General features: G+C 73.0%; 52 protein-coding genes (1 of these 52 only partly in view). 25 read left to right on the forward strand and 27 right to left on the reverse strand.

The window, feature by feature from the left end; all coding sequences use genetic code 11:
- Positions 1-282: 282 nt before the first annotated feature.
- Both alc and allB read right to left on the reverse strand, forming a co-directional pair.
- Complete coding sequence (gene alc / locus LCH29_RS13010; RefSeq protein ID WP_446461867.1) at positions 283-1,407, reverse strand: allantoicase; 1,125 nt, start codon at positions 1,405-1,407, stop codon at positions 283-285.
- Positions 1,404-2,777: an allantoinase AllB gene (gene allB, locus LCH29_RS13015; protein WP_446461868.1), complete on the reverse strand. Its 1,374-nt coding sequence runs from the start codon at positions 2,775-2,777 to the stop codon at positions 1,404-1,406. The genes alc and allB overlap by 4 nt, the downstream gene beginning before the upstream one ends.
- A 212-nt stretch (positions 2,778-2,989) precedes the next feature.
- Here allB and LCH29_RS13020 point away from each other — a divergent pair, with 212 nt between their 5' ends.
- Entirely contained in the window at positions 2,990-3,802 is an 813-nt protein-coding gene (locus tag LCH29_RS13020) for an IclR family transcriptional regulator (protein WP_446462075.1), read from the forward strand.
- An 8-nt stretch (positions 3,803-3,810) separates the two neighbouring features.
- Here the strand turns inward: LCH29_RS13020 and LCH29_RS13025 are convergent, their stop codons facing one another.
- On the reverse strand, positions 3,811-4,095 hold the full coding sequence (locus LCH29_RS13025) for a DUF5955 family protein (RefSeq protein ID WP_446462076.1): 285 nt from the start codon (positions 4,093-4,095) through the stop codon (positions 3,811-3,813).
- Positions 4,096-4,316: 221 nt separating this feature from the next.
- Here LCH29_RS13025 and LCH29_RS13030 point away from each other — a divergent pair, with 221 nt between their 5' ends.
- Together LCH29_RS13030 and aceB are read left to right on the forward strand one after the other, a co-directional pair.
- On the forward strand, positions 4,317-4,937 hold the full coding sequence (locus tag LCH29_RS13030; protein WP_446461869.1) for a nucleotidyltransferase family protein: 621 nt from the start codon (positions 4,317-4,319) through the stop codon (positions 4,935-4,937).
- Between the two features lie 102 nt (positions 4,938-5,039).
- Positions 5,040-6,659, forward strand: coding sequence for a malate synthase A (gene aceB, locus LCH29_RS13035; RefSeq protein WP_446461870.1), 1,620 nt, complete (start codon positions 5,040-5,042; stop codon positions 6,657-6,659).
- 128 nt (positions 6,660-6,787) lie between these two features.
- Here aceB and LCH29_RS13040 read toward each other — a convergent pair whose 3' ends face one another.
- From LCH29_RS13040 to uraD, 5 genes are all read right to left on the reverse strand, one after another.
- Positions 6,788-8,647, reverse strand: a complete 1,860-nt coding sequence (locus LCH29_RS13040) for an alpha-L-fucosidase (RefSeq protein ID WP_446461871.1) — start codon at positions 8,645-8,647, stop codon at positions 6,788-6,790.
- Positions 8,648-8,804: 157 nt separating this feature from the next.
- Positions 8,805-10,202 carry an 8-oxoguanine deaminase gene (locus LCH29_RS13045; protein ID WP_446461872.1) on the reverse strand — a complete coding sequence of 466 codons (1,398 nt, stop codon included), beginning with the start codon at positions 10,200-10,202 and terminating at the stop codon, positions 8,805-8,807.
- 20 nt (positions 10,203-10,222) lie between these two features.
- Positions 10,223-11,104, reverse strand: coding sequence for a factor-independent urate hydroxylase (gene pucL / locus LCH29_RS13050; protein ID WP_446461873.1), 882 nt, complete (start codon positions 11,102-11,104; stop codon positions 10,223-10,225).
- A 5-nt stretch (positions 11,105-11,109) separates the two neighbouring features.
- Positions 11,110-11,439 (reverse strand): hydroxyisourate hydrolase, encoded by a 330-nt coding sequence (gene uraH / locus LCH29_RS13055; RefSeq protein WP_446461874.1) that lies wholly within the window; start codon positions 11,437-11,439, stop codon positions 11,110-11,112.
- Entirely contained in the window at positions 11,439-11,963 is a 525-nt protein-coding gene (gene uraD / locus LCH29_RS13060; RefSeq protein ID WP_446461875.1) for a 2-oxo-4-hydroxy-4-carboxy-5-ureidoimidazoline decarboxylase, read from the reverse strand. Before uraD ends, uraH begins: the two co-directional genes overlap by 1 nt.
- Positions 11,964-12,064: 101 nt before the next feature.
- Between uraD and LCH29_RS13065 the strand changes: the two genes are divergently transcribed.
- Positions 12,065-12,514 carry a hydrolase gene (locus LCH29_RS13065; protein ID WP_446461876.1) on the forward strand — a complete coding sequence of 150 codons (450 nt, stop codon included), beginning with the start codon at positions 12,065-12,067 and terminating at the stop codon, positions 12,512-12,514.
- Here LCH29_RS13065 and LCH29_RS13070 read toward each other — a convergent pair.
- Both LCH29_RS13070 and LCH29_RS13075 read right to left on the reverse strand, forming a co-directional pair.
- A complete protein-coding gene (locus LCH29_RS13070) occupies positions 12,477-12,872 on the reverse strand; it encodes a helix-turn-helix domain-containing protein (protein ID WP_446461877.1) in 396 nt (131 codons plus the stop codon). The genes LCH29_RS13065 and LCH29_RS13070 overlap by 38 nt on opposite strands.
- Positions 12,869-13,120 (reverse strand): hypothetical protein, encoded by a 252-nt coding sequence (locus LCH29_RS13075; protein WP_009714285.1) that lies wholly within the window; start codon positions 13,118-13,120, stop codon positions 12,869-12,871. The genes LCH29_RS13070 and LCH29_RS13075 overlap by 4 nt, the downstream gene beginning before the upstream one ends.
- A 198-nt stretch (positions 13,121-13,318) precedes the next feature.
- On the opposite strand from LCH29_RS13075, the gene LCH29_RS13080 reads away from it, so the two are divergent.
- From LCH29_RS13080 to LCH29_RS13090, 3 genes are all read left to right on the forward strand, one after another.
- The gene (locus LCH29_RS13080; protein ID WP_446461878.1) at positions 13,319-14,074 is read left to right on the forward strand and encodes a hypothetical protein; all 756 of its coding nucleotides are present in this window, start codon (positions 13,319-13,321) and stop codon (positions 14,072-14,074) included.
- Between the two features lie 135 nt (positions 14,075-14,209).
- Positions 14,210-15,136 carry an alpha/beta fold hydrolase gene (locus LCH29_RS13085; protein ID WP_446461879.1) on the forward strand — a complete coding sequence of 309 codons (927 nt, stop codon included), beginning with the start codon at positions 14,210-14,212 and terminating at the stop codon, positions 15,134-15,136.
- A 64-nt stretch (positions 15,137-15,200) separates the two neighbouring features.
- Positions 15,201-15,929, forward strand: a complete 729-nt coding sequence (locus LCH29_RS13090; RefSeq protein ID WP_446461880.1) for a neutral zinc metallopeptidase — start codon at positions 15,201-15,203, stop codon at positions 15,927-15,929.
- 6 nt (positions 15,930-15,935) lie between these two features.
- On the opposite strand, the gene LCH29_RS13095 is transcribed toward LCH29_RS13090, so the two are convergent.
- Positions 15,936-17,636 carry an AMP-binding protein gene (locus LCH29_RS13095; RefSeq protein WP_446461881.1) on the reverse strand — a complete coding sequence of 567 codons (1,701 nt, stop codon included), beginning with the start codon at positions 17,634-17,636 and terminating at the stop codon, positions 15,936-15,938.
- Positions 17,637-17,692: 56 nt separating this feature from the next.
- A complete protein-coding gene (locus tag LCH29_RS13100; protein ID WP_446461882.1) occupies positions 17,693-19,408 on the reverse strand; it encodes an AMP-binding protein in 1,716 nt (571 codons plus the stop codon).
- A 111-nt stretch (positions 19,409-19,519) separates the two neighbouring features.
- On the opposite strand from LCH29_RS13100, the gene LCH29_RS13105 reads away from it, so the two are divergent.
- The gene (locus LCH29_RS13105; protein WP_446461883.1) at positions 19,520-20,365 is read left to right on the forward strand and encodes a response regulator transcription factor; all 846 of its coding nucleotides are present in this window, start codon (positions 19,520-19,522) and stop codon (positions 20,363-20,365) included.
- A 256-nt stretch (positions 20,366-20,621) separates the two neighbouring features.
- Here LCH29_RS13105 and LCH29_RS13110 read toward each other — a convergent pair whose 3' ends face one another.
- A complete protein-coding gene (locus LCH29_RS13110; protein ID WP_446462077.1) occupies positions 20,622-21,161 on the reverse strand; it encodes a TetR/AcrR family transcriptional regulator in 540 nt (179 codons plus the stop codon).
- Between the two features lie 446 nt (positions 21,162-21,607).
- Here LCH29_RS13110 and LCH29_RS13115 point away from each other — a divergent pair, with 446 nt between their 5' ends.
- Genes LCH29_RS13115 through LCH29_RS13125 form a run of 3 tightly spaced genes read left to right on the forward strand, consistent with a single transcriptional unit; the run spans position 21,608 to position 23,980 of the window.
- Entirely contained in the window at positions 21,608-22,798 is a 1,191-nt protein-coding gene (locus tag LCH29_RS13115; RefSeq protein ID WP_446461884.1) for a magnesium and cobalt transport protein CorA, read from the forward strand.
- Positions 22,799-22,829: 31 nt separating this feature from the next.
- Positions 22,830-23,078, forward strand: a complete 249-nt coding sequence (locus LCH29_RS13120; protein ID WP_446462078.1) for a hypothetical protein — start codon at positions 22,830-22,832, stop codon at positions 23,076-23,078.
- Positions 23,079-23,095: 17 nt separating this feature from the next.
- Complete coding sequence (locus LCH29_RS13125) at positions 23,096-23,980, forward strand: phosphatidylinositol-specific phospholipase C (protein ID WP_446461885.1); 885 nt, start codon at positions 23,096-23,098, stop codon at positions 23,978-23,980.
- Positions 23,981-24,038: 58 nt separating this feature from the next.
- Here the strand turns inward: LCH29_RS13125 and LCH29_RS13130 are convergent, their stop codons facing one another.
- From LCH29_RS13130 to LCH29_RS13145, 4 genes are all read right to left on the reverse strand, one after another.
- Positions 24,039-25,655 carry a glycoside hydrolase family 6 protein gene (locus LCH29_RS13130; protein ID WP_446461886.1) on the reverse strand — a complete coding sequence of 539 codons (1,617 nt, stop codon included), beginning with the start codon at positions 25,653-25,655 and terminating at the stop codon, positions 24,039-24,041.
- 186 nt (positions 25,656-25,841) lie between these two features.
- Positions 25,842-28,211, reverse strand: a complete 2,370-nt coding sequence (gene pucD, locus LCH29_RS13135) for a xanthine dehydrogenase subunit D (RefSeq protein ID WP_446461887.1) — start codon at positions 28,209-28,211, stop codon at positions 25,842-25,844.
- Between the two features lie 2 nt (positions 28,212-28,213).
- Entirely contained in the window at positions 28,214-28,729 is a 516-nt protein-coding gene (locus LCH29_RS13140; protein WP_446461888.1) for a (2Fe-2S)-binding protein, read from the reverse strand.
- Entirely contained in the window at positions 28,720-29,610 is an 891-nt protein-coding gene (locus tag LCH29_RS13145; RefSeq protein WP_446461889.1) for an FAD binding domain-containing protein, read from the reverse strand. Before LCH29_RS13145 ends, LCH29_RS13140 begins: the two co-directional genes overlap by 10 nt.
- A gap of 218 nt (positions 29,611-29,828) precedes the next feature.
- Here LCH29_RS13145 and LCH29_RS13150 point away from each other — a divergent pair, with 218 nt between their 5' ends.
- Positions 29,829-31,520: a PucR family transcriptional regulator gene (locus tag LCH29_RS13150; RefSeq protein WP_446461890.1), complete on the forward strand. Its 1,692-nt coding sequence runs from the start codon at positions 29,829-29,831 to the stop codon at positions 31,518-31,520.
- Between the two features lie 203 nt (positions 31,521-31,723).
- Positions 31,724-32,506 (forward strand): hypothetical protein, encoded by a 783-nt coding sequence (locus LCH29_RS13155; protein WP_446462079.1) that lies wholly within the window; start codon positions 31,724-31,726, stop codon positions 32,504-32,506.
- Between the two features lie 448 nt (positions 32,507-32,954).
- Here LCH29_RS13155 and LCH29_RS13160 read toward each other — a convergent pair whose 3' ends face one another.
- On the reverse strand, positions 32,955-33,644 hold the full coding sequence (locus LCH29_RS13160; RefSeq protein ID WP_446461891.1) for a GntR family transcriptional regulator: 690 nt from the start codon (positions 33,642-33,644) through the stop codon (positions 32,955-32,957).
- Between the two features lie 622 nt (positions 33,645-34,266).
- On the opposite strand from LCH29_RS13160, the gene LCH29_RS13165 reads away from it, so the two are divergent.
- On the forward strand, positions 34,267-35,529 hold the full coding sequence (locus LCH29_RS13165) for a DUF2637 domain-containing protein (RefSeq protein ID WP_446461892.1): 1,263 nt from the start codon (positions 34,267-34,269) through the stop codon (positions 35,527-35,529).
- A gap of 37 nt (positions 35,530-35,566) precedes the next feature.
- Here the strand turns inward: LCH29_RS13165 and LCH29_RS13170 are convergent, their stop codons facing one another.
- A complete protein-coding gene (locus LCH29_RS13170) occupies positions 35,567-36,049 on the reverse strand; it encodes an ATP-binding protein (protein WP_446461893.1) in 483 nt (160 codons plus the stop codon).
- 149 nt (positions 36,050-36,198) lie between these two features.
- Between LCH29_RS13170 and LCH29_RS13175 the strand changes: the two genes are divergently transcribed.
- Complete coding sequence (locus LCH29_RS13175) at positions 36,199-39,342, forward strand: glycoside hydrolase family 38 N-terminal domain-containing protein (protein ID WP_446461894.1); 3,144 nt, start codon at positions 36,199-36,201, stop codon at positions 39,340-39,342.
- Positions 39,343-39,415: 73 nt separating this feature from the next.
- Here the strand turns inward: LCH29_RS13175 and LCH29_RS13180 are convergent, their stop codons facing one another.
- Positions 39,416-39,724, reverse strand: a complete 309-nt coding sequence (locus tag LCH29_RS13180) for a DUF6204 family protein (RefSeq protein WP_446461895.1) — start codon at positions 39,722-39,724, stop codon at positions 39,416-39,418.
- Entirely contained in the window at positions 39,712-40,371 is a 660-nt protein-coding gene (locus LCH29_RS13185) for a TetR/AcrR family transcriptional regulator (protein ID WP_446461896.1), read from the reverse strand. Before LCH29_RS13185 ends, LCH29_RS13180 begins: the two co-directional genes overlap by 13 nt.
- A 74-nt stretch (positions 40,372-40,445) precedes the next feature.
- Between LCH29_RS13185 and LCH29_RS13190 the strand changes: the two genes are divergently transcribed.
- The 3 genes from LCH29_RS13190 (at position 40,446) to LCH29_RS13200 (ending at position 43,210) form a co-directional block, all read left to right on the forward strand.
- Entirely contained in the window at positions 40,446-41,243 is a 798-nt protein-coding gene (locus LCH29_RS13190; RefSeq protein WP_446461897.1) for an ABC transporter ATP-binding protein, read from the forward strand.
- A gap of 42 nt (positions 41,244-41,285) precedes the next feature.
- A complete protein-coding gene (locus LCH29_RS13195) occupies positions 41,286-42,038 on the forward strand; it encodes an ABC transporter permease (protein WP_446461898.1) in 753 nt (250 codons plus the stop codon).
- A 65-nt stretch (positions 42,039-42,103) separates the two neighbouring features.
- Positions 42,104-43,210, forward strand: a complete 1,107-nt coding sequence (locus tag LCH29_RS13200; protein WP_446461899.1) for an alpha/beta fold hydrolase — start codon at positions 42,104-42,106, stop codon at positions 43,208-43,210.
- A gap of 5 nt (positions 43,211-43,215) precedes the next feature.
- On the opposite strand, the gene LCH29_RS13205 is transcribed toward LCH29_RS13200, so the two are convergent.
- The 4 genes from LCH29_RS13205 to rsgA form a co-directional block, all read right to left on the reverse strand.
- Positions 43,216-44,958 carry a pyruvate dehydrogenase gene (locus tag LCH29_RS13205; protein WP_446461900.1) on the reverse strand — a complete coding sequence of 581 codons (1,743 nt, stop codon included), beginning with the start codon at positions 44,956-44,958 and terminating at the stop codon, positions 43,216-43,218.
- A 75-nt stretch (positions 44,959-45,033) separates the two neighbouring features.
- A complete protein-coding gene (locus LCH29_RS13210) occupies positions 45,034-46,389 on the reverse strand; it encodes a protein phosphatase 2C domain-containing protein (RefSeq protein WP_446461901.1) in 1,356 nt (451 codons plus the stop codon).
- Positions 46,390-46,493: 104 nt separating this feature from the next.
- Positions 46,494-47,933 (reverse strand): dihydrolipoyl dehydrogenase family protein, encoded by a 1,440-nt coding sequence (locus LCH29_RS13215; RefSeq protein ID WP_446461902.1) that lies wholly within the window; start codon positions 47,931-47,933, stop codon positions 46,494-46,496.
- Between the two features lie 139 nt (positions 47,934-48,072).
- Entirely contained in the window at positions 48,073-49,191 is a 1,119-nt protein-coding gene (rsgA, locus tag LCH29_RS13220) for a ribosome small subunit-dependent GTPase A (RefSeq protein ID WP_446461903.1), read from the reverse strand.
- Between the two features lie 311 nt (positions 49,192-49,502).
- Between rsgA and LCH29_RS13225 the strand changes: the two genes are divergently transcribed.
- Positions 49,503-49,982: a MarR family winged helix-turn-helix transcriptional regulator gene (locus tag LCH29_RS13225; RefSeq protein ID WP_446461904.1), complete on the forward strand. Its 480-nt coding sequence runs from the start codon at positions 49,503-49,505 to the stop codon at positions 49,980-49,982.
- Positions 49,983-50,242: 260 nt separating this feature from the next.
- On the opposite strand, the gene LCH29_RS13230 is transcribed toward LCH29_RS13225, so the two are convergent.
- The gene (locus LCH29_RS13230; RefSeq protein ID WP_446461905.1) at positions 50,243-50,944 is read right to left on the reverse strand and encodes a class I SAM-dependent DNA methyltransferase; all 702 of its coding nucleotides are present in this window, start codon (positions 50,942-50,944) and stop codon (positions 50,243-50,245) included.
- Positions 50,945-50,987: 43 nt separating this feature from the next.
- Positions 50,988-52,226, reverse strand: coding sequence for a YihY/virulence factor BrkB family protein (locus LCH29_RS13235; protein ID WP_446461906.1), 1,239 nt, complete (start codon positions 52,224-52,226; stop codon positions 50,988-50,990).
- Positions 52,227-52,521: 295 nt separating this feature from the next.
- Between LCH29_RS13235 and LCH29_RS13240 the strand changes: the two genes are divergently transcribed.
- The 6 genes from LCH29_RS13240 to cysC all read left to right on the forward strand — a co-directional run.
- Positions 52,522-53,055, forward strand: a complete 534-nt coding sequence (locus tag LCH29_RS13240; protein WP_446461907.1) for a GNAT family N-acetyltransferase — start codon at positions 52,522-52,524, stop codon at positions 53,053-53,055.
- Between the two features lie 92 nt (positions 53,056-53,147).
- A complete protein-coding gene (locus LCH29_RS13245; RefSeq protein WP_313879519.1) occupies positions 53,148-53,231 on the forward strand; it encodes a putative leader peptide in 84 nt (27 codons plus the stop codon).
- A 213-nt stretch (positions 53,232-53,444) separates the two neighbouring features.
- A complete protein-coding gene (locus tag LCH29_RS13250) occupies positions 53,445-55,139 on the forward strand; it encodes a nitrite/sulfite reductase (RefSeq protein ID WP_446461908.1) in 1,695 nt (564 codons plus the stop codon).
- A gap of 115 nt (positions 55,140-55,254) precedes the next feature.
- Positions 55,255-55,455: a hypothetical protein gene (locus LCH29_RS13255; protein WP_446461909.1), complete on the forward strand. Its 201-nt coding sequence runs from the start codon at positions 55,255-55,257 to the stop codon at positions 55,453-55,455.
- Positions 55,452-56,153 (forward strand): phosphoadenylyl-sulfate reductase, encoded by a 702-nt coding sequence (locus tag LCH29_RS13260; protein WP_446461910.1) that lies wholly within the window; start codon positions 55,452-55,454, stop codon positions 56,151-56,153. The genes LCH29_RS13255 and LCH29_RS13260 overlap by 4 nt, the downstream gene beginning before the upstream one ends.
- A protein-coding gene (cysC, locus tag LCH29_RS13265; RefSeq protein ID WP_446461911.1) for an adenylyl-sulfate kinase crosses the window boundary here: on the forward strand, positions 56,153-56,154 show a 2-nt sliver of it. Its footprint extends 571 nt past the window's final position; just 2 of its 573 coding nucleotides fall inside the window; only part of the start codon is in view: it crosses the right edge, with 2 bases visible at positions 56,153-56,154; its stop codon lies off the right edge, out of view. The genes LCH29_RS13260 and cysC overlap by 1 nt, the downstream gene beginning before the upstream one ends.

Below are 56,154 nucleotides of genomic sequence, written 5' to 3' on the forward strand. Positions count from 1 at the left end.
CCATCTCCCCGGCCCATTCACCCTGCATGCCTACAAGACTGGCCCCAACCCTGCCGGGCCGGGGCCAAAACCCCCAACATTTTCAGTGATCTTCTAGGGGGGTGTCTCGCCGATCATGCCGGGCTCCCGACGCCTGGCACGGCACCTCGCGGCCCCGCGCTCGTCGCGCGCAGCACCGCTGCGCCCTCCTCACGCGGCTTGCGATGCTCCCCCAGCTACCGCTGGGAGGTGCCCCCTGCACCAGACGCCGCTCGCTGATCCGGCCTGATCGACAAGACACCCCTAGCCCAGCTCCCCGTACCGCGCCGCCAGCCGCTTCGCGCCCTCGGGCGTCAGGGAGCCGTGGAGGCGGAGGCGGGCTATGCCGCCGTCCGGGTAGATGTCGATGCGGACGTGGGTCACCGGCGGGGCCTGGTCGAGGAGGAAGCGGTGGACGGTGTCCGGCTGGAGGGGGGTGCGGGGCAGGAGTTCGGCCCAGGGGGCGTCCGCGTCCGTGGTGGTGTCGCGGCCGTACAGGGCCGCCCAGCCGGGTGAGTTGCCCTTGTAGCAGCCGGTGTCGATCTCGACGGCGCGGATCAGGGCCTGTTCGGTGAGGCGGTAGCGGACCCAGTCGTTGCCCCGGTCGCGGCGGCGGCGGGTCTCCCAGCCCTCGTCCATCTTGTGGGAGCGGCCCGGCTGGATGGAGTTGGCGGGCGGGGAGTAGAAGCGGTCGGAGGCGTCCTCGGCCGCGCCGCCGTTCTCCAGGGCGGCCAGGTCGAAGGTGCCGAGCCGAGTGAGCCAGGCCGGGTCGGGGACGACCTCGCCGTGCACGCGGAGGCGGGCGATGCCGCCGTCGGGGTGCTGCTTGAGGCGCAGGTGGGTGAAGCGGCGGGGAACGGAGACGGGGAAGCCGTTGGCCGCGTGGCCGCCGACGGGGGTGCGGGGGACGAGGGTCGTCCACTCGGTGGCGTCGGCGAGCAGGTCCGCGGGGGACGGGGTGCCCGGCAGCGAGGTGGCCTCCACGCTCACCGCCTGCGGGTAGTTGCCGCGGAAGTGGGCGGTGTCGACCACGATGCCGTGGATGACCCCGGGCGCGCCCAGCCGGATCAGGGCCCAGTCGTGGTCCTCGTCCGTGGGGTGCGGGGTGTCGGCGGAGGCCCCGCGGCGGCGCCTGGTCTCCCAGCCGTCCATGACCTTGCCCTTGTGGCCGAAGTCCGCGGGGTCGAAGTGCGGCGCCCCGGGCCGCAGCAGGTTCTCGCGCTCGGCGAAGAACTCGTCGTTGGCCGCGGTCACGCTGCCGCCGAGCCGCCGGTCGGCGAGGTCGGGGAGGTGGGTGAAGGCGAAGTCGGCGGTGCGGTAGTCGGCGTACGGGTCGCCGCCGCCGTACGGGTGGGCGTCGCCGGTGAAACGGGGGGTCGGCGCGGTCATACGCGGGGCTGCCTTTCCAGGAGTCGGCCCGTGGGGAGGGGGCCGGTCGGTGCGCCGTGGTCGGCGATCTTGTGGCCGCGCAGCCAGGTGGACCGTACGACGCCGTGCAGCGTCTTCCCGGCGTACGCGGTGACCTGGTTGCGGTGGTGGAGGGCGGCGGGGTCGACGGTGAAGGTCTCCTCCGGCGCCAGGACCGCGAAGTCGGCGTCCCGGCCCGCCTCGATGGCGCCCTTCTGGCGGAGGCCGACCAGGGCGGCGGGGGCCGTGGACATCCACCGCACGACGTCCGCGAGGGTGTGGCCGCGGCGGCGGGCCTCGGTCCAGATGGCGGGCAGGCCGAGCTGGAGGGAGGAGATGCCGCCCCAGGCCTGCCCGAAGTCGTCGGTCTTCAGGTCCGCGGTGCAGGGCGAGTGGTCGGAGACGACGCAGTCGATGGTGCCGTCGCCCATGCCCTGCCACAGCGCGTCCCGGTTGGCGCCCTCGCGTATCGGCGGGCAGCACTTGAACTCGGTGGCGCCGTCGGGGACTTCCTCGGCGGTGAGGGTGAGGAAGTGCGGGCAGGTTTCGACGGTGATCCGGACGCCCTCGGCGCGTGCGGCGGCGATGCGCGGCAGGGATTCCGCGGAGGACAGATGCAGGATGTGGACCCGGGCGTCCCGCTCGCGGGCGAGGTCGACCAGGCCCTCGATGGCCCGGTTCTCGGCGGCGCGGGGGCGGGAGGCGAGGAAGTCGGCGTAGCGCGGGCCGCTGGGCGGCGGGGCGCTCTCGATCAGCTGCGGGTCCTCGGCGTGGACGATGAGCAGCCCGCCGAAGCCCGCGATCTCGCCGAGGGTGGCCTCGAGTCCAGCCGGGTCGAGGTGCGGGAACTCGTCCACGCCGGAGTGCAGCAGGAAGCACTTGAAGCCGAGGACCCCGGCGTCGTACAGCGGCCGCAGGTCGGCCGTGTTGCCGGGGATCGCGCCGCCCCAGAAGCCGACGTCGATGTGGGCCGCGCGGCGGGCGACGGCCCGCTTGACCTCCAGCGCCTCGACGTCGGTGGTGGGCGGGATGCTGTTGAGGGGCATGTCGACCAGGGTGGTGACGCCACCGGCCGCGGCGGCGCGGGTGGCGGTGGCGAAGCCCTCCCATTCGGTGCGGCCGGGGTCGTTGACGTGGACGTGGGTGTCGACGAGGCCGGGGAGGAGGACGTCGTCCCCGAGGTCGTCGAGACGCGCCCCCGGCGGGACGGCGGTGTCGTACGGCAGGACGGCCAGGATGCGGCCCTCTGCGGCGGACACGGCGACGGACGCGGCGCGCGGGCCGTCGGGGGTGATCACGCGCGTCGAACGCAGTACCAGGTCCGGGTCCGGTCCCGGGTCCAGCTCGGGCACCCCTACTCCCCTCGATATTTCCGTAACACGGAATAAGTTTTCCGCTCGAAGTCTTCCCTTCTCCTCCAATCTGGTCAAGACTTTCCGGCACCCCCGTTCGATTCCGTAGGATGAAAGTGGATTTTCGATACGTAGAACGTGGCGCCGAGAGGGACCGGTAGGCTTCCGTTGGCCGGTCGGCCGCGATATCCGACGCGGGCGCGAGACCGGTGCTGCCCGCTGCGAAAGGAAACGCCGACGTGCCGTCCGCCGAGTCCAAGACCGCCGCCGCCAGTGCCGGTGGCGTCCAGTCCCTCGAGCGCGCCTTCGACCTTCTGGAGCGGATGGCCGACGCCGGGGGCGAGGTCGGGCTGAGCGAACTCTCCGGCAGCAGCGGCCTTCCGCTGCCCACCATCCACCGGCTGATGCGCACGCTGGTGGCCTGCGGCTACGTACGCCAGCAGCCCAACCGCCGCTACGCGCTGGGCCCCCGGCTGATCCGGCTCGGCGAGAGCTCGGCCCGGCTGCTGGGCACCTGGGCGCGGCCGTATCTGGCGCGCCTGGTGGAGGAGACCGGCGAGACCGCGAACATGGCGCTGCTGGACGGGGACGAGGTGGTGTACGTCGCCCAGGTGCCCTCCCGCCACTCCATGCGCATGTTCACCGAGGTCGGGCGGCGGGTCCTGCCGCACAGCACCGGCGTCGGCAAGGCGCTGCTGGCCAGCACGCCCCCGGACGAGGTACGCGCCCTGCTGGCCCGGACCGGCATGCCCGCCGCGACGGCGAAGACGATCACCTCGCCGGACGCGTTCCTGGAGGCGCTGCACCGCGTGCGCGAGACGGGGTACGCGGTGGACGACAACGAGCAGGAGATGGGCGTGCGCTGCCTGGCGGTGCCCGTGCCGGACTCCCCGACGGCGGCCGCCATCTCGATCTCCGGCCCGGCGGGGCGGGTGACCGACGAGGCCACGCAGGAGATCGTGCCGGTCCTGAAGGAGGTCGCCGCCGACCTGTCGGCCGCGCTCGCCAGCACGGACGGGACCTGAGGAAACAGCTAGCGCGCCACCGTACCGAAGAGGTCGATCGCCGAGCGGACCGCCCGCAGCGCCGGATTCAGGGCGCTGACCGAGCCCAGGGCGCCCGCCACCAGGAGCAGGGAGCGGCGGAGGCGGTGCAGTTCGGGGGTGCCGGTGCGGGCCATGGCGTCCAGCGCGGCCAGCTCGTCGTCCGCGATCGCCCGATCCGGTAATTCCGCCGGGTGGGCCGCCAGGTCACGCCTGAGCCGGGCCACGGCACGGCGCAGCTCCGCCACCCTCGGGTCTTCCTCGGTGCACGCCATTGCGGCGCCCTCCACGTCGGACAACACGGCCCTTCTCCCCCTCGCGCGCGGCTGCACGAGCCCGCCCTCCCTCTCCCCTGCCCCTCCGGACGTCGAATCGGACACAAGGGGCTGCGGATCAGTTAACGCCACCGTGTGCGCAGTGCGCCATACGGAGAGCGAAAATCAGACCGGCTGGGATGAACCGTCCACGCGGCGCCCCGGTGCGGTAAGCAGGGGCCATGGATCGCACCACTGATGACAATGCGCAGGTCGCCGGGTTGCTGCTGGCGGCGGGCGGGGGACGGCGGCTGGGCGGGCGGGCCAAGGCGCTGCTGGAGTACCGGGGCAGGCCGCTGGTGGAGCACGCGGCGCGCGCGCTGCTGGAGGGTGGCTGCGCACCGGTGCACATCGTGCTGGGCGCCGCCGCCGGGGCGGTGCGGGAGCGGGCCGAGCTACCGGGGTGCGTCCTGGTCGACAACCCGGACTGGGAGGACGGCATGGGCACCTCGCTCCGGGCCGGGCTGGCCTCGCTGAGCGGTACGGGGGCGCGCGCGGCGCTGGTCACGCTGGTGGACCAGCCCGGGATCGGGGCACCGGCGGTGGCCCGCGTACGGGCCGCCTGCCGCGACGCGGGGAGCCCGGCGGACAGCCTGGTGACGGCGGCGTACGGCGCCGAGCGGGGGCATCCGGTGCTGTTCGGCGCGGACCGCTGGGCGGACGTCGCGGCGAGTGCGCAGGGGGATCGCGGGGCACGCGCGTATCTGAGGGAACATCAGGCCGAGATCATCCGGGTCGACTGCGCGGACATCGCCCGCGTGGACGACATCGACACCCCGGAGGATCTGGCGCTGCTGCGGTGAGGCGCCCACGCTGTGCAGCGTGTCTCACACCGACACCCGATTGAACTTCCACGATGAGGAAACTAATATCCAGAATCGCTATCGACTGAGGAGTGAACGCCCATGTCCGCACCGGCGCCATCCCCGCTGGCCATCGTCGACGCCGAGCCACTGGAGCGTCAGGGAGAGGTGCTGACCGACGCGGCCCTGGCCTTCCTGGCCGAGCTGCATCACCGCTTCACCCCTCGCCGCGACGAGCTGCTCGCGCGCCGCGCCGAGCGACGGGCCGAGATCGCCCGTACGAGCACGCTGGACTTCCTTCCGGAGACCGCGCACATCCGCGAGGACCCGGACTGGCGCGTGGCCGAGGCCCCGCCCGCCCTCCAGGACCGCCGAGTGGAGATCACCGGTCCCACCGACCGCAAGATGACGATCAACGCGCTCAACTCGGGCGCCAGGGTCTGGCTCGCCGACTTCGAGGACGCCTCCGCGCCCACCTGGGCGAATGTGATCGGCGGCCAGCTGAATCTGACCGACGCGTATGAGCGCCGGATCGACTTCGCCACCCCCGAGGGCAAGAGCTATGTGCTGCGCCCCGCCGAGGAGCTGGCCACCGTCGTCGCCCGGCCGCGCGGCTGGCACCTGGACGAGCGCCATCTGCGGGACGCGGAGGGCCGGGCGGTGCCCGGCGGTCTGGTCGACTTCGGCCTGTACTTCTTCCACAACGCGCGCCGCCTGCTCGACCAGGGCAAGGGCCCGTACTTCTATCTGCCGAAGACCGAGTCGCACCTGGAGGCCCGCCTCTGGAACGACGTCTTCGTCTTCGCGCAGGACTACGTGGGCGTTCCGCAAGGGAGCATCCGCGCCACCGTGCTCATCGAGACGATCACGGCCGCGTACGAGATGGACGAGATCCTGTACGAGCTGCGCGACCACGCCTCCGGGCTCAACGCGGGCCGCTGGGACTACCTCTTCTCCATCGTCAAGAACTTCCGCGACGCGGGCGCCGGCTTCGTCCTGCCCGACCGCAACGCGGTGACGATGACCGCGCCCTTCATGCGCGCCTACACCGAACTGCTGGTGCGCACCTGCCACAAGCGGGGCGCCCACGCGATCGGCGGGATGGCCGCGTTCATCCCCTCGCGCCGGGACGCCGAGGTCAACGCGGTCGCGTTCGACAAGGTGCGGGCCGACAAGGACCGTGAGGCGAACGACGGCTTCGACGGCTCGTGGGTCGCCCACCCCGATCTGGTCCCGGTCGCCCGTGCATCGTTCGACGCGGTCCTCGGCGACCGTCCGCACCAGAAGGACCGGCTGCGCGAGGACGTCCGGGTCACGGCGGCCGAGCTGATCGACATCGCCTCGCTGGACGCCAAGCCCACCTTCGACGGCCTGCGCAACGCCGTCCAGGTCGGCACCCGCTACATCGAGGCGTGGCTGCGCGGACTGGGCGCCGTCGCCATCTTCAACCTGATGGAGGACGCCGCCACCGCGGAGATCTCCCGCTCCCAGATCTGGCAGTGGATCAATGCCGGAGTGGTCTTCGAGAACGGCGAGAAGGCGAGCGCCGACCTGGTGCGCACCGTCGCCGCCGAGGAGCTGGCCGCGATCCGCGAGGAGGTCGGCCCGGAGGCGTTCGCGGCGGGTCGCTGGCAGCAGGCCCACGATCTGCTGCTGAAGGTCGCGCTGGACGAGGACTACGCGGAGTTCCTGACGCTGCCCGCGTACGAGCTGCTGGGCTGAGCACTGCGCACGACGAGGGCCCCGGGACACCTTGGGTTCTAACGGTCCTCGCAACACCCGTGATCTGTGGGAGTTGCGAGGACCCCTGGAATCCAAGGAGCACGACCCGGGGCCCTCTCGTGTGTGCGTTACGACGGGGAGAGCTGGGTGCGCGGCACGATCTGCTGCGGCTGGTCCGGGCTGGACCACAGCAGCTTCATATGCGCCTCGCCGGTCTGCTCGGTGTACTCGATCTTGATGGCGTGGCGCTGCCCGGCCCGCAGGTCGACGGTCGCCTTGTCGACCTTCGCCGTGTGCGGCGTGGTGCTGTCGATGACGAGTGTGCCGTCGATCCACACCCGTACCGTGTCGTCGGAGACGGTGGTGAGCGTGTACGTCTGGCTGTGGCGGGGCACCAGCGAGCCGGTCCAGCGGACGCTGAAGCGGTCGGCCGGGACCCGGACGTCCGGTGAACCGGCGGTCCGCCAGGCGTGGTTGACGGTGCGGTCGGTGCGGGTGACGACCGGCGGCCCGGTGAAGGTGTCGTTCGCGAACACCTCCTGCCGCAGCCCCGTCCCCCGGCCCGGGGGCACGGACGCCCCGGACGGCTTGACGGTCAGCTCGATCACCGACGCGATGTCGTTGACCGCCCCGCCGGACGGGGTGAGGTCGAAGCCGTCCCCGGCCGCCGCGACCGCGACCTTCCGACCGCTGCCCAGCACCCGCGCCCGGGTCACCTCGAACGGCGCCCGCGCGGTGAGGTGGAGGGGCTGTCCGGCGGCGGGCCAGGAGGTCACGGACGCGTAGAGCGTGTTCCCGGACCGGCTGACCGAGCCCCATCCGGGCTCGGCCACCAGCCCGGCGTTCCCCGCGCCGTACACGGCCCGGCCCTGCCCGGACGTCCGCAGCCAGGAGCCGATGTCGCGCAGCCGGTCGACGGACGGCTGGGGTATCCGGCCGAGCTTGTCGGGGCCGACGTTGAGCAGGTAGTTGCCACCGCGCCCTGCGATGTCGAGGAGGTTGCGGGCGAGGGTCCGGGGCGACTTCCAGTTCTCGTCGTACTTCGCGAATCCCCAGTGGCCGTTGAGGGTCATGCAGGACTCCCAGAGCTGGCCGGCGACCTGGGAGCCGGGGATCTCCTGCTCGGGGGTGCCGTAGTCGCCGTCCACGACGCGGCGCTTGCCGACCCGGTTGTTGATGACCAGATCCGGGTCGAGACCGCGCAGATACGCCTCGAGCTGCTCGCCGTCCTTCGGGGACCAGGTGTTGGTGGGGTTGTCCGCGTCCCATTCGCCGTCGAACCACAGCAGCGCCGGGTCATAGCCGTCGATCAGCTCTTTGAGCTGCGCATACATCCGCTCCCGGTACTTCGGGAAGGTCGCCGGGTCCGCGAAGTCGGGGTCGTGCCAGTCCCAGATCGAGTAGTAGAAGCCGAGCTTGATCCCGGCCCGGTCGGCGGCGGTCTTCAGCTCGGCGAGGATGTCGCGCTTCTTGTCGAACGAGGAGTGGTCGCGCAGGTTCCAGGTGTTCTGCTTCGTCGGCCACATCGCGTATCCGTCGTGGTGCTTGGACGTGATGACGATGTAGCGCTGACCGGCGTCCTTGGCCGCCTTGACGACCGCCTTCGCGTCGAAGGACGCGGGATCGAAGCCCTGCGCCATGTCCTCGTACTCGCTCATCGGGATCTGGCAGTTCCGCTTGATCCACTCCGCGTCCCGGCACACGGTGCCGTCCGCGCGGGTGTACTCGCCTTCCAGTTGGGAGTACGCGCCGAAGTGGATGAACATCCCGAACCGGTCCTGCCGCCACCAGCTGGTGCGGGCGGAGGTGAACGGGTCGTCGGACGCGTAGTCGGTGCCGGGACCGGGTTCGGCGGTTGCGGGTACGGCGGTTGCGGGTTCGGCGGTGGCGGACGGGCCGGTGAGGGTCATCGCCAGGAACAGGCCGAGCAGCAGGCTCAGACCTCGGGACAGGCCGGACAGGGATAACGCCCGTGCGGGCACACGCATGGCGGCTCCTGTGCTCGTGGGTGGTCGGACAGGAGGGCTGGCCAGCCGCGTACCGGAACCTAGAACCGCAAAGGTGGGATGTCAACGGGGCATAAAGCGCCACGGGCGCCGCAACAGCGCCGGATAAGCCCTCGGACCATCCCACCCCTCCGATGTATCACCCCTCCGCGGCGATGCGGGCCAACCGCCGCGCCTCGTCCCGCGCGTCGCGCGCTATGGCGTCCTCATCGGCGGTGAGCAGCCGCCCCGCCTCCACCACCGGCTCGCCGTTCACCAGCGACAGGGTCACCGGCGCCGCCGGGCCCAGCACCAGCGCCGCGACCGGGTCGGCGATCGTCGAGTGGCCGATGCCGTCCAGCTTCCACAGCACCAGATCGGCCAGCTTGCCCGGCTCCAGCGACCCGATCTCGTCGCCACGGCCCAGCACCCTGGCCCCGCCGTGGGTGCCGAGCCGCAGCGCCTGGCGGGCCGTCAGCGCCTTCTCGCGGTGGTCGCCGAGCCGGTTGATCAGCAGCGCGTTGCGCAGCTCGGTGTGCAGCTCGCCGGACTCGTTCGAGGCGGTGCCGTCCACCCCGAGCCCCACCGGCACGCCCGCGGCGAGCAGGTCCGGCACCCGGGCGATCCCGGCGGCGAGCCGGGCGTTGGACGACGGGCAGTGGGCGACGCCGGTGCCGGTGCGGGCGAAGGCGGCGATGTCGGCGTCGTTCATGTGGACGCAGTGGGCCATCCACACGTCCTCGCCGAGCCAGCCGGTGTCCGCGAAGTAGTCGGTGGGGCCCATCCCGAACCGCTCGTGGCAGAACTTCTCCTCCTCGACCGTCTCCGAGCCGTGGGTGTGCAGCCGCACGCCCTTGCGGCGGGCCAACTCGGAGCTTTCCCGCATGAGGTCGGTGGTGACGGAGAACGGCGAGCAGGGCGCGACGGCGATCCGCAGCATCGCGTCGAACGAGCCGTCGTGGTGGGTGTCGATGGCCTCCTCGGTGGCGGAGAGGGCGTCCTCGGTGGTCTCGACGGCGAAGTCCGGCGGCAGTCCGCCGTCCGAGCTGCCGAGGTCCATGGAGCCGCGCGCGGCGGTGAACCGCACGCCCAGCTCGCGCGCCGCGCGGATCTCGGCGCCCAGCAGATCGCCCGCGCCGCGCGGGAAGACGTAGTGGTGGTCCATGGCGGTGGTGACGCCGCCGCGCACCATCATCGCGAGCGAGCCGCGCGCGGCGGCGTACACCATCGGCTCGTCGATCCGGGCCCAGGTGGGGTAGAGCTCCACCAGCCAGTCGAAGAGGTTGTGGTCCTGGGCGAGGCCGCGGGTGAGCCACTGGTAGAAGTGGTGATGGGTGTTGACCAGGCCCGGGGTGACGAGATGGCCGGTGCCGTCGATCCGGCGCGCCACCCCGTCCAGGCCCCGCGGCGCGGGGCCCGGGCCCACCGACTCGATGCGGTTGCCCGCGACGACGACATGGCCCGAGGCGTGCTCGGTGTCCTGCGCGTCCACGGTCGCGATGGCGCAGTCCTCGATGACGATGCGGTCGACGCAGTCGGTGCGGTCGGTGCGGTTCACGGGGCGGAGCCCTCCAGAGGTCAGTCGGTGGGAATCCTGGACTCGGCGCCGTCCCGCAGGACGGTGGCCTCGATGAGCCCGTACGGCCGGTCGGCGGCGAAGTAGACCTCGTTGTCGTTGGTGAGGCCGAAGGGCGCGAGGTCGACCAGGAAGTGGTGCTTGTTGGGCAGCGAGAGCCGTACCTCGTCTATCCCGGAACGCCGCTCGACAACGCGCGCACCCATCGCGTACAGCGTCTGCTGGAGCGAGAGCGAGTACGTCTCGGCGAACGCGGCCAGCAGATCGGCGCGCGCCCCCTCGTACGCGGCGTCCCAGTCCGGCTCCGGCCGCGCGGCGTCGCTCCAGCCGTGGCGCCAGCGGGCGTGCACATCGGTGGCGAGGATGCGGTCGCGCGCCTCCGGCAGGGTCGTGTACGGGTCCTTGACGAAGCCGTGGAACTCGGAGTCGGTGGAGTTCATGACCGTGAGGTCGCGGAGGCCGGAGAGCACCTCCCAGTCCCGGCCGTCGTAGCGGACCTGGGCGGTACGGGTCTCCTGCCCGGCGCGGACGAAGGAGTGCCGGGCCCGGCGGCCGGTCTCGATGCGCTCCCAGGCGTACTCCTCGATCCGGACGCGGGCGGTACGGATCGTCTCCTGGCTGCCGACGAAGTGGCGGGCCAGCTCGATGCCGAAGTGTTCGGCGGTGGCGATGCCGCGCTCCTTGGCGAAGGCGTACACCGTGTTCTTCATGGTGTCGGTCGGCAGGACACCGGTGTTGTCGCCGTGGCGGTGGACGTCCGCCATGTCGCCGGAGAGCGCGACGGAGACGTTCAGGTCCTTGATGTGGTGGACGTCGCCGTCGCGCACCATCCGGACCACACGGGTCTCCGCCTTGCCGTACTGGTTCTGGCCGAGCATGGGCATCGGGCTCAACTCCCTCGGTATACGGAGTAGCCGAACGGGGTGAGCAGCAGCGGCACGTGGTAGTGCTCGCCGGGCTCGACGGCGAAGACGACCGTCACCTCCGGGAAGAAGGGCCCGCGCGACTCGGTCTCGAAACGCAGCCGTACGTGGGTGGTGCCCTCGGGCAGGGCGGGCAGATCCTTGCACCGGCCGTCCGGGTCGGTGCGGGAGGCGGCGTGCGCCACCCAGTCGGCGTCGCCCGCGGGGCGCACCGACAGCTCGACGGGAACGCCGGGGGCCGGGCGGCCCTGGCTGGTGTCCAGGATATGCGTGGACACGGAGGTGGCGGTCGCCATCACCGCTCTCCTTCCGCCGCTTCCGCGGTCACGAGGTGGGTCAGCCGGATGCGGTTGATCTTTCCCAGTTCGGTGCGGACGATCTCGCGTTCGGTGCCGGTGTCGTTGTCGATCCGGCGGCGGAGTGCGGCGAGCATCTCCTCGCCGGTACGGCCGGTGGCGCAGATCAGGAAGACGTGGCCATGGCGCTCCTGATACGCGAGATTCAGCTCCAGCAGCTCCGCGCGCAGCTCGTCGGCGGCATCGCTCACCCCGCTCTGCTCGCGCGCCGAGGTGGCGTCGCCCGGCGTCGGCCGCCCGATGGGCGGATGCCCGGCCATGGCCTCGGCGAGATCGGCGCCGGTCAGCCCGGCCATGGCCGCGTCGGACGCGTCGAGCAGGGCGTCCACGTGGCGGTACGGCCGCCCGTCGGCCACCGCCGCGCCCCAGGCCCGGCTGGTGCACACCGTGTGCAGCAGCGCGGCCACGTCCGGCCGGTCCGTCGCGTTGAACCGGGCCAGGCCCGGTGGAGCGCTGCTAGTCACACCCGAAAGCTAAGAGCTTCCCCGAGATGCGTCAACACTTTGTTGAAGACAGGCCGGAAATGCGGGTCCCGGATACGGCCCGGGCACACCAGGATGGGCCCATGACCGCTGACCTCGCCGTACGGCTGCCGGACCGGTTCTGGTCCGTGCCCTACGTCGGCGCGCGCTTCCCCGGCTCCCCGGCGGTCGCCGAGCGCCCGGACCTCGCCGAGGGCGCCAACTGCCAGCTCTTCGCGTACGCGGTCCTCCGCCACCACGGCCTGGAACCGCCCGCGCTGCGCTCCGCCGAGCTGTGGGCCGACAGCGCGGCGACGACCCGCGTCACGCCGCCCCGCCCCCTGGACCTGCTGCTCTTCAACGCCACCGACGACGCGTACGGCGCCCACGTGGGCGTCTGGGCCGGGCCGGACCAGGTCCTCCACCTGTGCGCCGAAGCCGGGCGCCCCGCCGTATGGCCCCTGAGCGCCTTCGCGGCCCGGTCCCGCTACCGCACCCTGATCGGCGTCAAGCGGGTCACGGCTCGGAGCGCTCGGCCCCCTTCTCCCGGTTGAGGTAGTTGTAGACGGTGAAGCGGCTGACGCCGAGGGCGCTTGCGACCGTTTCCACGCCGTGGCGCACCGTGAAGGCGCCGCGCTGTTCGAGGGCGCGGACGATGCCCTGCTTCGTCTTGCGGTCCAGGGCCGACAGCGGGACGCCGTGGCGGCGCCGGAGGTCGGCGAGGATGTGGTCGAGGGACGCCGAGATGTGCGGGAGGCGGACGGCCACGACCGGGCGGCCCTCCCAGGACAGCACCACGTCGTCGTCCCGGGCCCGGTCCGGGGCGATCAGCTCGCCGCCCATCGCGTCGACCAGCGGCCGGACCGCCGAGACGAAGGGGTGGTCCGCGTACGCGTCCGCCGGGCCGGTCACGCGTCGGGCTCCGCGACGACGTTGACCTGGAGCGACACCCGGGTGGCGCCCGCCTCCAGGGACTTGCGCAGCAGGTCGTCCACGGCGGCCAGCACGGCGTCCGCGCGGCCCTCCGCGGTGTTGCCGAACGGGCCGACGTCGACGGTGTCCAGCGGTGCGGCCTGAACCGCCTCGCGGGCGACCACGGCGTGCGGCGGCACCTCGTCGAGGTCGAACGGCTCGGTGGTGAACTCAACCCTCAATCTCACGCGGCCAACCTACTGCGCCCGGCCGCGCCTCCGGCAGCCTCGCGCCGCGCGTACTCCGGGCGTCATCCGTCAAGCGTCCAGCCCGGCCTCACACGGGCGTCCCACTGGAGGCGGGCAGAACGCCCAAGTCCCTCCCGTCACTCCCCCGCTTCGTGGAGCATGGCCCAGTCACCGCAGACATCCGCTACGGAGCGTCAGATGCCAGAGAGCGTGCCGGTGCGCTGCCCCGCGTGCCGCCGCGAGCAGTCGTTCACTCCGCCCACCTTCCCGTGCTCGTGCGGCGCGCCGCTCACCCTCCCGGTGCTGCGCGACGGCACGCCGGAGGAGATCGGGCACCGCACGTGGCAGGACATATGGGTGACGGTGGACTGCCCGTCCTGCGGGCGTCAGGGCCACTGGCCGCAGCCGGAGTTCGGCTGCGGCTGCGGGGCGGTCGTCCGGGTGCCGGTCGTCCCGGTCGCGCCGGGGCCGGTCGCGCCGGGGCCGGTCGCGCCGGGGCCGCAGGCCCCGTCTCCGGGCGGTGCGCAGGCCCCTGGCGGTGCGCAGGACGGCGAGCCCGGGGCGCGTCCGGCGTTCCGGCCGGTGACGATCCGTACCGCGCGGGACGCGGTCACCGCCGCCGCCCAGTACCTGCGGTGGCTCGGCTTCGGATGTCTGCGGCGGCCGGACGACCCGGCGGCGTCCGGGGTGGACCTGTACGGGAAGGGCGTCGTCGCCCAGGTCGATCCGACCACCCGCCCCACCGGGCTGCGCGAGGTCGAGTGCCTGTGGCTGAACGGGCTCAACGAGTCGGCGGTGAGCGTCTTCTTCTCGCTGGCGGGCTACGCCAGGGAGGCGCGGGCGCGCGCGGACGCGCTGCACATTCCGCTCTTCATCATGGACCTGACCGGCACCCCACAGCCCGTCAACGACCCCGCGGACACGCTGATCCGCTGTGGCCCGCCCCGCGCGTGAGCACCCCGGATGAGCTTCATTCATTGTCACCCGTACGAGGGCCTTTTCGCCTCCTCTTCGCGGACGATCTTCGCCCTTCTGCGGCGCTCTACCGTGGTCCCCGATCCCGTCCACGACCCCTTGGAGCGCTCGACCATGCCCACTGAACTCACCGTCGACCACGCCGATGTCACCCTGGCCGTCCGCGACCACGGCGGCAGCGGCGTCCCGCTGCTGCTGATCCACGGCGCGGGCCGCACCCTGGCCGACTGGTCGGGGATCGCGGAGGAACTGGTCGCCGATCACCGGGTCCTCTCGATGGACCTGCGGGCCCACGGCCGCTCGGGGCGCGGGACGGAGCCCTGGACGACCGCGGCCGTGCTCGGCGACATCGAGGCCGTCCTCGACACGTGCGGCGTCCCGCAGGCGGTGCTCGTCGGCCACTCGCTCGGCGGCATGCTGGCCGCGCTGTACGCGGACGCCCATCCGCACACCCCCGGCGCGGTCAACCTCGACGGCTTCGGGCTGGGGCGGCCCGAGCACTACGCCGGTCTCGACCCGCACACCGTGGCCGAGGGCCTGGAGCGGGCCCGGCAGTTCGCCCGGGCCGCCTCGGGCCAGGCGTTCCCGCCCGAGGGGCTGGAGAGCGTACGCGCCCAGCAGGCCGCCATGGCCGACCAGCTGGGCTTCGCGCCCGAGCTGCTGGAGGAGGGCATACGGCGGTCGCTCGGCGAGACCGGCGACGGGCAGCTGTACCTGCGGCCCGATCGGGAGCGGGGGGTGGAGATGCTGGACGTGCTGGACGCGCTGGACATGTTCGCCGTCTACCGCCGACTGACCCGCCCGCTGCTGATCGTCCGCGGCACGCGGCTGGCGGACCAGGGCCCGGAGCTGGCGTGGTTCGGCGAGCTGATGGCCGCACATCAGAAGGGGCTGGAGGGGCGTCTCGCGACGCTCGCCGCCGACCACCCGCACATCGCGGTGCACACCCTGGACGCGTCGCACGCGATGCTGCTGGAGCGCCCGCGTGCGCTGGCGGACCTGGTGCGCTCCTTCACCTCCGGCCTGGACTTGCGCTCATGACCGGGGGGCGCTTCGGTTGAGGCACCGCCCCCCATCGTTCACGACCGGCCGGAGGCCGCATTCGATGGCTGTTCCCTGGTACCCGAGGATCGCGGCGTCGCTCCTGACCCTGCTGACCGTCCTGACCCTGCTGACGGTCGCCGGCTGCGGCGGTGGCGGGCTGCCGCAGCCGTCGGAGACGAGCCGGTCCGCGACCACTCCGAGCGTCCCCGATCCGGGGACGGGGGACAGCGTGGAGGGTGACATCAACGCGGCGGTGTCCATCACCAACACCTACTGGTCCACCCACTGGAACGAGTTCTTCACCGGCACCTATCGCCCGCCGCGGGTCCTGGGGGCGTACGACGGCGCCACCGGCACCGCGCCCACCTGCGGCGGCGCCGCGCTCCCCGACAACAACGCCGTCTACTGCCCGGGCGGCGACTACGTGGCGTGGGACATGGACCTGATGCGGGCGGGCCACCAGCGGGGCGACGCCTGGGTCTACCTGGTGATCGCCCATGAGTGGGGGCACGCCATCCAGAACCGGCTGGACGCGGGCCTGGTCGACCTGGCCCGCGAACTCCAGGCCGACTGCCTGGCCGGTGCCGTCCTCTTCGGCGCGGCCCGGGACAAGACGCTGACCTTCGAGGACGGCGATACGGACGAGCTGGCCGACGCGCTGTCGGCGCTCGCCGACGAGACGCCGTGGACGAACACCTCAGACCACGGCAACGCCTCGCAGCGGGTGTCGGCGTTCAGCCGGGGCGCCGAGTCCGGGGTGAAGGGCTGCCTCCCGAACGCGGTGCGATAAAACGCGTTATCGCGTGGGCTGGGGTCTCCGGTCCGGGTCGGTACGGGACTCCGGGACCCCGGCCAGCTCGCGGGCGCCCGCCTCCCTCAGCTCGACCTTGCGGACCTTGCCGCTGACCGTCATCGGGAAGGCGTCCATGACGCGCAGATGGCGCGGCACCTTGAAGGCGGCCAGCCGTCCGCGGCAGAAGCGGGCCAGCTCGTCGCGGGTGAGCGCGGTGGCGCCCTCGCGCAGGATCACGCAGGCCAGGATCTCCTCGCCGTACTTCTCGTCCGGTACGCCCACCACCTGCACATCGGCGATCTTGGGGTGGGTGTGCAGGAACTCCTCGATCTCCCGCGGGTACACGTTCTCCCCGCCCCGGATGATCATGTCCTTGATCCGGCCGACGATCTGGACGTAGCCGTCCTCGTCCATCACCGCCAGGTCCCCGGTGTGCATCCAGCCCGCCGGGTCGATCGCCTCGGCCGTGAGTTCCGGTTCCTCCCAGTAGCCGAGCATCACCGAGTAGCCGCGGGTGCACAGCTCGCCCCGGGTGCCGCGGGGGACGGTCAGACCGGTGGCCGGGTCCATGACCTTGACCTCGACGTACGGCAGCACCCGGCCGACCGTGCCGGTGCGGCGCGCGAGGTCGTCGTCGCGCCGGGTCTGGGTGGAGACCGGGGAGGTCTCCGTCATGCCGTAGCAGATGGACACCCCGGCCATGTGCATCTCGGCGACCACCCGCCGCATCACCTCCACCGGGCAGGGGGATCCGGCCATGATCCCGGTGCGCAGGGAGGAGAGGTCGAAGGTGGCGAAGTCGGGCAGGGCCAGCTCGGCGATGAACATGGTGGGGACGCCGTACAGCGAGGTGCAGCGCTCCCGTTCGACGGCGGAGAGGGTGGCGGCCGGGTCGAAGGTGGGGCCCGGGATGACGACGCAGGCGCCGTGGGTGGTGGCGCCCAGGTTGCCCATCACCATGCCGAAGCAGTGGTAGAAGGGCACCGGCAGACAGATCCGGTCGTGCTCGGTGTAGCCGACCGTCTCCCCCACGAAGTAGCCGTTGTTGAGGATGTTGTGGTGGGAGAGGGTGGCGCCCTTGGGGAAGCCGGTGGTGCCCGAGGTGTACTGGATGTTGACCGGGTCGTCGCAGGACAGCCGCGCCTCGCGCTCGGCCAGCTTCTCCTTCGGCACTCCTTCGCCCGCGCGCACCAGCCCCTCCCAGGTGCGGTCGCCGATGTAGACGACGTCGCGCAAGGCGGGGCATTCGGCGCGCACCTGCTCGACCATCCGGCGGTAGTCGCTGTCCTTGTGCTCGGTGGACGAGACGAGGACCGACACCCCGGCCTGCCGCAGCACATAGCGCAGCTCATGGACGCGGTAGGCGGGGTTGACGTTGACCATGATCGCGCCGATGCGGGCGGTGGCGTACTGCACCAGCACCCATTCGGGGCAGTTGACCGCCCAGATGCCGACCCGGTCGCCCTTGCCGACCCCCTTCGCCATCAGCCCGAGCGCGACCGCCTCGACCGACCGGCCGAACTCGGCGTACGTCCAGCGGCGGCCGGAGGGGATGTCGACCAGCGCCTCGCGGTCGCCGTGGCGCTCGATGGCCCGGGCGAGGTTGGCGCCGATGGTGTCGCCGAGCAGCGGCAGGTCCCCGGTGCCGCTCGCATAGGAGAGGGCGGCCGGGGGCGGAGCGGCGTCGGAGATCGGGTCGGTCATGGTGTCTCCTTGCGGTCACATGCCGTGGTGGTCACATGAAGGGGAGCTGCTGTTCATCAGGTTCCCTCATGAAACTCGATGCCCTCTCCACTCGCCGTGCGTTCCCGCAGTTCGATCCGGCGAATTTTGCCGGACACCGTCTTGGGCAGGTCCGCGAACTCCAGCCGCCGCACCCGCTTGTACGGCGCCAGCACCGCCCTGGAGTGCGCGAACAGCACCTTCGCCGTCTCGGGCCCCGGCTCCCAGCCCTCGGCCAGCACGATGTACGCCTTCGGCACGGCGAGCCGCAGCGGATCGGGCGCCGGGACGACGGCGGCCTCGGCGACCGCCTCGTGCTCCAGCAGGGCGCTCTCCAGCTCGAACGGCGAAATCTTGTAATCGGAAGCCTTGAATACGTCGTCCGCGCGCCCGATGTAGGTGATGTAGCCGTCCGCGTCGCGCGATCCGATGTCGCCGGTGCGGTAGTAACCGCCCGCGGTGGCCTCGGCGGTGCGCTCCTCGTCGCCCTCGTACCCCGTCATCAGGCCGACCGGGCGACCGTGCCGTCCGGTCAGGTCGAGGGAGATCTCGCCCTCGTCGCCGGGCTCGCCGGTGACCGGGTCCAGGAGGACGACGCTGAAGCCGGGCGTCGGGCGGCCCATCGAACCGGTCTTGAGCGGCTGACCGGGGGTGTTGGCGACCTGGACGGCGGTCTCGGTCTGGCCGAAGCCGTCCCGGATCGTCACGCCCCAGTCGCGCCGGACGTGCTCGATGACCTCCGGGTTCAGCGGCTCACCGGCGGCGACGGCCTCCCTCGGGGGGTGCCGCAGCTGCGTCAGATCGGCCTGGATGAGCATGCGCCAGACGGTGGGCGGGGCACAGAAGGTGGTGACGCCGCAGCGGTCCATCTCGGCCATGAGGCGGGTGGCGTCGAAGCGGGTGTAGTTGTGGATGAAGACGGTCGCCTCGGCGTTCCAGGGGGCGAAGAGGTTGGACCAGGCGTGCTTGGCCCAGCCCGGGGAGGAGATGTTGAGGTGGACGTCTCCGGGCCTGACCCCGACCCAGTACATCGTCGACAGATGACCGATGGGGTAGGAGATGTGGGTGTGCTGGACGAGCTTGGGCTGAGCGGTGGTGCCGGAGGTGAAGTAGAGCATGAGGGGCGCGGTGGCGAGGGTCGGCCCGTCCGGTACGAAGCGGTCGGCCCCCTCCGGGGCCTCGCCCGTCGCCCCGTCCGGCACGGCGTCCGTCTTTGCGTCCTCGTACGCCAGCCAGCCGTCCGGCACGCCGTGGTCTCCGCCGACCGCGATCCGGGTGTAGTCGCCCGCCACCTCCGCGAACTTGCCGGTGTCCTCCGCCCGCACGATCACGTGCTTCGCCCGGCCGCGGCCGATGCGGTCCGCCAGGTCCAGCGGACCGAGCAGCGGGGTGGCGGGGATGACGACGGCGCGCAGCTTCATCGCCGCCAGCGCCGTCTCCCACAGCTCCTTCTGGTTGCCGAGCATGACCACGATCCGGTCCCCGGGCCGCACGCCCCGCGCGCGCAGCCAGTTCGCGGCCCGGTCGGAGCGGCGGCGCATCGCGTCGAAGCTCAGCCGGGTCTCGCGGCCGTCCTCCTCCACGATGTGCAGAGCGGTGCGTCCGTTCCCCTCCGCGATCCGGTCGAACCAGTCCAGGGCCCAGTTGAAGCGCTCCGGGCGGGGCCAGCTGAACCCTTCGTACGCCGCCGCGTAATCCTCGCGGCGGTCGAGAAGGAAGTCCCGTGCCTCGCGGAATTCGTGAGACGGACTCATTGCTGTCACTTCGTCCTCCTGATTTGACGTGCCGCTCGCTAGCATCGTGCGACGGGTGATCTGTGTCTCACCACCCCCGGACGGGGGTGACGGCGTTTCGGGGAGGCGACCGTGGCGGAATCGGAGCGTGCCGTCGACGTACGGACAGCACTGCTGCGGATGCGCCGACGCGGCGGGCTGCCCGTCGCCTTCGGCGGACTGTTCTCCGGCGCACAGCAGTTCCGCATCTCGGAACTCACCGGAACGACCACGAACTCCTTGCGCGGGCTCGCCATCGCGGCGGGCAACGGGCTCGGCGGCAAGGTCCTGACCCTGTCCCGGCCGATATCCGTGATCGACTACCCCGTCTCGCGCGCGATCAGCCATGAGTACGACGGCGCGGTCGACGCCGAGGGGCTGCGCTCGATGATGGCCGTCCCGGTGGTCGTCCGGGGCCGGGTCCGCGGCGTCCTGTACGGCGCGCTGCGGCAGCCGCTGATCCTCGGCGACCGCGCGCTGAGCACGGCGGTGGAGGCCGCCCGCGAGCTGGAACGGGCCCTCACCGCGCAGGACGAGGCGCGGCGGCTGATGACGGTCGTGGAGCAGTCGGCGCCGGAGACCGAGCCCGGCCCGGCGGTCTGGGAAGAGGTCCGCGCGGCCCATGGCGACCTCCGGGCCCTGGCCCACCGGGTGGGCGACCCGCAGCTGCGCGAGGAGATCCTGAGCGCCTGCGGCCGCCTGGCCCGCGCCTCGTCGGGCGGCGACTCCGCGCCCCGCGGACGCGTGCGGCTGTCCCCGCGCGAGGTGGACGTCCTGGCCTGCGTTGCCTCCGGCGCGACGAACTCGGCGGCGGCCGACCGGCTGGGGCTGCGGCCGGAGACGGTGAAGAGCTACCTGCGGTCGTGCATGCGCAAGTTGGGGGCGCGCACCCGTCTGCACGCGGTGGTCGAGGCCCGCCGCGCGGGCCTGCTGCCGTAGGGCGTACCCGCCACGTCCCACCGGCCCCGCGACGCCTGGCCCGCTGCCCCGGCCATCGGGGGGAGCCGCCCCCTCGCGCCGCGTTGCCCGGCTCCTCCGCGCAGGCCCGCCCCCGGACTCCGTCCGGGAGGTGCCGCCGCGAGGACGACCCTCCGCCTCGCGATCGCGTGGTCCCGCGGCCGCTGGGAGGTACACCGGCTGCTCCGGTGCGACTGTGCGGACACGATTCATGGCGCGGTGGCGGTGGCGGCTGCGGCTAGGGCAGGAGCGCGGCGAGGGCCGGGGCGTACAGCTCGGTGACCTCGTCCGGCGTCAGGGCGGCCACGCCCGGGGCGCACAGCAGATAGCGGGTGAGGGCGAGGCCGAGCACCTGAGCCGAGAGCAGCCCGGCGCAGCGCGGGTCGACGGCCTCACCGAGGGCGGGCGCGACCTGCTCGGCGAAGATCTCGCGCAGCCGCTCGGCGGCCCGCTCGTGGGTGACGGCGGAGCGCAGCAGGAGGAGCAGGGCGTCGTCGGCGGGGTCGCCCTCCCAGCGGTCCAGGAAGTGGCGTACGAGGACCTGCGGGAGGTCGTCGCGGGCCACGGCACTGAGGTCGGGCAGCCGCAGGTCGATGGTGAGGGCCGCGTCGAAGAGGTTCTCCTTGCTGCCGAAGTAGCGCATGACCATCGAGGCGTCGATGCCCGCGTCGGCGGCGACGGCGCGGATGGTGGTGCGCTCGTAGCCGTGCCGGGCGAAGTGCGCGCGGGCGGCGCGGAGGATGGCGGCGCGGGTGCGGTCGGAGCTGCGGGCGCCCATCAGCCCACCCGCCGGGCCGCATGCCGGGGCTTCCGCCGGGTCCGGGACGGGTTCGCATCCGGAGGGGAGGCGCCGCCCGGGATCGTCCATGCCAACAATCGTAGGCAAACAGTCGTTGGCGCGCCAGGCGCGGGTACCCGCCGCTCAGCACGGCGGCGCCAGGCGGTGCCAGGCGGTCCCGGGCGCCGCCGCCCCGGCCGCGGCCTGGGCATATCCGGGGATATCCTGCACTGAGGCCAGTGGTCCGCGCGCCCGCACCGAGGGGACCGTGACAAAGGAGGTGGTCGGTCCACGTGATGACCAGCGAACCTCCCAGTCGCATGCCGCGAGCCGCCACCCCGGCCCGGCCACGCTGAGCGCAGCGCGGCCCGGCGCCCCGGCGGCGGTGCCCGGATGCCCCGCCCAGCGCCGGCCCTTCGGCGCCAGCTACCCGTAAAGGACCTCTCATGTCCGAGCGCCGTTCCCACCACCCGCGCCCGCTGAAGAAGTACCCCTGGCTGCGGCCCGCGGCGGCGCGCGGGGCGGGCCACGGCCCGCGCTCCGGGGCCGGGGCGGCGGACCGGTCGCCCGCCGGGCCCGCGCCCGCCACGGTCGACGGCACCGCGGTCGCCGACGAGCGGAGCGTGGTGGACGCGGCCGTCTACCGCGACGGCCGCCGCGTCGGCACGCCCGACGGCCTGGCCGCCACCTACCGTCGGCTGCGCGAGGAGCCGGGCGCGATGGCGTGGATCGGGCTGTACCGGCCGACCGAGGCGGAGCTGCTGTCACTCGCCGAGGAATTCGATCTGCACAAGCTGGCCATCGAGGACGCGATGGAGGCGCATCAGCGGCCCAAGCTGGAACGCTACGGCGAGACGCTCTTCGTCGTGCTGCGCGCGGCCCGCTACCTCGACGCGGTCGAGGAGGTGGACTTCGGCGAGCTGCACGTCTTCGTCGGCCCCGACTTCGTCATCACCGTCCGGCACGGCGCCGCCCCGGACCTGTCCGCGGTGCGCGCCCGGATGGAGTCGGCCCCGGAGCTGCTGGCCCTCGGCCCGGAGGCCGTGCTGTACGCCATCCTCGACGCGGCGGTGGACGGCTACGCCCCGGTCGTGTCGGGTGTGCAGAACGACATCGACGAGATCGAGACCGAGGTCTTCCGCGGCGACCCCGCCGTGTCGCGCCGCATCTACGAACTCTCCCGCGAAATGGTCGAGTTCCAGCGCGCCACCCGCCCGCTGGTGGGGATGCTGCGCGGGCTGATGGCCGGTTTCGACAAGTACGGCACCGACGAGGAGCTCCAGCGCTATCTGCGGGACGTCGCCGACCACGTCACCCACACCAGCGAGCGAGTGGACGGCTTCCGCTCGGCCCTCACCGACATCCTCGCGGTCAACGCCACCCTGGTCACCCAGCAGCAGAACGCCGAGATGAGGGCGCTGGCCGAGGCGGGCTTCGAGCAGAACGAGGAGGTCAAGAAGATCTCCGCGTGGGCGGCCATCCTCTTCGCCCCGACCCTGGTCGGCACCATCTACGGCATGAACTTCACGCACATGCCGGAGCTGCACTGGGTGCTGGGCTACCCCTTCGCGCTGCTGCTGATGGCGGTGGTGTGCGTCAGCCTGTACGTCATCTTCAAGCGGCGCGACTGGCTCTGATCCCGGCCGCGTACTCGTCAGGCGGGCCCTGCTGACGGCCGCGTACGCGCGGACCGGGCTCGCCCCGGCGGGCATCGACCACGTCGAGGCGCACGGCACCGGCACCCCGCTCGGCGATCCGATCGAGGCGGGCGCGCCGGGCGCCGTGCTCGGCGCGGGCCGCGACCCGCCCGCTCTCGCCTCGCGCGTCCGGGATGACCCCAACCCCTATTCGTCGTTCCGCCGTTCTCCCCGGGGCTCGTTTGTGCTTCGATGCCGTGCGCACGGTACGAACGGGTGAGCGACGGGAGTATGCGTATGGATCGGCGAGGGTTTCTCAAGGGCGCGGCCGCGCTGTCCACCGCCGGGGTGGTCTCGGCGTTAGGCGGGGTCGCCACCGCGGCGCCGAACCGGCTGCTGGCCGCGCAGGACTGGCTTTCCGGGATCGCCGACGCCACGCCCGTCCAGCGGCTGACGCTGCCCGGAACACACGACTCGGGTGCCCGTTACGGCGGGCCGTGGACCGAGTGCCAGAACACCACCATCGCCGACCAGCTGAACAGCGGCATCCGCTTCCTGGACATCCGCTGCCGCGCGTTCGACAACGCCTTCCCCATCCACCACGGCGCCTTCTACCAGCACCTCAACTTCGACGATGTGCTCGGCGCGTGCCGTGCCTTCCTCACCGCGCATCCGTCCGAAACCGTGCTGATGCGCGTCAAGCAGGAGTACTCGGAGGAGAGCGCCGCCGAGTTCCGCCGGATCTTCGACCTGTACCTCGACGGCAAGGGCTGGCGCTCCCTCTTCCGCCTCGACACCACCCTGCCGACCCTGGGGCAGGCCCGCGGCAGGGTCGTGCTGCTCGCCGACTCCGCCAACATGCCGGGCGTGCGGTACGCGGATCCTCAGCTGTTCGACATCCAGGACGACTACAAGGCGGAACCGTTCGGCAAGTACCCCAAGATCGAGGGGCAGTTCCGCAAGGCGGCGACCCAGCCCGGCAAGCTGTACATGAACTACGTCAGCACCGCCGCGCTCCTCCCGCCCCGGTCCAATGCGGACCGGCTCAACCCGCAGGTCAAGACCCTGCTGGAGGGCGGGGGCAGCCAGGGCTGGACGGGGCTCGGGATCGTTCCGATGGACTTCCCGAACACCACCCCGGGCCTGGTCGACGCCCTGGTGCGGCACAACCCGGCGGGGTGACGCCGGTGCGGCGGCGGCTCGTGGTGGACGGGCCGCCGCCGCACCGTCGCGGGTGAGGTCAGGGGGTGACCGACGGGCGGGCGAAGCGTACGAGTTCCAGGGCCTGGTCCGGGAACCACTGGCCCGCCTCGGGGTTCACCGTCCCGCGCACCGGGTCCGAGGGCCCGGAGGTGCCGCGGAGGCAGCGGCCGTCGGACTGGCCGGGCGTCTTCACCCAGAGGGCGGCGTCGTGCAGCGGGTCGCCCGTGGCGGTGGTGGGGCGGGCGCCGAGGCCGCGGTGGGGCGGGTTGCACCAGGACTGGGGGTCCGTGTGCCGGCTGTACCGCGGCGTCCAGGGGCCGCGGCCGTTGCGGCTGGTGTCGGTGACGAAGTGCTTCATCTCCGACGGGTCGTCCGGCTCGTGCGCGCGCAGCCAGGCCCTCAGGTGCCGCCGCGACCAGCTCTGCTCGGGGCAGGCCTCCGGGTCGCCGCCGTCGGCGACGTAGGCCAGGCACGCCGAGATGAGCCGCCCGTACAGCTCGCTGGCCTGGTCCGTCTGGTAGTGCGAGACGTTGAGGGCGAAGCCGGTGGCCTCGTCGATACCGGCCTCGACGAGCCGGGGCACGATGCTGCTGACGGCGTGCCAGCCCGCGTGGCCCGCGTCGAGGTACACCTTGGCGTTGGCGAGGGACATGAGGGTGTCGACCGCGTACTTGATCTCGGTGAAGCGGGCCTCGGTGAGCGCGTCGGCGCCGGTCTGCGTCTCCGTCGCCACCTCGGGCTCGGGCTCTGCCTCGACGGCCGCCGGTTCGCCGAACTCCGGCTCCCTGTCGAGGTCGGCGGGGTCGTCGGGGAGGAACGGGGAGGGGCTCGGGGTCGGGACGGCCGGATCCGAGGACGGGAGCTCGGCGGCGGCGGACGCGCCGGGTGTGGGGACGGTGCCGGGCTGCGGTTCCGGGCTGGGGAGGGTGGTGGGCCCGGTGAGCGCGGGGGCCGTGGTGGGCCCGGTGAGTGCGGGGGCGGTCGTGGGCTCGGTGAGTGCGGGCGCCGTGGTGGGCTCGGTGAGCGCGGGGGCCGTGGTGGGCCCGGTGAGCGCGGGCGCCGTGGTGGGCCCGGTCGTGGTCGTGCCCGCGGACGCGCCCGCGGCCGCGTCCGCACCGGTCGGGGTGCCCTCGCCGGTCTGCTCATCGCAGTCGGAGGGCAGCAGCGCCAGCGAGTCGGGTTCGAGGACGATCATCACCTCGTGGTCGCCGATGCCCCGGGCCACGGCGTCGATCCACGCCTTGTACTCGTCGGTGGTCCGCGCTCCCCCGGCGGAGTAGCTGCCGCAGTCACGGCCGGGGACGTTGTAGAGGGCGAGCACCGGCAGCTTGTCGCGCCGCGCGGCATCGCTCATGGTCATCCGGACCAGGCGGGCGACCCGGGCCGGGGACTCGTCCCCGTACCAGACCGCCTGCGGGGTCCGCACCATGGCGAGGAGGCCGGAGGCCCCGCGGTAGTCGCCCCGCCAGGAGAGCCGCGTCACCTGACGGTATGACGCGCGGTCGGCAGGGGGGACGTAGAGGGGGCTTCCTTGCGAGGGCGCGGCGACGCGCTCCTGTACGGCAGCCTGAACGGCCGAACCGCTCAGCAGGGGAAGGGCAGTTGCGGCCAGAACGGCCATCGACACGGCGAGGGTTTTCCGTCTCGTTCGCACGGGCGTACTCCAAGGGGCGGGTCGCGTAGGGTCGCGTGGGTCGGTTTCTGAGGCTCACTCAGAAACCGGGACCCGGCAACGCGAGCGTCCGCCGAGTGGCGCAACCGGATTCCCGCCCAGGGGTGGCGTTCCGTCAGATGACCGTATCGACGTACTCCCGGCCCGGGGGGCCGGGCCGGGAGCGCGTCACGTACCGGTCAGATGCTCCGGCCGCACCGGCACCCGCCCCAGCCGCAGGCCCGTCGCGGCGCGGATGGCCGCGACGACCGCCGGGGTGGAGGAGAGGGTCGGGGCCTCGCCGACGCCCCGCAGGCCGTAGGGGGCGTGGTCGTCCGCCAGTTCCAGGATGTCGACCGGCATGGTCGGGGTGTCGAGGATGGTGGGGATCAGATAGTCGGTGAAGGACGGGTTGCGGACGCGGGCGCCGTCGGAGACGAGGATCTCCTCCATCACGGCGAGGCCGAGCCCCTGCGTGGAGCCGCCCTGGATCTGGCCGACGACGGAGAGCGGGTTGAGGGCCTTGCCGACGTCCTGTGCGGCCGCCAGTTCGATGACCTTGACGAGGCCGAGTTCGGTGTCGACCTCGACGACGGCGCGATGGGCGCAGAAGGAGTACTGGACGTGGCCGAAGCCCTGACCGGTCGTGAGGTCGAACGGCTCGGTGGGCCGGTGCCGGAATTCCTTCTCGATGTCGATCGCGTCGTCCCCGAGGAGGTCCGCGAGGTCGGCGACGACCTCGCCGGTGTCCGTGACCACCTTGCCGTCCCGCAGCAGCAGCCCCGCGGCTCCGCTCGGCAGGCCGCAGCGGCGGAAGACCTCCTCGCGCACCGCCTCGCAGGTGTGCTTGATGGCGCCGCCGGTCATGTACGTCTGGCGGGAGGCGGAGGTGGAGCCCGCGGAGCCGACCCGGGTGTCGGCGGGGTGGATGGTGACCCGGCTGACGCCGAGTTCGGTACGGGCGATCTGGGCGTGGACGGTGACGCCGCCCTGGCCGACCTCGGCCATCGCGGTGTGGACCAGGGCGACGGGCTCGCCGCCGATGACCTCCAGGCGCACCCGGGCGGTGGAGTAGTCGTCGAAGCCCTCCGAGAAGCCGACGTTCTTGATGCCGACCGCATAGCCGACGCCCCGCACCACGCCCTCGCCGTGGGTGGTGTTGGACAGGCCGCCGGGCAGGGCGCGGACGTCGACGCCCCCGCCCGCCGTCTCCCAGACGCGGTCCGGCGGGAGGGGCAGCTCCCGGACCCGGCGCAGGATCTCGGCGACCGGGGCCGGGGAGTCCACGATCTGGCCGGTGGGCATGACGGCGCCCTGCGCCATGGCGTTGCGCTGCCGGAACTCGACGGGGTGCAGGCCGAGTTCCTCGGCGACGGCGTCCATCTGGGCCTCGTACGCGAAGCACGCCTGGACCGCGCCGAAGCCGCGCATCGCGCCGCAGGGCGGGTTGTTGGAGTAGAGGGCGAGCGCCTCGACGTCCACATGGTCGACGACGTAGGGGCCGATCGCCAGGGAGGCGGCGTTGCCGACGACCGCCGGGGAGGAGGAGGCGTACGCTCCGCCGTCCAGCACGATGCGGCACTGGACGTAGAGCAGTCGGCCGTCCCGGGTGGCGCCGTGCTCGTAGGTGAGCTTGGCGGGGTGCCGGTGGACATGGCCGAAAAACGACTCGTACCGGTTGTAGACGATCTTCACGGGCTTGCCGGTGCGGAGCGCCAGCAGACTGGCGTGCGCCTGCATGGACAGGTCCTCGCGCGCCCCGAACGCCCCGCCCACGCCGGAGAGCGTCAGCCGCACCTTGTCGGCGGGCAGGCCCAGCACCGGGGCCAGCTGGTCGCGGTCCACGTGCAGCCACTGGGTGGCGATGTAGAGGTCGATGCCGCCGTCCTCGGCGGGCACCGCGAGCCCGGATTCGGGGCCCAGGAACGCCTGGTCCTGCATGCCGACCTCGTAGTCCCGGCGTACGACGACATCGGCCCGGGCCTTGGCGGCGGCGACGTCGCCGCGCCGCACGGGCTGGCGGTGGACGACGTTGGGGTGGGGGGCGTGGGCGGCGTGGTGGTCGGTGCGGCCGGGGTGGAGCAGCGGCGCGCCGGGCGCGGTGGCGGTGGCCTCGTCGACCACGAGCGGCAGCTCGGCGTACTCGACCTTGATCCGGGCGGCGGCGCGGCGGGCGGTCTCGGGGTGGTCGGCGGCGACGATCGCGACGGCCTCGCCGTGGTAGCGGACCCGGTCCTTGGCGAGGACGGGCTGATCGTGGATCTCCAGGCCGTAGTGGGTGGCGGCCGGGAGGTCGTCGTGGGTCATGACGGCGTGGACGCCGGGCAGGGTCAGCGCGCCGCTGATGTCGATGGACCGGATCTCGGCGTGGGCGTGGGGGCTGCGCAGGGTGAAGCCCCACAGCACGTCCTCGTGCCACAGGTCGGAGGAGTACGCGAACTCGCCGGTCACCTTGAGCGTGCCGTCGGGGCGGAGGGTGGATTCGCCGATGTGGCCCTTGCCCCGGCTCTCGGTCAGATGGGCCTGGGTGATCGTGGTGGGGGCGCGGTCGGGTCCCATGGTCAGCTCGCCTCCCCCGGCGCCGAGGTGCGGGCGGCGGCGAGGCGCACCGCGTCGAGGATCTTCTCGTAGCCGGTGCAGCGGCAGAGGTTGCCGGAGAGCGCCTCGCGGATGTCGGCGTCGGACGGGTCGGGGTGCCGTTCCAGCAGCTCATCGGCGGCGACCAGCAGGCCCGGGGTGCAGAAGCCGCACTGCACGGCGCCCGCGTCGATGAACGCCTGCTGGACGGGGGCCAGCGCGCTCGCCCCGGCATCACCGGAGGTACGGCGCCCCGCGTACTCCGGAAGCCCCTCGACGGTCACCACCTCGCGCCCCTCGGCCTGACCGGCCGCCACCAGGCACGCGCACACCGGCACCCCGTCGAGCCGGACCGTGCACGATCCGCATTCGCCCTGCTCGCAGGCGTTCTTCGAGCCGGGCAGGCCCAGTCGTTCGCGCAGCACGTACAGCAGGGACTCGCCCTCCCAGACGTCGTCGGCCTGCTGCGGCCGCCCGTTGACGGTCATGTTCACGCGCATGCCACGGCCCTCCCTTCGCCTTCGCGGTACGCCTGCCAGGTCCAGCCGAGCGTGCGGCGCGCCATGACCGTCACCGCGTGGCGGCGGTAGGCGGCGCTGCCGCGTACGTCGTCGATGGGGTCGCACGCGCCCGCGCACAGCTGGGCGAACTCCCGGGCGACCGCGGGCGGAATCGTTTCGCCGCTGTCCCAGAGGGCGCCGTCCGCGAGCGCCGCGTTCAGGAAGTCCTCCGCCGCCCGGGCCCGGACCGGGGTGGGCGCGGCCGAGCCGACGCCGGTCCGTACGGTGCGGGTGCGCGGATGCAGCGCGAGGGCGAACGCGCACACCGCGATGACCATGGCGTTGCGGGTGCCGACCTTGGAGAACTGCTGCGGCCCGTCGGCCTTCTCGATGTGGACGGCCCTGATCAGCTCGTCGGGCGCCAGCGCGTTGCGCTTCACCCCGGTGTAGAACTCCTCGACCGGGATCATCCGGGTGCCGCGCACCGAGGCCACCTCCACCTCGGCCCCGGCCGCCAGCAGCGCCGGATGCGCGTCCCCGGCGGGCGAGGCGGCGCCGAGGTTGCCGCCGACGGTGCCGCGGTTGCGGATCTGCGGCGAGCCGACGGTGCGCGAGGCGAGCGCGAGGGCGGGCAGCTCGGGGTGCAGCCGCTCGATGATCCGGCTGTACGGAACGCCGGCGCCCAGCCGGACCGTCCGCTCGCCGGTCTCCCACTCCTCCAGTTCGCCGATACGGGTCAGATCCAGCAACCGTTCGGGCCGCCGGTGATCAAAGTTGATCTCGACCATCACATCGGTGCCGCCCGCTATGGGTACGGCGTCGGGGTGCTCGGCCTTCGCGGCGAGCGCCTCCGGCCAGTCGGCGGGGCGCAGGAAGTCCATGGGCCTCTCTTCTCACCAGTCCTGAGGAACTCGTGCACGCGGCTCCCAATCCAGTAGACCCGGCCGCGGACCCCGGGGGCAGTCACCGAAGACATGAAGCAATTGGCTGGCCAGCGGGCTGGTCTTGTAGATTCGAACGAACGACGGGGAATGGAAACCTCGCGGTATTCGACCGGTGACACGACACGAGTGACAAGACGAGATCGGCTGGCACCACCATGCGGCTGCGCGCACTGCTGGAAACTGATGCCCTGGGCCTGCGCCTGCTCGGCGGCGAGGAGGAGCTGGACCGCACCGTACGCGGCGTGATGACCACCGATCTGCGCGATCCGAGCCGCTATCTGTCGGGCGGCGAACTGGTCCTGACGGGGCTGGCGTGGCGGCGGCAGCCCGACGACTCCGAGCGGTTCGTACGGATCCTGGCGGCCGCCGGGGTGGCCGGGCTCGCGGCGGGCGAGGCCGAGCTGGGCCCCGTACCCGAGGACCTGGTGCTGGCCTGCGCGCGGCACCGGCTGCCGCTGTTCTCCGTGGTCGAGGACGTGGCGTTCGCGTCGATCACCGAGCACGTCGTACGCCAGGTCTCCGGCGAGCGGGCCGGGGACCTGGCCGCCGTGGTGGACCGGCACCGGCGGCTGATGGCCCCGGGCGCCGCGGGCGGCGGCCCCGAGGTGGTGCTCGACCTGCTCGGCTCGGACCTCGACCTGTCCGCCTGGGTGCTCTCCCCCACCGGCCGCCCGATCGCCGGGCCGACCGGGCCCGGGGCCGCGGAGCTGCCGCATCCGGTCCGCACCCGGCTGGCCGGTGAGCACCTGGCCGCCCGGCGCGCCGGGCGCCGCGGCCCGCACCGGCTGACCGCCGCCAACGGGGTGACGTACTCCCTCTTCCCCATCCGCGGCGGTACGAGCAGCGGCGACACCGGCGACACGCCCGCGCCCCCGCTCGCCGACTGGCTGCTGGCGGTCGCCGCGGACGCGGGCGACTGGCGGGACGAGCGGCTGGACCTGCTGCACGGGGTCACCCAGCTGATCGCCGTCGAGCGCGACCGGCGGGACGCGGCCGGTACGGTGCGGCGGCAGCTCGCCCAGGAGGTGCTGGAGCTGGTCCAGGCGGGCGCGCCGTCCGCCGAGGTCGCGGCCCGGCTGCGGGTGGCGGCGCCGGTGCTGCTGCCGGGGCTCGGCAGCAGCGACGCGCCGCACTGGCAGGTCGTGGTGGCGCGGATGGAAGGGGAGCCGGACGGCGGCCCGGTCGCCCAGGCACTGCTGGAAGAGATCCTGGTGGACCCGCGGTCGGCCGGGGCCGGGCCCTCGGACCGGATCGCCGTGGCGCACACCGGGGACGAGGCGGTGGCGCTCCTCCCGCTACCCGCGCGCGCCGACGCCGACGCCGCGTCCACGGGGGTGGAGGGCCACGAGGCGGGGCTGCACGCGGACGCCCTGCTCGCGGCCGTCGGCGAACCGCTCGCCCGCGGGCTGAGCGACGACGCCCGGCTGACGCTGGGCGTCAGCGCCCCCGTGCACTCCGCCGAGGCGCTGCGCGGCGCGCTGGAGGAGGCCCGGCACGCCCGCCGGGTGGCCGCCGCGCGGCCGGGGCGGGTCAGCGCGGCCGGGCACCAGGAGCTGGCCTCGCACGTGCTGCTGCTCCCCTTCGTCCCGGACGACGTACGCCGCGCCTTCACCGCCCGGCTGCTGGACCCGCTGCGCGCGTACGACCGTCGCCACCGGGCCGAGCTGATCCCGACCCTGGAAGCGTTCCTGGACTGCGACGGCTCCTGGACGCGGTGCGCGGCACGGCTCCATCTGCACGTCAACACGCTGCGCTACCGGGTGGGCCGGATCGAGCAGCTGACCGGGCGCAACCTGGCCCGGCTGGAGGACAAGCTCGACTTCTTCCTCGCCCTGCGCATGAGCTGACGGGCGGAGCGTCCCCGCGCGCCCCCTGAACGCCCTGAGCACCCCCGAGCACCCTGAGCATCCTGGAAACCACCACTCTCGCCGGTGGTTTGTGAATTCATTCACACCAACCTCTTGGCCGGGCCCGCGCTTCCGTGTTGAGATTCGGCAACGGCTTCCGGCTCGATGGCGCGCTTGGGGAGGGCAATGTGGCGGACACCGCCATGTCACCACCTGGATCATCGAACTTCGATCCCGACCCCGACGGAGGGGCCGGGCGGGCGGATGACCCGCTCGACACGGCGGTGTGGCGGCTGCGCTCACGCGCGTGCTGGAAGGACGCCGCCGAGCTCCTCGCCCCGCGGGCCGCGGACGACGCGGCCGCGGCCCTCAAGCGCGGCGCCATCCTGATCGAGCGCTGCATGTACACCTCCCGGGGCTGGGACGCGGCCGAGGACGCGCTGCGGGCCGCGGAGGCCCTGGCCCTCACCGACGACGAGCGCGGCGCCACCGCGTGCGAACGCGGCTACCTCGCGTACGCCTCCACCCTGCTCGGGAACCGCGACCGCGCCGACGAGGCGCGCACCGCCCTCGGCCGGGCCGCCGCGCTGCTCGGGCCCGGCTCGCCCACCCGCCCGCTGCTGGACTTCCGCCGCGGGCTGATCTCCCAGCACCTCGCCCACAACCCCACCGGCGCCCAGGCCGCGTTCCAGCGCGCCCACGCGGGCGCCGCCGCGCACGGCGACACGCTGCTGCGCTCGTTCACCTGGCGCCATCTGGCCGGGATGGCCGAGGAGGAGGGCAACCTCGCCGAGGCCCGCCGCGGCTTCGCCGAATCGCTGCGGATCCGCGAGGAGCTGGGCTACCTGGTCGGCATCGCCCCTGCCCTGGCGTCCCTGGCGGACGTCGAGTCGGAACCGGAGGCGCGTCGGCTGCGCGCCGAGGCGGCGCGGCTGGTGCGGCTGCTGGGTGGCGTGCCGGTGTGGCTGGCCGAACAGTTAGCGTGACGGCGCCGCGGGCCGAATTGTGCCGCCTGGGGTTTCGCGGCCGGGTGCGGGCCGGTGGCCGGGTTGTGCCGCCTGGGGTTTCGCGGCCGGGTGCGGGCCGGTGGCCGGGTTGTGCCCACCCGTTCCTCCCCCGGCTACGGCTGGGAGGTGCCCCCTCCGCGGAACGATTGCCCACAACCAGGTCTGCCAGCCCCTCCGGCGCTTGAGGGCACCATCCAGCCCCTCCGGCGTTCGAGGAGCGGGGTCCAGGGGCGGAGCCCCGGCGGGGGTGCAGGGGGCGGAGCCCCGGCAGCCGGGGCCGGGGCGGACGTGACCCACTACCCAGCCCCTCCGGCGTTTGAGGAGCGGAGTCCAGGGGCGGAGCCCCGGCGGGGGTGCAGGGGGCGGAGCCCCCGCCCGGGGTCCGGGGCGGAGCCCCGGGGTCGGGGAGGGGCGGGTAGGGGAAAGCTCAGGCGCCGGACGTGAAGTGTTCGCGGACCAGGGATTCCACCACGTCCAGGTCGCGGGCCGCGAGGGCGTCGAGGAGCGCCATGTGCTCGGCCGCATCGGCGACCAGATCGGCCGTGCGCACGGCACGCCCGCACGCCAGCGGCCACTGCGCCCGCCGGTGCAGCTCATCGGCGACGACGACCAGCTGATGGTTCCCGGCCAGGCTCAGCACCGCTTGGTGGAAGGTACGGTCCGACTCCAGGTAGGCGGCGCGGTCGCCCTTCGCGGCGGCCGCCGCCGTCGCCTCCGCGAACGGCCGCAACCGCGCCCAGCGCTCGGGCGCGACCGCCCGGGCCAGGCTGAGCATCACCGGGACCTCCAGCAGGGCGCGGACCTCGGCCAGCTCGGCCAGCTCGCGCGCGCTGCGCCGGGCCACCCGGAAGCCGCGGTTCGGCACGACCTCGACGGCGCCCTCGCCCGCCAGCTGCTGCATGGCCTCGCGCACGGGCGTGGGCGAGACGCCGAAGCGGTCGGCGAGGGCCGGGGCGGAGTACACCTCGCCGGGGGTCAGCTCACCCCCGACCAGCGCGTCCCGCAGGGCGTCCAGGATCTGCCCGCGCACCGAGTGGCGGCGCGGTGACCTGCGCGCCGCGGGCACGCCGGAGGGGTCCCGCGGCTCGGTCGCCGCCTGGGCTTTGGCCTGCTCCACTCGGGTCCTCCTGACATCCATCGAAACGATATGCGGATGCCGCCCGAGGACAAAGCCCATACGCACCGGTCGCCGCGAGCGGGCGCGGCCGACCTCGTACGACGTCCAGGATTCGCAACATCGGCGCAAGGTGGTCGCACGCTCGTCGCACAGCCGTCGCGAAGTCTTCGCGCGACCCCGGCGCGACCCCGGCATGACCCCGGCGCGACCCCGGCATGACCCCGGCGCGACCCCGGCATGACCCTGACCACACTCGCGCCACACCCCCACGCCGCGTTCCGGCCGGACCGGACACGGGGAGCGATGCGTTTCGGCCACGGATACGGGGCTCCCGAAGCGCCCACGACGGGACAGGGGCGGGAAAAGATCACCAAGGGGTTCGAATGGCCGACGGTGAGTCGTTGGATCGGATTTACCCGCGCTCGGGTTCCGTGAATAGAATCAAGCCGCTTGCAACGAGCGAGCGTTCGAACCGTATCGCACCTATCCGCGTGTCTCCCCGCCCACTTGGCGGCCTCTTGTCCGGAAACTGCTTGAGGCCCGGCAGGATTCCGCCAGGATGTCGCGCGAGTAGGGCCGTACTGCGGCCAGAACTTCACGGAAGCGAGGCAAGGGGCACCGGATGAGACTGACCGACATATCGCTGGGCTGGGCCCTGCCAGTCGTCATAGCGCTCGTCGGAGTCGTGGGGGCGGGAGTTGTCCTCGCGCGCGGCCGTAACGGGAAGAAGGAGGAGAACGGGATCACCGACTCCTGGGAGCGCAGCGAGGAGCGCAGGCGGCGCAAGGAGGCCATCTACGGGATGGCCTCGTACGTCCTGCTGTTCTGCTGTGCCGCGGTCGCGGCCGCGCTCTCCTTCCACGGCCTCGTGGGCTTCGGGCAGCAGAACCTGAACCTCTCGGGCGGCTGGGAGTACTTGGTGCCGTTCGGGCTGGACGGCGCCGCGATGTTCTGCTCGGTGCTGGCGGTGCGCGAGGCCAGCCACGGTGACGCGGCGCTCGGCTCGCGGCTGCTGGTGTGGCTGTTCGCGGGCGCGGCCGCCTGGTTCAACTGGGTGCACGCGCCGCGCGGCATGGGCCACGACGGTGCGCCGCAGTTCTTCGCGGGCATGTCGCTGTCGGCCGCGGTCCTCTTCGACCGGGCGCTCAAGCAGACCCGCCGGGCGGCGCTGCGCGAGCAGGGCCTGGTGCCCCGCCCGCTGCCGCAGATCCGTATCGTCCGCTGGCTGCGGGCGCCCCGCGAGACCTTCGGCGCGTGGTCGCTGATGCTGCTGGAGAACGTGCGGACGCTGGACGAGGCGGTCGAGGAGGTCCGCGAGGACCGGCGCGAGAAGGAGCAGAACCGCACCCGCCGCCGGGACCAGGAGAAGCTGGACAAGGCCCGGATACGGGCGCTCAACCGGCAGCACCGGGCGTGGGGCCGGGGCGGCGGCCGCCAGGTGGACATCACCCCCGCGGCACAGCCGCCGCAGCTCACCGCGGAGTCTGCCCTGGAGGAGAACACGCTGGGAAAAGCCGAGGCGGCCGAGCTGTCAGCGCCCTCAGCTCGGCCCGCCTTGCAGTCCGCGGAAGGGGCTGAGGCCGACCACCGCGACGCCTACGCCCGGGAGCGGGAGCGGGAGTGGCGGCGCGACCTGGATTTCAGCTTCGGCGTCGTTGACACCGACGCCGAAGCCGACCGGGACAAGGCCAAGGACCAGCACGACACGGACGGCAAGGACCTCGAGGACGCCAAAGGCGCCAGGGACGCCAAGGACGCCAAAGACGGCAAGGACTCCGACAGGGCGCGGACCGTCGACCTCACCGCCGAGGACGACACCCTGACCATTCCGCGGCTGGACTCCCTGGAGGAGAAGCTCGCGGAGATCGAGCGGCAGTTCGGCTGAGGCCGGACCCCGAAGGCAGCGGGGCGGTCGGCGGCGGTCAGCCGCCGTCCGCGTCCAGCTCGAACCAGACCGCTTTGCCCACGCCGTGGGCCCGTACGCCCCACGCGTCCGCGAGCGTGTGTACCAGCAGCAGGCCCCTCCCGGAGGTGCTGTCCTCCGGGGGGTGGCCGCGCAGTCTCGGGTGGCGGGACACGAAGTCCCGCACCTCGACCCGTAATCGGCCCGCCACCGGCCCGGCGACCCCGCCGCGCAGGGTGGCCGTGACCAGCGCACCCCGGTCCGTGTGCACCAGTGCGTTCGTCACGAGCTCGCTCGTCAGCAGCTCGGCGAGGTCGGCCCGGCCGGGCTCGCCCCAGTGCCGCAGCATCTCGCGCAGCGCGGCGCGGACGTCCGCCACCGCCGCATAGTCGTCATGCCTCAGTCGCTTGCTGAGGCCCCGGCCCCGCTCCCCTTCGATGGCCACCGCCCCGGTGTCCGGCCGGTTGGTCATCCGGCCCCGCCGTACAGGCTGACGCTTCATCCTCCCCCGCCCCTGGCCGCCCCTCGGCACGGCCAGCGTCGAATGCCGTCGAACATGCTCACGGAATGCATTCCCGCCTGTTGCCGTGCCACACACCGGGGGAAAGCATCAGAGGTGATCCGCTGAGTGCCGAGGACCGAGGAGCCGTGATGCACGACGACCGACTGTTGGTGGAGGGGCGCCTGGAGCGGGCGCTGCACCAGTTCATCCGGCCCGCCCAGTACCCGGCGCGCGTTCCGCTGGCCCTCTACGCCTGGCGCGCCCCCGGTGAGCCGGTCCCGGTCGCCGACGCGCTCGGCGCGGCGTACGAGCCGTTCACGGCCGGTACGGAGTGGGGCGAGCCGTGGTCGACCTGGTGGTTCCGGCTGGAGGGCGCGGTGCCCGCGGAGTGGGCGGGGCGGCGGGTGGAGGTGGTCATCGACCCCGGCTTCACCGACGACGGTCCGGGGTTCCAGGCCGAGGGGCTGGTGTACGACGCGCACGGCATACCGCTCAAGGGCATCCACCCCCGGAACCGCCACATCCCCCTCGCCTCTCCGGCCGACGGCGGCGAGCCGGTACGGCTGCTGCTGGAGGCGGCCGCCAATCCGTCCGTGCTGCGCGACGGCTTCACGCCCACCCCGCTCGGCGACGTCCTCACCGCCGGGGACCGGCCGCTCTACCGCTTCGCCTCCGCCGATGTGGCCGTCCTCGACGAGGACGTGTGGCATCTGGTCCTGGACATCGAGGTGCTGTCCGAGCTGATGCGCGAGCTGCCCGCGGACCGGCCGCGCCGCCACGAGATCCTGCGAGCCCTGGAGAACGCGCTCGACGCGCTCGACCTGCACGACGTGCCCGCCACCGCGGCCGCCGCGCGCGCCGAGCTGACCGGGGTGCTGGGGAGCCCCGCGCACGCCAGCGCGCACCGCGTCTCGGCGGTCGGGCACGCGCACATCGACTCGGCGTGGCTGTGGCCGCTGCGCGAGACGGTGCGCAAGGCGTCCCGTACGTTCGCCAATGTCACCGCGCTCGCGGGCGACTATCCGGAGCTGGTGTTCGCGTGCTCACAGGCGCAGCAGTACGCCTGGGTCAAGGAGCACCAGCCGCACATCTGGGAGCGCATCAAGAAGGCGGTCTCGGACGGCAGTTGGGCTCCGGTCGGCTCGATGTGGGTCGAGTCGGACGCCAACATGCCCGGCGGCGAGGCCCTGGCCCGGCAGATCGTGCACGGCAAGCGGTTCTTCCTGGAGGAGCTGGGGGTGGACACCGAGGAGATCTGGCTGCCGGACTCCTTCGGCTACACCGCGGCCTTCCCTCAGCTGGCCAAGCTGGCGGGGGTGAAGTGGTTCCTCACCCAGAAGCTGTCCTGGAACCAGTCCAACAAGATGCCGCACCACACCTTCTGGTGGGAGGGCATCGACGGCACCCGTGTGTTCACCCACTTCCCGCCGGTGGACACCTACAACGCCCAGTTCAGCGCGGCCGAACTCGCCCACGCGGAGAAGAACTTCGCCGACAAAGGCCTCGCCACCCGCTCCCTCGTCCCCTTCGGCTGGGGTGACGGCGGGGGCGGTCCCACCCGGGAGATGCTGGAGAAGGCGCGCCGGCTGGGCTCCCTGGAGGGCTCGCCGCGGGTCGAGATCCACAAGCCGTCGGTGTTCTTCGCCGAGGCGGAGCGGGAGTACGGGGCCAAGGCCCCGGTGTGGTCGGGCGAGCTGTACCTGGAGCTGCACCGGGCCACGTACACCACGCAGGCGGCCACCAAGCAGGGCAACCGGCGCAGCGAACACCTGCTGCGGGAAGCCGAGTTGTGGGCCACGGCCGCCGCGCTCCACGTGCCCGGGTACGCCTATCCGTACGAGGACCTGGACCGGATCTGGAAGACGGTGCTGCTGCACCAGTTCCATGACATCCTGCCGGGCTCCTCGATCGCCTGGGTGCACCGCGAGGCGCGCGAGACGTACGCGCGGGTGCGCGCCGAGCTGGAGGGGATCGTGGGGGACGCGCTACGGGCCCTGAGCACCGTCGGCGGGTCCGGCGCCCCGGCGGTGCTCAACGCCTCGCCGTACGAGCGCGAGGAGGTCGCCGTGCTGGACGCGGAGACGGCGGCGGCCCTGCCCACCGACACCCCCGTGCAGCCGCTCGGCGACGGGCGCGCGGCGGCCGGGGTGCGGGTGGGCGCGCTGGGCACGGCGGCCGTCGCCGGTACGACGTGGAGCGTGCCGCCGGTGACCTCGCTGAGCGACGGCCACGCCATCGTCCTGGACAACGATCTGCTGCGCGTCACCATCGACGGGGACGGGCTGCTCACCTCCGTCCTCGACCTGACGGCGGGCCGCGAGGTGCTGGCCCCGGGCGCGCGCGGCAACCTCCTCCAGCTGCACCCCGACCACCCCAACCACTGGGACGCCTGGGACATCGACCGCCACTACCGGCGCACCCACACCGACCTCACGGCCGCCGAGTCCGTCGAGCTGACCGAGTCCGGTCCGCTGCGCGCGACCGTCCGCGTCGTGCGGACCTTCGGCGCCTCGCGGATCGTCGAGGAGCTGACCCTGGCCGCGGGCAGCGGCCGCCTCGACGTCGCGACCGAGGTGGACTGGCAGGAGTCGGAGAAGGTGCTCAAGGCGGCGTTCCCGCTGGACGTCCACGCGCGGGAGTCCACGGCGGAGATCCAGTTCGGGCATGTGGACCGCCCCACCCACACCAACACCAGCTGGGACGCGGCCCGTTTCGAGATCTGCGCCCACCGCTGGCTGCGGGTCGCCGAACCGGGGTACGGGGCCGCGCTGCTCAACGACTCGACGTACGGCCACGACGTGACCCGTACGGCCCATGAGACGCCGGACGGCGACGTACTCGGCACCACCGTGCGGCTGACGCTGCTGCGCGCCCCGCACAGCCCCGACCCCGAGACGGACCTCGGCACCCACCGCTTCCGCTACGCGCTGCTGCCGGGCGCGAGCGTCGGCGACGCGGTCGAGGGCGGCCTCGCCCTGAACCTGCCGCTGCGCACCCTGCCCGGCGGCCCGACCGGGCCCGCCCCGCTGCTCTCCGTGGACAACCCGGCGATCACGGTGGAGTCGGTGAAGCTCGCCGAGGACCGCAGCGGGGATGTGGTGGTGCGGCTGTACGAGTCGCACGGCGGCCGCGCGGCGGGCACGCTCGTCGCCGGTTTCCCGGTGGTCTCGGCGGACGTCACCGATCTGCTGGAGCGCCCGCTGCACCCGGCCGCCACCGGCCCGGCCGGGCTGTCCCTGGCCCTGCGGCCGCATCAGATCCTCACCCTGCGGCTGCGGCCGGTGCCCGCGTAACCATCCCTCGTAGACAGGTCGACCGCCCGGTGCCGCCCCCCGCACGGCACCGGGCGGTCCGCTCAGCTCCCCCTCACCTGCCGCGCCCCTTGCGGCGGATCTTGATGTGGCGCATGTCCGTCACCCCGACCCGCAGGACCCGGTGCGGATAGCCGTGCGCCACCAGGGCCGCCATGGCCCGCTCGGTCGCCTCCGGCTCTCCGTCGCCGTCCGCCTCCGCGGGCACCTGGCAGCGGAAGGTGAACGCCGAGAGCCCACGGTCGTAGGTGAAGGTGCCCTCCTCGGTGAAGGCGGTCCGGAAGGCGTCGGCGCCCTCCAGCAGCGCGGCCCGGTCCTCCTCGCCCAACCCCTCGAACACACCGCGGATCGTCACCCGGAACACGTCTGCTCCCCCTTCCCCCGTACGGCATAGGTGGCCAACGGCTCACCCAACATCCCCTCGAACGCGTCCAGCAGACCGGTCACCGCCGCGGCGATCGCGTCGGGCCCCTCCCCCGCCTCCGTACGCCTGCCGATCTCGGCGAAGACCAGCGAGTGGAACGCGCCGAGCTGCGCGGCCACCACGCGCGGCAGCGGATCGTCCGGCGCGGCGCCGGTCTCCTCGGCCAGCACCTCGGCCAGCGCGTCGGTCATCTCCCGGCCGAGGTCCTCCAGCCGGGCGGTGAGCGTCGGGGCGGCCCGCATCATCGCGAAGACCCGGCCGAAGCCCTCGGTGAGCCCCAGCGAGCGATCCCGGAGCTCCACCTCGACCCGCAGCCGCGCCAGCACCGCGAGGGCGGCCGACTCCCCCGGGGCGCGCTCCCGCACGATGTCGGCGAGCCGCCGCGGGGACGCCTGGTCCGGCGGCAGGACCAGGTCCTCCTTCGCCTCGAAGTAGTTGTAGAGGGTGTTGACCGACACCTCCGCCGCGGCCGCGACCTCGGCGATCGTGACGCCGTCGAAGCCCCGCTCCACGAACAGCCCGATCGCCACCCGGTGGATGCGCTGCCGCGTCTCCCGTTTCTTGCGCTCCCGTAGCCCTTCTGCCATGCCATGAAGTCTAACCGTACTGCAAATATGAAATGCATTGCAGTTTTGTAATGCACTGTGTTTTTATCGGCGCCATGTCCACACCACCCACCCCCACCCCGGTCATCGAGGCCCGGGGCCTCGCCCGGACGTTCCGGCTCCCGGCGGGCCCGGTGCACGCCGTCCGCAGCATCGACCTGACCGTCGACCGCGGCGAGATCCTCGGCTTCCTCGGCCCCAACGGGGCGGGCAAGACCACGACCCTGCGCATGCTCACCACCCTCCTGCCGCCCAGCGGCGGCGAGGCCACGGTCGCCGGGCACGATCTGCGGCACGACCCCGCGGGAGTGCGCCGCCGCATCGGCTACGTGGCCCAGTCCGGCGGCCTGGACCCCGCCTGCGCCGTACGCGAGGAACTGGTCACCCAGGGGCGGCTGCACCGGCTGCCGCGGGCCGAGGCGCGCGAGCGCGCCGGGGAACTCGCCCACGACCTCGGCCTCACCGCCCTGCTGGACCGCCCCACCGGCGCGCTCTCCGGCGGCCAGCGGCGCCGGGTGGAGATCGCGCTCGGCCTGATCAACCGGCCCGATGTGGTCTTCCTCGACGAACCGACCACCGGGCTCGACCCCGGCAGCCGCGCCGAACTGTGGGACCTGGTCCGGCGGATCCGCGCCGAACACGGCACCACCGTCTTCCTGACCACGCACTACCTGGACGAGGCCGACGCGCTCGCCGACCGGATCGTGGTCGTGGACGCCGGGGTGATCGTCGCCGAGGGCACCCCCGCCGACCTCAAGGCCCGCCACGCGGGCGATCCCACCGCCAGCCTCCAGGACGCCTTCCTGGCCATCACCGGCCGGTCCGCGGCGGCCGACGAACCCGTCGCCATCTGACCCCTCGCCACCTGACCCCCTTCGACCACTCAAGGCACTGCCATGACCCTGTTCGCCGACACCGGCGTCGTCTTCGGCCGCTACCTGCGGGCCACCCTCCGCTCCAAGACCAATCTCTCCTTCGGCATGCTCCAACCGCTGCTCTTCCTGGCCCTCTTCGGACCGCTGCTGACCAAGCTCAGCCTGGGCGTGAGCGGTTCGTCCTGGCAGACCCTGGTGCCCGGCGTCCTCATCCAGCTCGCCCTGCTCGGCGGCTCGTACGTGGGGCTCGGCCTGCTGATGGACCGCAACCTCGGCATCATCGACCGCATGCGGGTCACCCCGGTGCACCCCCTGGCCCTGCTGCTGGGCCGGGTCCTGCGCGATGTCGTCCAGCTGGTCGCCCAGTCGGTGCTGCTCGTCCTCCTCAGCCTGGCCTTCGGCCTCCGCGCGCCCCTCGCCGGAATCCTGATCGGCCTGCTGTTCGTGGCCGTGCTCTCGGCGGCGCTGTCCGCCCTCTCGTACGGGCTGGCGATGAACGTCAGGACAGCGCCCGAGTTCGCCGCCATCGCCAACACCGCCGCCATGCCGCTGATGCTGCTGTCCGGGCTGCTGCTGCCGATGTCGCTCGCCCCGGGCTGGCTGGACGGCGCCTCCCACGCCGTGCCGTTCCGCTACACCGTGGACGCCGTACGCCAGACCTTCCTGGGCCACTACGCCAACGGCACCGTCGCCCTCGGCGCCGCCATCACCGTGGCCCTGACCGCCGTCTGCCTCGCCCTCGGCGCCCGGCTGTTCCGCAGGGCGGAAGGCTGAGGAGTCTTTTCGCGCAGGAGGGGTAAGGGGGCGTTCGTCCCACCCCATACGGCCAGGAGAGACACGTGAGCAGACCGCTCGTCACCGGTATCGTCGCCACCGCCGCCGCGACCATCCTGCTCACCGGCTCCGGGGCCGTGAGCGGCAGCGCCATCGCCACGTCGCCGCGGGAGCCCCGCGCGACCGACGTCCACCGGGTGCGCATTCAGGACGAGTTCGACTCGCTCGGGCCCGAGGTGCGGGCGATGAAACTGGATACGGGGCGCACCGCGCATTACATCGACGAGGGGCCCCGGGACGGGAAGCCGGTGCTCTACATCGGAGGCACGGGGACCAGCGCGCGGGCGGCGCACATGACGGACTTCCTGCGCACCACGCGGGAGTCCCTGGGGCTGCGGCTGATATCGGTCGAGCGCAATGGCTTCGGGGACACGGAGTTCGACAAGGGCCTGGGGAAGGCCGACTTCGTGAAGGACGCGCTTCAGGTGCTGGACCGCATCGGGGTGCGCAAGGTCGGTGTGATCGCCATTTCGGGTGGCGGGCCCTACGCCGCCGAGCTGGCTTCCCGGGCGCCGGACCGTGTGCGGTCGCTGCATCTGGCCGCCGCGTTGCCGCCGTACGGGGCCGAGCCGTCGTACTGCTCGATGTCCGACGAGGAGCTGGGCGCGTCGCTGGAGAAGCAGATCGCCGATCCGCGTATCTGGTGGGCGCTTCCGGAGGACAGCCCGACCAAGCGGGTGCCCGGGTTCGCCGACACCGCGTACGAGGACGGCGCCCGCACCTACAACCAGCGCGGGCAGAAGGCCGACCCCGGGCCGCAGGTGCACGAGCAGAAGCTGTACTGCGAGCGGCCCGGACCGGATCTGTCGAAGCTGACGGCGCCCGTCATCGTCTACAGCGGGAAGAAGGACACGACCGTGCCGCCCAGCTCCGTCGGGACCTGGAAGGAGCATCTGCCCGGCGATCCGGCCGTGCGCAGCTACGCCGACTCGGGGCATGACGTGCAGTACCGGCACTGGGACCAGATCCTCGTCGACCTGGCCGGGTACCGGGACCGCACCGTCGTCTGCTACCGGGGCCACAGCGCCATGCCACCGGCCAGGATCGCCGATCCGCTGGTGGAGCAGGGGCGGGCCACGCTCGGCAGCTGCGCCTGGCGGAAGTCCGGCTGATCAGGTCAGGGCCGGGGGACGTTGCGCAGGTTGGAGCGGGCCATCTGGACCATCCGGCCGACGCCGCCGTCCAGCACCATCTTGCTGGCCGACAGCGCGAACCCCGTCACCATCTCGGCCTTGATCTTCGGTGGGATGGACAGCGCGTTGGGGTCGGTGACGACGTCGACCAGGGCCGGGCCCTTGTGGTGCAGGGCGGTGCGCAGCGCGGACCGCAGGTGCTTGGGCTTCTCGACGCGCTCGGCGTAGGCCCCGGCGGCGCGGGCGAGTTGGGCGAAGTTGGGGTTGTGGTGGCCGGTGCCGTACGCGGGCAGGCCCGAGACCAGCATCTCCAGCTCGACCATGCCGAGGGAGGAGTTGTTGAAGAGGATGACCTTCACCGGCAGGTCGTACTGGACGAGGGTGAGGAAGTCGCCCATCAGCATCGTGAACCCGCCGTCGCCGGACATCGAGATGACCTGGCGGCGGCGGTCGAGGAACTGGGCCCCGATCGCCTGCGGCAGCGCGTTGGCCATCGAGCCGTGGGTGAACGAACCGATCACCCGGCGGCGGCCGTTGGGGGTCAGATAGCGGGCCGCCCAGACGTTGCACATCCCGGTGTCGACGGTGAAGACCGCGTCGTCGGCGGCCTCCTCGTCCAGGACCGAGGCCACGTACTCCGGGTGGATCGGAATGTGCTTCTCCACCTTGCGGGTGTACGCCTTGACCACGCCCTCCAGCGCCTCCGCGTGCTTCTTCAGCATCCGGTCCAGAAACCGGCGGTCGGTCTTGGGGCACACCTTCGGCGTCACGCAGCGCAGCGTCTCGCGGACGTCGCCCCAGACGGCCAGGTCGAGCTTGGAGCGGCGGCCCAGGTGCTCGGGGCGGACGTCGACCTGGACGGTGCGGACGTCGTCGGGGAGGAAGGCGTTGTACGGGAAGTCGGTGCCCAGCAGGATCAGCAGATCGCACTCGTTGGTGGCCTCGTACGCCGCGCCGTAGCCGAGCAGTCCGCTCATCCCGACGTCGTACGGGTTGTCGTACTGGATGTGCTCCTTGCCGCGCAGGGCGTGCCCCACCGGGGCCTTCACCCGCTCGGCGAAGGCCATCACCTCCTCATGGGCCCCGGCGGTGCCGCTGCCGCAGAAGAGCGTCACCCGGTCCGCCTCGTCCACCATGCGCGCGAGGGCGTCGATCTCCGCGTCGCCGGGGCGCACGCTGGGGCGTGAGGTCACCAGCGCGTGCTCCTCGGCGCGCTCGGGCGCCGGGCGGGCGGCGATGTCGCCGGGGAGCGAGACGACGCTGACGCCGCGGCGGCCGACCGCGTGCTGGATCGCCGTCTGGAGGACGCGCGGCATCTGCTGCGGGCTGGAGATCAGCTCGCTGTAGTGGCTGCACTCGCGGAACAGCTGGTCGGGGTGGGTCTCCTGGAAGTAGCCGGTGCCGATCTCGCTGCTGGGGATGTGCGAGGCGAGGGCGAGGACCGGGGCCATGGAGCGGTGGGCGTCGTACAGCCCGTTGATCAGGTGCAGATTGCCGGGGCCGCAGGAGCCCGCGCAGCCCGCGAGCTTGCCGGTGAGCTGGGCCTCGGCGCCCGCGGCGAACGCGGCGCTCTCCTCGTGCCGCACCTGGATCCAGTCGATGGCGGAGTTGCGGCGGATCGCGTCCACGACGGGGTTGAGGCTGTCGCCGACCACCCCGTACAGCCGCCGCACCCCGGCGCGGGCCAGGATGTCCACGCATTGCTCGGCCACGGTCTGCTTGCCCATCGCGGCGCCTTCCGTCCGTGTCGTCCCGGGCTGTCAAGCTCCATCAGCCCCTCTATCAACCCACGGACGGGACGCTCACGCCTCCCAGACGGCCGCCGCCGTACGGTCGTCGGCGTACCCCTTCACCCCCACCTGGGCATCGGCGAGGAACCCGGCGAGGCCCGGCGGCTCGGTCGGCGCCCAGCGTTCCGCCCAGTGGGCGGCGAGCGCCGGGGCGGCGCGCAGCGGCTCGGCGAGGCCCGCGCCGCACAGCAACAGGGTGTCACCCGGTCGGGCGACGGAGGCGCGGAACCGGAAGGGGCCGACGGCGGGTGGGCCGCCATCCTGCGGGGCGGCTTCCCAGTCGGCGGGCAGTTCGGGCGCGGGCGGGTCGGGGGCGGTCGGGTCGGGCGTGGGCGGGCGACCGCCGCCGAAGCCGAGCACGGGCCCGCCGACCGTGTCGTACTCCCGCGCGTCCGGTTCCAGGTCCTGCCAGGCGCCGTCGCGCAGCCGGAACAGCCCGCCGTCGCCGACGCCGAAGAACACCCGGACCCGGCAGTCCGGATGGGCGGGCAGCAGCAGACAGCGCACCGGCGCGGTGTACGCGGCCGGGTCGAGGCCGAGTTCGGCCGCGCGGGTGCGCAACCGCCCGTAGCCGCGGTCGGTGAGCCGGTGCAGCCCGGACTTGAGCGCGCCGCGCCGGGCGGCGCGGATGTCCTCCGCGAGCCGTGCGTGACTGCGGCCGACGGCCCCGCCGATCCACTCGCACAGCTCCCGCGCGGCGTCCGGCGAGGCCCCGTCCCCACTGGCCACGGCCACCAGGACCAGGGCGCCGTCCCCGGTCCCGAAGCGGGCCGTGAGCAGCACGTCCCGCCGGGGCTCGCCGCGGGAACGCGCCGCGTCGCCGCGCAGCGACACGGCCCGGAGGGTGAACGTCCCGTACCGGGCGCCGTCGAGCACGGTGTCGGGTACCGGGCCGCCCGGCTCCTCCGGGTCGGCGACGGGCAGGGTGGTCGGCTCGGCCTCGTACGCGGGCGGCTCGTCGCCGACGTACCCGGACGCGGCGGCACGCCACGGCCGGGGCGCGGGCGCGGAGGCGGCGCCCGGGGGCCGCCGGGGCGCGGGGGCGGACGGGGGCCGTGCCGCGCCGGGGCCGTCGCCGCCCCCGGGAGGTCGCCACCCCTGCGGGCCACCTCCCGCGGCACCGTCCGGGCCCGGCGCGGCACCGCCCGGCTCGCGCCCGCCCTCCGGCGGGCCCCAGGGAGCCCCTGCGGCGGGCCGCTGGTCCCCGCCGGTCGGCCGTCTGCCGCCGAGGGTGCGGGACGCGGAGTCGAAGCGCTCGTCCACCGAGTCGGCCGCGGCGGCGGGCCCCGCGTCGGCCCGCGCGGGGTCGTACAACTCGCCCCACCAGTCGTTTTCCTGACGGCGTCGGTCGTCCCCCTGCTGGCTCATCCCCATATTGTCCACAGGGGAGCTTCACGCGAACACCACGCGACGGTCTCCGGGGCTCCCGAAAGGGCGCCCGGCCCGGCCCCGCGCCCCCGGTGCGCGCCCGTCTACCCCCGGTACGCCTCCAGCAGCCGCAGCCACACCTCGCTCACCGTGGGGAACGACGGCACCGCGTGCCACAGCCGCTCGATCGGCACCTCACCGGCCACCGCCACGGTCGCCGAGTGCAGCAGCTCCCCCACGCCCGGCCCCACGAACGTCACGCCGACCAGATGGCCCCGGTCCAGGTCGACGACCATGCGGGCGCGTCCGCGGTAGCCGTCCGCGTACAGGGCGGCGCCGGACACCTGGCCCATGTCGTAGTCGACGACCCGGATGCTGCGGCCCTCGGCCCCGGCCTGTTCGGCGGTCAGCCCGACCGCGCCGACCTCCGGGTCGGTGAAGACGACCTGCGGCACCGCGCCGTGGTCCGCGGTCGCCGCGTGGGCACCCCAGCGGTCCGTCTCCAGCAGCGGTACGCCCTGGGCGCGGGCGCCGATGGCCGCGCCCGCGATGCGCGCCTGGTACTTGCCCTGGTGGGTGAGGAGCGCGCGGTGGTTGACGTCGCCCGCGGCGTACAGCCAGCCGCCCGGCACGTTCCGCACCCGGCAGGTGTCGTCCACGTCCAGCCAGCCGCCGGGCGTGAGGCCGACCGTCTCCAGGCCGAGGTCGTCGGTGCGCGGGGCGCGGCCGGTGGCGAACAGCACCTCGTCGGCCTCGACGGTCTCCCCGCCGTCCAGCGTGAGCGTCACCGGCCCCTGCGCGCCGTCGCGCCGTACGGCCGTCGCGGACGTCCCCGTACGGATCTTCACTCCCGCCTCGGTGAGCGACTCCGCCACCAGCTCGCCCGCGAACGCCTCCATGCGCTCCAGCAGCCCCGGGCCGCGGATCAGCATGGTGACTTCGGAGCCGAGGGCGCTCCACGCGGTGGCCATCTCGGCGGCGACCACCCCGCCGCCCACCACGGCCAGCCGCCGCGGCACCGTGGACGAGCTGGTCGCCTCCCGGCTGGTCCACGGGCGGACCTCCGCGATACCGGGTAGGTCGGGCAGCGCGGCGCGGCTGCCGGTGCAGATGGCCACGGCGTGCCGGGCGACCAGGAAGCGCTCCTGGCCGTCCGGCTGGGTGACCGCGACACGGCACGGCTCGACGAGCCGCCCCTGGCCGCGGACCAGGTCGATGCCCGCCGAGTCGAGCCAGCCGACCTGGCCGTCGTCCTTCCAGTTCGACACGAACGCGTCCCGGTGGGCGAAGACGGCGGCCACGTCCAGCGGCGCGTCCGCGCCCTGCCGCGCCCCGGGCGTACGCCGCGCCTCGGCGCGCGCGATGACGGGGCGCAGCAGCGCCTTGCTGGGGACGCAGGCCCAGTACGCACACTCGCCGCCGACCAGCTCGCTCTCCACGATCGCCGTGGAGAGCCCTGCCGCGCGCGCCCGGTCGGCCAGGTTCTCCCCGACCGGGCCCGCGCCCAGGACGACGACGTCGTACTCATCCGTACCGGAGTTCATCGCGACCCGCTCTCTGCCGACAGCGGACCGTGCCGACCGCCGACGATGTGCCCGACCGTGGGATGACGCTTCCCCCATCCTCCCGTCGAGTCCCCGCCGACGGCCACCCGAATCGGACACCCGCGGGCGCCGCGCGGTGCTACGGCTTGCGCTGCGGCCCGCGCTTGCGTTCGACCATGTGGCGGCCGAGCGCCTGCCGCTGCTTCCACCCCCGCCGCATCTCGGACCGCAGCCGGGCGTCGGTGCGGGCCGCGAGGTAGGCGTTCTCGCGCAGCAGCTTGCGGTAGCTGTCCAGCCGCCGCGGCGGCAGCGAACCGTCCTCGACCGCGGCGAGCACCGCGCACCCCGGCTCGGTCTCGTGCACGCAGTCGTGGAAGCGGCAGTCCGCGGCGTACGCCTCGATCTCGGCGAACGCCTGCGCCACCCCGCCCTCCGCGTCCCACAGCCCGACGCCCCGCAGCCCGGGGGTGTCGATGAGCGCACCGCCCGAGGGGAGCGGCAGCAGATTGCGGGTGGTCGTGGTGTGCCGCCCCTTGCCGTCGCTGTCCCGGATCGCGCGGACGTCCTGGACGTCCGCGCCCACCAGGGCGTTGGCCAGCGTCGACTTGCCCGCGCCCGACTGGCCGAGGAGGACGGACGTCCCGGCCGCGAGCAGCGCGGCCAGCCCTTCCACCCCCTGCCCGGTCGTGGCGCTCACCGGCAGCACCCGCACCCCGGGCGCGGAGGTCTCGGTGTCGGCGACGAGGTGCGCCAGCGCACCCGGGTCGTCCACCAGGTCCGCCTTGGTGAGGACCACGACCGGCTGCGCCCCGCTCTCCCAGGCGAGCGCCACGAAGCGCTCCACCCGCCCGAGGTCCAGCTCGGCGGCGAGCGATACGGCGATCACGGCGTGGTCGACGTTGGCGGCCAGCACCTGGCCGTCGGAGCGCTTGGACGAGGTCGACCGCGCCACCTCCGTACGCCGCGGCAGCAGCGTCCGTACGTAGCGCGGCTCGCCCGCGTCCGCGGCGTCCACGGCGGCCCAGTCGCCGGTGCACACGACCTTCATCGGGTCACGGGGAACGACGAACTCGGTGTCGGCGCGGACGGTGCCGTCGGGCGTCACCACATCGCACCGGCCACGGTCCACCCGCACCACGCGCCCGGGGACCAGCCCCTGTCGCGCGTACGGACCGAACGCGGCCTCCCACTCCTCGTCCCAGCCGTACCGGGCGAGGGCGGAGTGACGGGAGGCGGCGTCGGAAAAAGCGTTGCTCAAGCTCAAGGGAAAACCCTTCGAAGGGCGGTCCCGGCGCGCCACAGAATCTGCGGAAAGGTCAGCCGGAGACCACGGGGATGGGATTGATGCACTTCGAGACGCGGGCGGAGCAGCCCGGAACCGTGACCGTCATCAATGTCCTCACCTCCCGTTTTCCTCGCTCTCGGCGGATGCGACGCCACCATATCCCCGGCCGGGGACGCGACTCCACCGATTTTCCGCGCGCGGGGCACCGGCGACCGCGGCCATGCCCCTGACCCCGTCGGATACGCTCCACGCCGACCGTGTACCTAGGTGAGGCAGCCAAGAGAATGCATGACGACGACCTGCTCGCGGAGCTGCTCCCCCGGCTGACCCAGCTCAGCAACGTGCTGAACCGCGGCCGCATGTACGAGCAGGCCGCCGCGGCCGCCGGGATCTCGCTGGAGCGCCCGGCGATGGCGGTGCTCGGCATCCTCAAGACGGCGGGCAAGCCGCTGCGCATCGGCGAGATCGCCGACCGCATGCAGGTCGCGGGCCCGCACGCCACCCGCCAGGTCCAGGGCCTCGAACAGCGCGGGCTGGTCCACCGCATCGCCGACCCCGACGACCAGCGCGCCCGGCTGATCGACCTCACCCCGGAGGGCACGTCGACCGCCGACCGCTACATGCGCACGGTCCTCGGCTGGTTCACCGGCGCCCTCGCCCACTGGCCCGACCAGGACCGCCGGGACCTCGGCCGCCTGCTGGGCCGCATGGTCGACGACCTGACGGCCCATCTGAAGGCCCTCGACGGCCCGGGCCAGTCATGACGCGAACGGCTCCAGCCGGCCACCGTCGACCCGTACCGCACGGCGCGCGATACGCCTGGGGTACCAGCTGGAGCCGGGGTGACGGGAGGCCGGCGCGGCGGTCTGCCGGTGCGGCTCGGCCCCGGGCTCGGCCAGCAGCCCCTACCGAAGACAGGAGTTACGGGGACAGGAGTTACGGGGACAGGACGCCTTGATCGCCAAGGCGCGCCTGAACACACACCCCGATCACCGCAGCGCAGAAACGTTTGGCATATGCCTCGTCAGGACCGCTTGCGCCACACCATCGCGACGGACACCGGGTGGTGGCGTAAACGCTCCCACTTCGGCTTCACGGCCAGCCACCGCTCGTCCACCACGCCCTCCCGCATCTCGGCGAGTGCCCAGCCCGCGCCCAGCCCCGCCGTGATGTGGTCGCTGAGCAAATGGACATGGGTGCTGATGGCGACAGGCTCACCCGTGCCGCTGGTGAAGTGGGTCGGCATGCCCGTGGTCATGATGAAGTGCGGGTGGAACGCCACCACCACACAGGCCGCTCCGGGCTCCGCGAGCCGCCAGGCCTCGTCGTAGAACGGGCCCAGCTCGGGCAGGTGTTCATCGATGAGCGAGGCGATGACCAGGTCGTACGCGCCCGTGTCGAGACCGGTCGCGCGGACGTCGCCCTCGACGAGGCGGTCGTGGACGCCACGGGCGCGGGCGCGGTCGAGCATTTCGGGGGTGAGGTCGACGCCGTCGATCGCGGGCACCCCGTTGCGCCGCAGCCAGGTGGCGGTGCGGCCGGTGCCGCAGCCGAGGTCGGCGGCGCGGCGGACGGAGGTCCATCGGGGGTCGGCGAGTTCGTCGAGGAGGGCGAGGTCCATGACGTCCTCGACGGTCTGCTCGTAGGTCTCGACCCACTGTCCGTAGCCGGTGGCGACGTCCACCGTGCGGTATCCGCGCGTGTCGAAGTCGGAGAAGTGAACCATGCGCCGAAGTATCGGCGACCGCCGGGACGGCGCGCGACGGGATTTACGCCGGGGGCGCCCCGTCCCGCGTGGCGCCGTCCTCCGCCGCCCTGGCCTCCGGCCGCCTGACCTCGGGGCGCCCGGCTTCGGGCTGCCCGACTTCGGGACGCCCGGGCTCGGTCCGCTTCGGCTCGCGCTCCGCGCCCGGATCGCGGTCGCGGTCGCGCTTGCCGTGGTGGTGCAGCCGACTCCGTATGTCCGCGTGCGGCAGGAACTGGGCCCACCGCTCGGGGAACTCCGACGGCGGAGTGCTCTCGGCCGACCCGTCGTCGGCGGTGCGCTGCTCCCGGGCGCGCTCCAGCGCCGCCCGCTGGGCGCGGCCGGCGGCGGTGGCCACCGAGGGCCACACCCGGTCGATGGCGGCGTTGACGGCCGCGCCGACGAGCACCGCGAAGGCGGACACACCGATCCACAGCAGGACGGCCACGGGCGCCGCCAGCGATCCGTAGATCGTCGGGCCCTCCACGGTGTGGATGAGGTAGATCCGCAGCAGGAAGCTGCCGAGCACCCACATGGTGAGCGCCACCAGCGCCCCCGGGATGTCCTCCCGCCACGCCGAACGCACCGGAACCGACACGTGGTAGAGCGTGGTGAGGAAGGCGACGGACAGCAGGATCACGGTGGGCCAGTACAGGAACCGCACGAGGGTGGCGCTGGACGGCACGAAGTCCACCACGGTCTCCGGGCCGATGACCATCAGCGGCAGCGCCACCGCCCCGATGACGAGGGCCACCAGGTAGAGGAGGAAGGCGAGCAGCCGGGTCCGGACGATGCCGCGGCGCCCCTCCAGCCCGTACATGATGGTGATGGTGTCCACGAACACGTTCACCGCGCGGGAGCCGGACCACAGCGCGATGCCGAAGCCGAGCGAGATGACGTCGGGGCGGCCGCCCTCTATGACGTCGTCCAGGAGCGGCCGGGCGATCTCCTTGACGCCCTTGTCGGAGAGCACGGTGCCCGAGGCGTCGAGGATGTTCTGCCGGATGGTGGCCACGGTGTCGGTGTCGGTCCAGGCGTCGAAGTAGCCGAGCAGCCCGATCAGGCCGAGGAGCAGCGGCGGCAGCGACAGCAGGGTGAAGAAGGCGGCCTCGGCGGCGAGGCCGGTGACCCGGTACTCCATGCAGGAGTTGACGGTGTCCTTCAGCAGCAGCCAGGCCATCCTGCGCTTGGAGACGTTGCGGTACAGGGCGCGGGCCTTGGTCAGCCGTCCGGACGGCTTCGGGATGTCTTCTGCTGGCTGCACGCCCCAACCGTATCCGGCGCCCTCCGGCGTGACGGACACGTCACCGCTGCACAACGGCCGGAACGCGTCGGCACGCGTCGGCACGCGTCGGCACGCGTCGGTCGGCACGCGTCGGCGGAGGGGACGCCGCGCCGACTCGGCACCGCCCTCCGCCCGCTGCGGACACTGTCCGCGCCCGCCGCGCCGGGCGGCAAAGGTTGCGTCGCGTTGCACCTCACGTCGATCAGCCGCCGAGCGGTACCCGTCAGGCCACGGCCGATACCCGTCACGGCCCGATCCATGGTTGGCTGACCCCATGGCCATCGACGTGACCACCTGGTCCCTGGAGCAGACCTCGTCTGCGGACCTCGACCCGGCGCGGGAGCCCGCGGACGGGGCGGGGGTGCGGATCGTCCGCGCCGAGGTGCCGAGCCCCGAGTTCAGCCGCTTCCTCTACACGGCCGTCGGAGCGGACAACGACTGGACCGACCGGCTGGAGTGGTCGCGCGAGCGGTGGCTGGAGTTCCTGGACCGGCCCGGGGCGGAGACCTGGGTCGCGTACGAGCGCGGCACCCCGGCCGGGTTCATCGAGCTGGACCCGCAGGACGCGGGCGTGGTGGAGATCTCGTACTTCGGGCTGCTGCCCGCCTTCCGGGGCCGCCGCATCGGCGGACACCTGCTGACCTGGGGCGCCGGCCGCGCCTGGGACCTGGCCGACCGCTGGCCCGGCCTGCCGCCGACCAAGCGGGTGTGGGTGCACACGTGCAGCAAGGACGGGCCGCACGCGCTCGACAACTACCGCCGCCGGGGCTTCCGGGTCTTCGACGTCAAGACCGAGACGGAAGGGTGACCAAGCCCACACCGTCCCACAGAACGAGACCGAGACGTCCGAATAATGGACAAAGGTGGACTCGCCGAAGAGGGGCGTGCCACGCTTCCCTCATGTCTCGAGCTGGAATTGCCTTGGTGAGTCGACGCCACGTCGACCTCGGCCGCATGTCCAGCGCGATCTGTCCGGCGAGCTGAGGCACTCAGCAGGGCCCGCACCGGCCCCCGGACCACCTCCTCGCACTTCCCGCCGCCCCCGATGACGTGGGCGAGCGCGCACGCCTCGACGCCCCCTCGCCCACCGCACCGGTATCCGCCGCAGCGCCGTGCCCGCCTGCACTCCTGCGCAGGTCAGAGCGTGCGCGCGAGATCATCCGCCGCACCGAGCCGCTCAGAAGGACACACACCGCCATGCCCGCCACACCGGAACGCGCAGCAGCCACGCCCCGCCGTAAGGCCGGACGCCATCGCGGCGAAGGCCAGTGGGCCGCGGGTCACTTCACCCCGCTCAACGGCAACGAGCAGACCAAGAAGGACGACGACGGTCTCAATGTGCGGACACGCATTGAGACGATCTACGCCCACCGTGGTTTCGACTCCATCGACGGTGCCGACCTGCGCGGCCGGATGCGCTGGTGGGGCCTGTACACCCAGCGCAAGCCCGGGATCGACGGCGGCAAGACCGCCATCCTGGAGCCGGAGGAGCTGGACGACGAGCATTTCATGATGCGGGTCCGGATCGACGGCGGGCGGCTGACCACCGAGCAGCTGCGGGTCGTCGGCGAGATCTCGGAGGAGTTCGCGCGCGGCACCGCCGACATCACCGACCGGCAGAACGTCCAGTACCACTGGATCCGGATCGAGGACGTCCCCGAGATCTGGAAGCGGCTGGAAGCGGTCGGCCTGTCGACCACCGAGGCGTGCGGCGACACCCCCCGCGTGATCATCGGCTCCCCGGTGGCCGGGATCGCCGAGGACGAGATCATCGACGGCACCCCCGCCATCGAGGAGATCCACCGCCGCTACATCGGCAGCAAGGAGTTCTCCAACCTGCCGCGCAAGTTCAAGACCGCGGTCTCCGGCTCCCCGGTGCTCGACGTCGTGCACGAGATCAACGACGTCGCGTTCGTCGGTGTGCGCCACCCCGAGCACGGCCCCGGCTTCGACCTGTGGGTCGGCGGCGGGCTGTCCACCAACCCCAAGATCGGCGTCCGGCTCGGCGCCTGGGTGCCGCTGGAGGACGTCCCGGAGGTGTGGGCCGGGGTCACCTCGATCTTCCGCGACTACGGCTACCGGCGGCTGCGCACCCGCGCCCGGCTGAAGTTCCTGGTCGCCGACTGGGGCCCGGAGAAGTTCCGCCAGGTGCTGGAGGACGAGTACCTGAAGCGCCCGCTGTCCGACGGCCCGGCGCCCGCCGAGCCCGTCCAGCAGTGGCGCGACCACATCGGCGTCCACCGCCAGCAGGACGGCCGCTACTACGTCGGCTTCGCCCCGCGCGTCGGCCGGGTGGACGGCACGACCCTCACCAAGATCGCCGACCTGGCCGAGGCCCATGGCTCCGGTCGGCTGACCACCACCGTCGAGCAGAAGATGATCGTGCTCGACGTGGCCGAGGACCAGGTCGAGTCGCTGGTCTCCGGGCTCGAGGCGCTGGATCTCCAGGTCAAGCCGTCCCCGTTCCGGCGCGGCACGATGGCCTGCACCGGCATCGAGTTCTGCAAGCTCGCGATCGTCGAGACCAAGGCGCGCGGCTCCTGGCTCATCGACGAACTGGAGCGCCGGCTGCCCGAGTTCGACGAGCCGCTCACCATCAACCTCAACGGCTGCCCGAACGCCTGCGCCCGTATCCAGGTCGCGGACATCGGTCTCAAGGGCCAGCTGGTCATGGACGCAGGCGGCGAGCAGGTCGAGGGCTACCAGGTGCACCTGGGCGGCGCGCTGGGCCTGGACCCGGGCTTCGGCCGCAAGGTGCGCGGCCTGAAGGTCACCGCCGCCGAACTCCCCGACTACATCGAGCGCGTGCTGCGCCGCTTCCAGGAGGAGCGCGAGGACGGCGAGCGGTTCGCCACCTGGGCGGGGCGGGCCAGTGAGGACGCCCTCAAATGAGCGTGCCTCGGCGCGCTGCGCCGGCTGGACTGAGGGGCCGCGCAGCGACGAAGGAGCGAGCAGTGACGAGGGAAGCCAGTGCGTGGAAGCGCGCCGAGGCTGAGCGGGAGGCACCGTGAGCGAGCGCGCGGCGCCGTTCTACTGCCCTTACTGCGGGGACGAGGACCTGCGGCCCTCCGAGGAGGAGGCGCCCCGCGGGCAAGGAGCAGCGTGGGAATGCGCGTCCTGCAATCGGGCGTTCCGCCTGGCGTTCCTCGGGCTGCTGGCCAAGGGCCTGCGGCGCGACCGAGCCGGAGAAGGGGACACATCGATATGACCCAGCTTCAGCAGCACACCGATCTCGAAGCGCTCGCCACGCGGGCGGGCCGCGACCTGGAGGACGCCCCGGCGCTCGACATCCTGCGCTGGGCGGCCGACACGTTCGGGCCGCGCTTCTGCGTCACCTCCTCGATGGAGGACGCGGTGGTGGCCCATCTCGCTTCCCGGGTGTTCCCCGGTGTCGACGTGGTGTTCCTCGACACCGGCTACCACTTCCCGGAGACCATCGGCACCCGGGACGCGGTGGCGGCCGTGATGGACGTCAACGTCATCACCCTCACTCCGCGCCAGTCGGTGGCCGAGCAGGACGCCGAGCACGGGCCGAAGCTGCACGACCGCAACCCCGACCTGTGCTGCGCCCTGCGCAAGGTGCAGCCGCTGGAGGAGGGGTTGAAGGCGTACGACGCGTGGGCCACCGGGCTGCGCCGCGACGAGTCCCCGACCCGGGCGAACACCCCGGTCGTCAGCTGGGACGCCCGGCGGCAGAAGGTGAAGATTTCGCCCATAGCGCGCTGGACGCAGGCCGACGTGGACGCGTACGTAGCAGAACACGGTGTGCTGACCAACCCCCTGCTCATGGACGGATATCCTTCCGTCGGCTGCGCGCCCTGCACCCGCCGGGTGCTGGAGGGCGAGGACGCCCGGTCGGGCCGCTGGGCGGGGAGCAACAAGACGGAATGCGGACTGCACGGCTGAT

Source organism: Streptomyces sp. BRA346 (assembly GCF_052851135.1).

Coding starts and splice junctions, on each gene's coding strand:
- LCH29_RS13140 (WP_446461888.1), bottom strand. CDS start 28,729: ATGCGCGTGAACATGACCGTCAACGGGCGGCCGCAGCAGGCCGACGAC.
- LCH29_RS13025 (WP_446462076.1), bottom strand. CDS start 4,095: ATGGCGTGCACCGAGGAAGACCCGAGGGTGGCGGAGCTGCGCCGTGCC.
- LCH29_RS13080 (WP_446461878.1), top strand. CDS start 13,319: ATGCCAGAGAGCGTGCCGGTGCGCTGCCCCGCGTGCCGCCGCGAGCAG.
- LCH29_RS13100 (WP_446461882.1), bottom strand. CDS start 19,408: ATGAGTCCGTCTCACGAATTCCGCGAGGCACGGGACTTCCTTCTCGAC.
- LCH29_RS13090 (WP_446461880.1), top strand. CDS start 15,201: ATGGCTGTTCCCTGGTACCCGAGGATCGCGGCGTCGCTCCTGACCCTG.
- LCH29_RS13210 (WP_446461901.1), bottom strand. CDS start 46,389: ATGAGCCAGCAGGGGGACGACCGACGCCGTCAGGAAAACGACTGGTGG.
- LCH29_RS13240 (WP_446461907.1), top strand. CDS start 52,522: ATGGCCATCGACGTGACCACCTGGTCCCTGGAGCAGACCTCGTCTGCG.
- LCH29_RS13115 (WP_446461884.1), top strand. CDS start 21,608: ATGTCCGAGCGCCGTTCCCACCACCCGCGCCCGCTGAAGAAGTACCCC.
- LCH29_RS13150 (WP_446461890.1), top strand. CDS start 29,829: ATGCGGCTGCGCGCACTGCTGGAAACTGATGCCCTGGGCCTGCGCCTG.
- LCH29_RS13260 (WP_446461910.1), top strand. CDS start 55,452: ATGACCCAGCTTCAGCAGCACACCGATCTCGAAGCGCTCGCCACGCGG.
- LCH29_RS13175 (WP_446461894.1), top strand. CDS start 36,199: ATGCACGACGACCGACTGTTGGTGGAGGGGCGCCTGGAGCGGGCGCTG.
- LCH29_RS13125 (WP_446461885.1), top strand. CDS start 23,096: ATGGATCGGCGAGGGTTTCTCAAGGGCGCGGCCGCGCTGTCCACCGCC.
- LCH29_RS13145 (WP_446461889.1), bottom strand. CDS start 29,610: ATGGACTTCCTGCGCCCCGCCGACTGGCCGGAGGCGCTCGCCGCGAAG.
- pucD (WP_446461887.1), bottom strand. CDS start 28,211: ATGGGACCCGACCGCGCCCCCACCACGATCACCCAGGCCCATCTGACC.
- LCH29_RS13085 (WP_446461879.1), top strand. CDS start 14,210: ATGCCCACTGAACTCACCGTCGACCACGCCGATGTCACCCTGGCCGTC.
- LCH29_RS13230 (WP_446461905.1), bottom strand. CDS start 50,944: ATGGTTCACTTCTCCGACTTCGACACGCGCGGATACCGCACGGTGGAC.
- alc (WP_446461867.1), bottom strand. CDS start 1,407: ATGACCGCGCCGACCCCCCGTTTCACCGGCGACGCCCACCCGTACGGC.
- pucL (WP_446461873.1), bottom strand. CDS start 11,104: ATGCCCATGCTCGGCCAGAACCAGTACGGCAAGGCGGAGACCCGTGTG.
- LCH29_RS13185 (WP_446461896.1), bottom strand. CDS start 40,371: ATGGCAGAAGGGCTACGGGAGCGCAAGAAACGGGAGACGCGGCAGCGC.
- aceB (WP_446461870.1), top strand. CDS start 5,040: ATGTCCGCACCGGCGCCATCCCCGCTGGCCATCGTCGACGCCGAGCCA.
- LCH29_RS13040 (WP_446461871.1), bottom strand. CDS start 8,647: ATGCGTGTGCCCGCACGGGCGTTATCCCTGTCCGGCCTGTCCCGAGGT.
- LCH29_RS13030 (WP_446461869.1), top strand. CDS start 4,317: ATGGATCGCACCACTGATGACAATGCGCAGGTCGCCGGGTTGCTGCTG.
- LCH29_RS13095 (WP_446461881.1), bottom strand. CDS start 17,636: ATGACCGACCCGATCTCCGACGCCGCTCCGCCCCCGGCCGCCCTCTCC.
- LCH29_RS13195 (WP_446461898.1), top strand. CDS start 41,286: ATGACCCTGTTCGCCGACACCGGCGTCGTCTTCGGCCGCTACCTGCGG.
- LCH29_RS13190 (WP_446461897.1), top strand. CDS start 40,446: ATGTCCACACCACCCACCCCCACCCCGGTCATCGAGGCCCGGGGCCTC.
- LCH29_RS13245 (WP_313879519.1), top strand. CDS start 53,148: ATGTCTCGAGCTGGAATTGCCTTGGTGAGTCGACGCCACGTCGACCTC.
- LCH29_RS13170 (WP_446461893.1), bottom strand. CDS start 36,049: ATGAAGCGTCAGCCTGTACGGCGGGGCCGGATGACCAACCGGCCGGAC.
- LCH29_RS13110 (WP_446462077.1), bottom strand. CDS start 21,161: ATGGGCGCCCGCAGCTCCGACCGCACCCGCGCCGCCATCCTCCGCGCC.
- LCH29_RS13065 (WP_446461876.1), top strand. CDS start 12,065: ATGACCGCTGACCTCGCCGTACGGCTGCCGGACCGGTTCTGGTCCGTG.
- LCH29_RS13215 (WP_446461902.1), bottom strand. CDS start 47,933: ATGAACTCCGGTACGGATGAGTACGACGTCGTCGTCCTGGGCGCGGGC.
- uraH (WP_446461874.1), bottom strand. CDS start 11,439: ATGGCGACCGCCACCTCCGTGTCCACGCATATCCTGGACACCAGCCAG.
- LCH29_RS13225 (WP_446461904.1), top strand. CDS start 49,503: ATGCATGACGACGACCTGCTCGCGGAGCTGCTCCCCCGGCTGACCCAG.
- LCH29_RS13155 (WP_446462079.1), top strand. CDS start 31,724: ATGTCACCACCTGGATCATCGAACTTCGATCCCGACCCCGACGGAGGG.
- LCH29_RS13205 (WP_446461900.1), bottom strand. CDS start 44,958: ATGGGCAAGCAGACCGTGGCCGAGCAATGCGTGGACATCCTGGCCCGC.
- LCH29_RS13165 (WP_446461892.1), top strand. CDS start 34,267: ATGAGACTGACCGACATATCGCTGGGCTGGGCCCTGCCAGTCGTCATA.
- LCH29_RS13250 (WP_446461908.1), top strand. CDS start 53,445: ATGCCCGCCACACCGGAACGCGCAGCAGCCACGCCCCGCCGTAAGGCC.